The sequence below is a fragment of the Castellaniella sp. genome (assembly GCF_041675725.1).
GTDB lineage: Bacteria > Pseudomonadota > Gammaproteobacteria > Burkholderiales > Burkholderiaceae_B > Castellaniella.
The window spans coordinates 1-57,671 of sequence record NZ_JBAYTI010000005.1; the positions used below are offsets into that span (position 1 = coordinate 1).

Genomic DNA, 57,671 nt, shown 5'->3' on the forward strand with positions numbered 1-57,671 from the left:
CCAGGCGCCCAGATGTCGGTAATAGTTCTCGGGGGTCTGGTTGAATGCCGCTTTGGTGAGCGGCAGATAGCCTGTTTCCTGATACCAGCGGGCCGCCTGTTCGGGCTTGGCCAACCAGCCCAGGAACGTGACCGTGGCATCCGTCACGGCCTTGTCGGACTTCATGACCCACAAGGCCGACCCATTCACGAACGGATTGCCCGGCTTGCGCGTGACTTCGGGATAATAGGGCAAGCCCGAAACGGCGAACTGCAGCTTGCGCTGGGCATCGAACTCGCCGATGTGGCCGGAATCCGACATGAGCACGGCGCATTCGCCCTCGGCGAAGCGGCTGACGGCACGCAGGCCGGCATCCGGGCGCGTCATGATCTCGGAACGCACCCAGCTGATCATGAGCGACAAGTGCCGCACATAGGTGGAATTGAAGGAAAAGCTGGGCAAGCCCTTGGCCGTGAGACCGTTATCGGCGCCGGCATAGAACTGGTTGTTGACCGCGGCGAGGTTTTCCAGATTGATCGACACCGGCAGGTTGGAGGTCAGTGGGCAGGTGCGCGAACCTTTGTTGGCGAGCGCCACCAGCTGCCCCTGCAGGTCGATCCAGATGCGCGCCGGTTCGGTCGGTGTCAGCCCCGCTTTCTGGAATGCGGCCTGGTTGTAGTACATGACCGGGATCTCGAGCATGTACGGAAACGCCATCAGCCGCCCCTTGGCATCGTGCACAAAAGCGTTGTCTGTGGCCAGAAACCAATCGGCCCCCTTGAACGCCGCTTGGCCTTGCAGCAAGTGAAAGGGCTGCACGTAAGGGCGTTTTGCGATGTGATCGAGCGTATGCGTATTGCCAATCTGCGCCAGCGCGGGCAGTTTCTTGGCACCGGCGGCCTGGTTGAGCGCCTGGTCGAGCGCTTCGGGCGTGTCGAACTGCCGCAGTGACACGTCGACGTCGGACTGGCTGCGGTTCCAGGAACGTACCAGGTCTTGCAGGACGTCCGCGTTATGACCCTGCAGGGAGTGCCAAAGAGGAATCTTGACCGCGGCATGCGCGGAACCGGCCAGGACGGCGGCCAGCAGAACGCCGGCCAGGCCCTGGCCGATATGAGCCGGCTTGGCGCCGAGAATGGATGTCATGTGCTTCAACCCAAGAAAGGAAAGTCGATTTCGGGCGAGCGGCCGGACACCAGATCCGCCAGGACCTTGCCCGACCCAACGCCCATGGTCCAGCCCAGACTGCCGTGCCCGGTATTCAGGAAGAGATTGCGAATCCGGGTGGGGCCAATCAGTGGGACATTGGAGGGAGTGGTCGGCCGCAAGCCGGACCAAAACCGAACATTAGCAAAATCAGGCCCGCTTGGGAACAGCCGGCGCACCCGTTCGACCAGCCGATTGCAACGTGATGTATCCAACGTACGCGAAAAACCACCCAGTTCTGCCGTACCCGCCACACGCAAATGCGCACCCAAGCGCGAAAACACCAGCTTCGAGGCCTGATCGATCAGGCTGACCTGCGGCACGGCGTCTGGTTCGCGCAGCGCGAACGTCGCCGAGTACCCCTTGACCGGCCAGACGGGACACGCGATGCCCAGTGGCCGCACCAGGGCCGGTGAATGACTGCCCAGGGCCACGACCCAGGCATCGGCGTGCATGGATTCGAACCAGCCATCGGGCTGGATCAGTTCGGCCACCGCGATGCGGCCACCCACCGCCAGCAGCCGATTCACCTGGCGGTTGAACAGGAAGCGCACCCCCGCCGCCTCGGCGTGCGTGGCCAGCGCCCGGGTGAAGCGATGCACGTCTCCGGATTCGTCTTCGGCGGTGTAGTCGCCCCCGATGATGGGCTGGCGAGCCGCTTTGAGGGCCGGCTCGATCTGCAGCACCTGCGCGGCATCCAGCACTTGGCGATTCACCCCGAGCGCCCGCATCGCAGCAGCCGCCTTGCGAGCGTAGCTGAACTCGCGCTCGTCCTGGTAGAAAGCCAGTATGCCGCGCTCGAGGTGGTCATAATCGATGTGCAGCGCCTGGCGCAGGCCGCCCAGCTGCTGGCGGCTGTATTGCGCCAGGCCGACCATGGCCCGCAGGTTCGCTGCAAAACGATGCGGGCGCGATTCGCGCACGAACCGGGCGCACCACAGCCATTGCTGCAGGCTGGGCTGCAGCGCGATACGCATAGGGGCATCGCTGCGCCCCAGATAATGCCACAGCTGATACCAGGTATGCCGGCTGGCCCAGGGTTCGGCATAACAGACGGATATCTGCCCGCCGTTGGCCCGGCTGGTCTCCAGCGCCGCCCCCGGCTGGCGATCGATGACCGTGACCTGATGGCCCGCCTGCGCCAGCCACCAGGCGCTGCTGACGCCCACGATGCCCGCCCCGAGCACGACGATTTTCATGCCGTGACCCTGGCCCGATCCGCTTCGGTGACGAAGGCGTCGGCAAAAAAGCAATCGGCCGGCAGGCCGCAGTGCTGCACCAGGTCGCGCCGGGCGGCCTCGACCATGAGCGGCGAGCCGCAGGCATACACCTGATGTCCGGACAAGTCTGGCAGATCCGCCATGAGCGCGCTGTGTACCCAGCCAGTGCGCCCCGACCAGACATCATCGGGCGCCGCATCGGAAACCACCGGCACTACCCGAAAGCCCGGCCAGCGGGTCTCCCAGCCACGGGCGACGTCGAGCTGATAGAGGTCGGCTGGCCGTCGCCCGCCCCAGTACAGAACGGCGCTGCGCGCATCGCCGCCTTCGGCCAGTGCTTCGATCATGGCCCGGATGGGTGCAAAGCCCGTGCCGCTGGCCAGGAACACCAGCGGCCTGTCGATCTCCGGGCGCACGAAGAACGACCCCAGAGGCCCTTCGATGCGCAGGATGTCGCGCACCTTGATGGCAGGGTCCGCCTGCCCGAAAAGCCGGTCGGTCAGGAAGCCACCCGGGGAATGGCGCACGTGCAGCGTCAGCGTGTGTTCGTGCAGGCGCGGGCAGGCCATGGAATAGCTGCGGCGCGCCCCGTCCGGAAACAGAAAATCCAGATACTGGCCAGGCTGGAACCGAAAGGCCTGCGCCGAGGGCAGCTGCAAGGTGAGCTCGAGCACGTCGGGCGCCAAAGGTTCGAGCGCCAGGACCCGAACGGGCATCCGGGCCACCTGAATGTCGTCGGAAAGCTGCACCTCTTGGACGTCCACGACCAGGTCCGAGAGCGGCCTGGCCTGGCACAGCAGGGTGTGTCCGGCGGCGAGTTCAGCGGCATCCAGGATGCGCGCTGGCGCGGATCCGGCATCGTAATCGCCGGATACCACGCGCCCCTGGCACGTCGAGCACGTGCCGTTGCGACAGCTGTATGGCAGCAAGATGCCCTCGGCCAGGGCGGCGTCCAATACCGTTTGCCCAGGTTCAACCGAAAAGATTTTGCCCGACGGCTGTACAGTGACCTTGAAACCCATGTCCTGATCCCGTTGTTCGATGCTCAGGGCATTTTAGTCCTCGCGTGCAGGCCACAGGCTGGGTTGCTTGATTTTCACCTCCAGCCACTTGCCCTTGCGGGCCCGGCGCCCGACATACGCCGTCAGCTCGGCAGGCGTCAGGACGAGCTCGGTGTCGCGTGCACGGTAGACCCCGCGCAACACCAGGCCCCGTTCATTGACGGCCGCCCATTGGGCGATTGAATCCCCCGCATCCAGCCCCATGAGGATGGTGCCCCGCCCCCCGGTCGGACGCTGCTTGAGCTCATCCAGACCCACCACCAGAAACCGGCCCTTCTGGCTGAGCAGCGCCACGGCGTGGTCTGCCGCGCGCAGCATCAGCGGCCTGAGAAGCGTCTCGCCCTGGGCTACGGTGAGAAACTGCTTGCCCGCATGCTGACGGGTGAGCAGATCCCCCAGGCAGGCCTTGAAACCATAGCCCGAATCCACCCCCAGCAGCAGGGCTTGTTCTGGGTCGCCCGCCAGAACGTGCACGATACGGCTGCCCGCTTCGAGTTCGACCATCGCCGTGATGGGCTGGCCATCCCCCCGGCCGGAGGGCACCTGCGACAGAGCCACCCCGAAGCTGCGTCCCGTGTCGGAGAGCGCGGCAAGATCCTGGGTACTGCGACATTCCAGCAGGCCATACAGATCGTCGCCACTCTTGAAGGCGAACTGCGCGGGATCCAGGCCGTGCCCCTGCCGAGTCCGCAGCCAGCCCTTGCGCGATACCACCAGTGTGACGGGCTCGTCGACGACAGCGCTCTCGAGCACCGCCCGGTGGGCCTCTTCGATCAGGGTCCGGCGATCATCGCCATACTGCCGCGCATCGGCCTCGATCTCGCGCACCATGAGCCGGCGCATGGCGGTTGGGTGATCCAGCAATTCCTGCAACTGCTGCCGTTCGCTGTGCTTCTGATCCAGTTCCTGCTCGATGCGGATGCTTTCCAGGCGCGCCAGCTGACGCAGGCGCATGTCAAGGATGTCGTCGGCCTGCCGCTCGCTGAGATTGAAGCGCGCCATCAGTGCCGGGCGCGGTTCATCCGCCTCGCGAATCGTATGGATCACCTCGTCCACGTTCAGGTGAACGATGAGCCGGCCCTCCAGGATGTGGATGCGATCCAGCACCCTGGCCAGCCGGTGGCGCGTCCGGCGCGTGACCGTCTGCAGCCGAAAGCCCAGCCAGGATTCCAGGATCTCGCGCAGAGACCGCTGCCCCGGGCGCCCATCGGTATCGATGCAGACCAGGTTCACCGGCACGTTGCCTTCCAGGCCCGTGCGCACCAGCAACAGGCTGACGAACGCTTCACGATCGACACGCCCCGTCTTGGGCTCGAACACCAGGCGCACGGGCGCCTGCTTGCCCGATTCATCGCGCACGGCATCGAGCAGACTCAGCACCTGCGCACGGGTCTGCTGCTGTTCGGCCGACAGCGATTTCTTGCCGGCCCTGGGCTTGGGGTTGGTGAGGTCCTCGATCGCTTCGAGCACCTTCTGGCTGGACGTGCCGGGCGGCAGCTCGGTGACCACCAGCTGCCACTGGCCACGGGCCAGTTCCTCGAAATGCCAGCGCGCCCGGGCGCGCAAAATGCCCCGGCCGCTGCCATAGATCTGCGCGATGTCTTCGGCCGTTGAAATGATCTGTCCGCCGCCCGGGAAGTCGGGTCCTGGAATCAGGGCATACAGTTCGGCATCCGGAAGGTCCGGCTTGCGCAGCAACGCCACGCAGGCCCGCGCGATTTCGTGCAGGTTGTGCGACGGGATCTCGGTGGCCATGCCCACCGCAATCCCCGAAGCGCCGTTGAGCAGCATGATGGGCAGACGCGCCGGCAGGCAGACCGGTTCATGCTGGCTGCCATCGTAGTTGGGCACGAAATCGACCGTGCCTTCAGTGAGCTCATCGAGCAGAAGGCGCGAAAAGGCCGTCAGGCGGGCTTCTGTGTAGCGCATGGCCGCAGCGTTGTCGCCATCGCGCGAGCCGAAGTTGCCCTGGCCATCGATCAGGGGATAGCGCAGCACGAACCCCTGTGCCATGCGCACCATGGCGTCGTAGGCCGCCTGATCCCCATGCGGGTGGTACTTGCCCAGGACGTCGCCCACGACACGCGCCGACTTGACGGGCCGAGCCTGGGCGCCCAGGCCCATGGCGTCCATCGCGTACAGGATGCGCCGCTGCACCGGCTTCTGGCCATCGGCCACATCCGGCAGGGCCCGGCCCCGCACGACCGACACGGCGTAGTCGAGATAGGCCTGCTCGGCAAAATGCGCCAGCATCAAGCCTTCTTCATCCCCAGCCTCATTGATGTCCACGTCTCGATCCATTCTGCTGCCTCATACATCCACATCGGCCAGATTGCCTTTTTCTTCCAGCCAGGCGCGCCGCCGGGCGGACTCACCGCGCGCCATGAGCATGTCGAACATCTGCGCCGACGCCTCGCGGCCATCCGGACCATGCTGCACCTGCACCAGGCGGCGGGTATCGGGGTTGAGGGTCGTATCCCACAACTGCTCGGCATTCATTTCACCCAGCCCCTTGAAACGGCTGATGCGCCAGCTGCCCTCGCGCAGGCCTTCATTGCGCAGTTTTTCCTGCAGTGCATCGAGTTCGGCCTGGTCCAGGCAATACAGCTTGCGCGCCGGGCGCTTGCCGGCCGCTGGAACGTCGACCCGAAACAGGGGCGGGCGCGCCACGTACACATGCCCGGCCTTGATCAGCTGCGGAAAATGCCGCAGGAACAGCGTCAGCAGCAATACCTGGATGTGGGCACCATCCACGTCCGCATCCGACAGGATGCAGATGCGCCGATAGCGCAAGCCGGACAGATCGACCCGCTCGCCGGGACCATGGGGGTCGACCCCGATCGCGACCGAAATATCGTGGATCTCGTGATTCGCGAACAAACGGTCGCGTTCGACTTCCCAGGCGTTCAGGATCTTGCCGCGCAGGGGCAGGATGGCCTGGAATTCCTTGTCGCGCCCCATCTTCGCCGAGCCGCCTGCCGAATCGCCCTCCACGAGGAAGATTTCCGTGCGCGAGGCATCCGACGACTCGCAGTCGGTGAGTTTGCCCGGCAGGACCGCAACCCCCGATCCCTTGCGCTTTTCAACCTTGCGCGTGGCGCGCACCCGGGTGCGCGCCTGCCCAATGGCGAGTTCGGCGATCTTGCGGCCATGCTCGACGTGCGCATGAAGCCATAGCTCGAGCGCGTTGCGCACGATGCCACCCACCAGCCGCACCGCGTCACGGCTGTTCAGGCGTTCTTTGATCTGCCCCTGGAACTGGGGATCCAGCACTTTGGCCGAGAGCACGAAGCTGGCCCGGGCAAAAACGTCCTCGGGCAGCAGCCGCAAGCCCTTGGGAACCAGGTTGTGCATATCGGCGAATGATTTGACGGCATTGAACAGCCCCTCGCGCAGGCCGGATTCATGGGTGCCGCCGGCTGGCGTGGAAATCAGATTGACGTAGGATTCGCGCACCACGGGGCCCTCTTCGGACCAGGCCACGACCCAGTGCGCCCCTTCGCCGGGCGCATGGTGCTCGTCATCCGGGCCGATGGCTTGCTCGCCCTCGAACAGGGGCACCAGCAGCGCCGAGCCGGCCAGCGCTTCGGACAGGTAGCCCGACAGGCCGCCGGCATAGTGCCATTCGCGCAGCTGCCCGGTCTTTTCAAGGGCCAGGCTGACACGACAGCCACCCAGCAGCACCGCCTTGCTGCGCAGCACGTGCTCGAGCTCGGCCTGCGGCACCTGCCGCTGATCAAAAAAGCGCGCGTCCGGCCACACCCGTACCCGGGTGCCCGTGCGTTTCTTGGGTACGGTCGCCCCCTTCTGCAGGGGCTGGGCGACAGCGCCATCGGCAAATGCCATCTGCCACTCTGCGCCATCGCGCCAGACGGTCACTTCGAGCCGCGAGGCCAATGCATTGGTGACCGAAACGCCGACCCCGTGCAGCCCCCCGGAAAACGCGTAGGCCGCCGCCCCTTCTTTGCTGAACTTGCCGCCCGCGTGCAGGCGGGTGAACACCAGCTCGATGACCGGCAGCTGCTCTTGGGGATGCAGCCCCACGGGGATCCCACGCCCGTCATCCTGGACCGACAGGCTGCCGTCCGCATGGCAGATGACCGCGATCAGCTGCGCAAAGCCTGCCAGCGCTTCGTCGGCCGCATTGTCGATCACCTCTTGCAGCATGTGCAGGGGATTGTTGGTTCGCGTGTACATGCCGGGGCGCTGGCGCACCGGCTCGAGCCCCTTGAGAACCTGAATCGAGGATTCGTCGTATCGTGCTGTAGTCAATGTTTCGTCCGTGTTTCGTCCGCTGCCCGGGCCAGAAAAAAGCACCATTTTACGAAGATAATGTTATGCTTGACGGAAACAGGGCTTGGGCACTCCGTGCATGGCCTGCCCAACCCCCCGCCCCGCCTTCGTTTATCCCAGGTTCCGAAATACAATGAGCGACTCCATCCAGCACGTCAGTGATGCGTCCTTTCAGGCCGACGTGCTCCAATCCGAAAGCCCGGTGTTGGTCGACTTCTGGGCCGAATGGTGCGGCCCCTGCAAAATGATTGCGCCGCTGCTCGAAGAAGCCGCCAGCAAGCACCAGGGCCGCCTCACCATCGCCAAACTCAATGTCGACGACAATCCGGCCAGCGCTGCGCAATACGGCATCCGGGGCATCCCCACACTGATGCTCTTCAAAGATGGGCAGGTCGTTGCCACCAAGGTTGGCGCCCTCTCGCGCAACCAGCTGCAAGCCTTCCTCGACGAAGCCCTGTAAACACGCCATCCTGATCCGTACCTTTCACGCCTCCATGCACAAGCCCCATCCGGGGCTTGCGGCTGTCCAGACGGTCCCTCTGTCCCCTCCTCCGTTTCCAACTCATGCACCTGAATGAACTCAAAGCACTGCATGTCTCGCAGCTGCTCGAAATGGCCGCCGGTCTAGAGATCGAAAATGCCAACCGCCTGCGCAAACAGGAACTGATGTTCGCCATCATGAAGCGGCGCGCCAAACAGGGCGAACAAATCTTCGGCGATGGGGTCCTCGAAGTCCTGCCCGACGGCTTTGGCTTTCTGCGTTCCCCCGAGACTTCGTACCTGGCCAGCACCGACGACATCTACATCTCGCCCTCGCAGATACGGCGCTTCAACCTGCACACGGGCGACTCGATCGAAGGCGAAGTCCGGGTGCCCAAGGACGGCGAGCGCTACTTCGCGCTGGTCAAGGTCGACAAGGTCAACGGCATGCTCCCGGAAGCCATCAAGCACCGGATCATGTTCGAGAACCTCACGCCGCTGCACCCCGACGTCCCCATGGTGCTCGAGCGTGACATCAAGAGCAAGGAAAACATCACTGGGCGCATCATGGACATCTTTGCCCCCATCGGCAAAGGCCAGCGCGCCCTGATCGTCGCCAGCCCCAAATCCGGCAAGACCGTGATGATGCAGCATATCGCGCATGCGATCACGGCCAACTATCCCGATGCCGTGATGATCGTCCTGCTGGTCGACGAACGACCCGAAGAAGTCACCGAAATGCAGCGCACGGTGCGCGGCGAAGTGGTGGCGTCCACCTTCGATGAACCGGCCACACGACACGTGCAGGTCGCTGAAATGGTGATCGAAAAGGCCAAGCGCCTGGTCGAGCTCAAGAAAGACGTGGTCATATTGCTCGACTCCATCACTCGTCTGGCCCGCGCCTACAACACCGTTGTCCCGGCATCGGGCAAGGTGCTCACCGGCGGCGTCGATGCCAATGCCCTGCAACGCCCCAAACGCTTCTTCGGTGCGGCGCGCAACCTCGAAGAGGGTGGCTCGCTGACCATCATCGGCACCGCCCTCATCGAAACGGGCAGCCGCATGGATGAGGTCATCTACGAAGAATTCAAGGGCACGGGCAACTCTGAAGTGCATCTCGAGCGCCGCCTGGCCGAAAAGCGCATCTATCCGGCCATCAACCTGAACAAATCCGGCACACGTCGCGAAGAACTCCTGATCAGCCCGGAACTTCTGCCGAAAATCTGGGTATTGCGCAAATTCATACACGATATGGATGATGTCGAAGCCATGGAATTCATCCTGGACAAAATCCGGGCCACCAAAAACAACGCCGAATTCTTTGACATGATGAAAAAATAAGCGAGATCCCTTGATGAATTCCTCTTCTGTTGATGATTTTCTATCCCGGGTCGAGGCCCGGGACCCGAATCAACCCGAATACCTGCAGGCCGTCACCGAAGTCATGCACTGCCTGTGGCCCTACATACAGGCGCACCCGCACTACGCAGACCAGGCGCTGCTCGAGCGGCTGATCGAACCCGAACGCATCATCCAGTTCCGCATCTGCTGGCAGGACGACAACGGGCAGATCCGCGTCAATCGGGGCTACCGCATCCAGCACAGCTCGGCCATCGGGCCCTATAAGGGTGGCATGCGCTTCCACCCTTCCGTCAACCTGTCCATCCTCAAGTTCCTGGCCTTCGAACAGACCTTCAAGAACGCCCTCACCACGCTGCCCATGGGCAGCGGCAAAGGGGGATCAGACTTCGACCCCAAAGGCAAGTCCGACGCCGAAGTGATGCGTTTCTGCCAGGCCTTGATGCTCGAACTCTACCGCCACCTGGGGCCGGATACGGATGTGCCGGCCGGTGACATCGGCGTGGGCAGCCGCGAAGTCGGCTACATGGCGGGCATGATGAAAAAACTGTCGAACCAGTCTGGCAGCGTATTCACCGGCAAGGGCACCGCGTTCGGCGGCAGCCTGATCCGCCCCGAGGCCACGGGGTATGGCACCGTCTACTTTGCCGAGGAAATGCTGCGTTATGCCGGGCAGTCGCTGGAAGGCTACAAGGTATCGGTATCCGGCTCAGGCAATGTCGCCCAGTATGCCATCGAAAAATGCATGCAACTGGGGGCCCGGGTGGTGTCTGCCTCCGATTCCCAGGGCTGCGTCATCGACCCGGCCGGCTTCAACGCCGAAAAACTCGCCTGGCTGATCGACCTCAAAAACGAGCGTCGGGGGCGCATCGAAGAATACGCCGAGCACTTCGGGTTGCAATACGAAGCCAACCGATGCCCATGGCACGTACCGGTCGACGTGGCCCTGCCCTGTGCGACCCAAAACGAGCTCACGCTGGAAGACGCCCGCACCCTGATCGCCAACGGCGTGCGTTGTGTGGCCGAAGGCGCCAACATGCCCAGCAGCTATGATGCCGCCGAAGCCTTCATTCAGGCCGGCGTGCTTTATGCACCCGGCAAGGCCAGCAACGCCGGCGGCGTCGCGGTGTCGGGTCTCGAAATGAGCCAGAACGCCCAACGCCTGCACTGGACGCGCGATCAGGTTGACAGCCGGCTGCACGCCATCATGCGCAACATCCACGAAAACTGCGTGCACTACGGGGCCCAGGGGCGCAAGGTCAATTACCTGAACGGCGCCAATATCGCCGGCTTCGTGAAGGTGGCCGACGCCATGCTGGCGCAGGGGGTGTACTGATGATCCCCCCGAATACCGTTCTGCAACTCTGAAAAAGGCTCCCCAGGGAGCCTTTTTCATCATCCGTCCGTCAGGCTGACCTCTTCCAGCTGCGGGTCCTCCCAGGCACCGGTGATCCGGTATCGCTTGGTCATCGCGCGCGCCAGAGGATCTTTCAGCAGCCACTGCGTCACGAACGCTCCCAGGCCCACCAAGGGGTTGACGGCAATGCCCGCCGCCACGGAAGCCCCGCTGGCATCCAGATTGGGTACCACGACGGCCTGCAAATCCATCGTCTCGTCGATGAGATGGGCGGTGCCATCGAGCAGCAGGGTTCCGGCCGGGCCGATCATCTTGTAGTCCTGCATGCGTGCCAAGCCATGATTCAGCGTCAGCGTGCCGCGCAACTGGTCGAACGGCAAGCCCTCCCGTACCAGGCCCGCCAGCGCGCCCTCGAGCCGGAACAGACGCGAGACGGACTGCAGCGAGAAGAACTCCAGAAATTTGGCGGAACGTGAATCCACCTGGGGGAAACGGCCCTTGTCGAGCGCCAGTACCAGCTCGCCCTGGATATCCTGTATGCGGGTACTCCACGGCAAGTCGCGCCAATTGAAATGCCCATGAATCTCGCCCTGCCCGCCGGCCAGCACCCCGGGCCAACCCGCGTGGTCCATCCAGGCCCCCAGGTTGTCGGTGTCCAGGCGCGCCTTGATGGACAAGCCACGATCCGGCCCCTGCAAGTGCCAGACCCCAGTGCCCTGCAGCTGGGTTCCCGCCGGGCCGATCCGCAGCCGCCCCAGTGTCCAGACCTTGCCGGCGCGATCCTGCTCGCCCTCCAGTGCCAGGGGACCCAAGGCATGACCATACAGGCGGAAGTCTTCCACCTGCAGGACGATTGCCGGTATGAAAACCTCTTCCTCTGGATCCTGCGTGATTTCTGCCGAGGACTTCGGCAGCAGGGAACCCGTGTCTCTGGGGTCGTCGCCCAGGCTCAGACGATCGAAATGCGCGCTCACCCGGCCCTGCACCTTGCCCTGGCGCGCCTGCCACTTGAGGGTGCCGCGGGTCTGCTCGGAGCGCAGGTTGACGGACCACTGGCCCCCTTCGGCCTGCACAGCCCGCAAGGACGCCTGGTCGAGCCGGGTTCCGAGAAGGCGCAGTTGATCCGCCTGCACGCTGAAGGCCACCAGCGCCGGCCATAGGCCCGGCGCGGTCCGCGCCGTGGTGGGTGCCTCGAATTCATCGGCGATACGATCCCATGCATCCACGTCGACCAGCGGGTAGGCCACGTCCACTTGCAGGCCCGGAACCGGCTTGGCAGCGGCTCGGCCCAGGCCCATGGCCGCCTGCTCGAAGTAAGGCTGTTTCGGCGAACCCGGCCGGTGGATCAATATCAGGTTCAGGGCATCCCCAAGCCGGAAGTCCAGACGCTCCAGACCCTGCGCCTCACTGCTCCAGTCTGCGCGCAAGGGCATCGCCTCGCCCACGGGTTTGGCCAGTGGCGCTGGAAAATCGAGCTTCAGGTCTTCCACTGCCGATTCAAGCTCCAAATGATAGCCATGGCCCTTGCGGTGCAACAAGGCCTGCCAGGCCATCGACCCGGAAATCCGCTGCATGCCCGACACGTTCGCCAGCGCGCGCAGGGCAGCAGCCGTCATATGGCCATGCAGCGCCAGCCCCGGCGCACTGGAAGGACCCAATGCGCCGGAGATGTTCAAGTCGCCCCCCAGCAACCGGGCCTTGAGGGGGTCGGGTAGGCTCACCCCGTTTTCATCGAAGTGCAACCGGCCTGTAATGGCCTCGATCATGGGCGCCCCGGGCAGGAAACGCACGCTGGCCGGCCCGGAAAAATCCACCTGACCATGCACCTGCGTATCAATGCTGTGCAGCAGGGGCACCGTCAGCGACAGCGGCACCTTCCATTGACCCGTGGCCTGTGCTTCGGCAAACAGGCCCTGGAGCATGTCGCCCACGGGAGAATGCCGCATGAACGCCATCCAGGTCTGGCCGCTGGCCTGGCTCTGGCCCGACGCCTCGAGTGTCGTGTCGTTTTCGAGATCCGGAATCCGCGCCTGGATGTCGCTCAGGTGGATCCAATCGGCGTCCGGCGCCGGCTGCATCATCGCCCGTTCGCCCTGCAGGCGCAGATCGGTGCGACGCAGATCTGCACGCCCTTCGATCTGCTCGAGCAGCGGCCAGCGGTCGGCATCGACGGCATCCGGCACGAAATCGACTGTGGCGTTCGTGAGCCGGCCTGCCAAATGGAAGTCGCCGGCCTCGGGCCGATCCCCGAACGGGAACTCGGCGACATCGCCCCGCAACTGCCAGTCGGCATCGCGCAGTTCGCCCTGCTTGAGACCCGTGGCCAGCCAGGCGCGCGCGTCTTCGTCTACCTCAAGGGGTAGGTAGCGATGGATGGCAGCCAGTTCTGCGCGCTCGATCCGGCCGTTGAAATCGGCTTGGCCAGCCCCCTGGCCCGAGGCCCAGTGGCCCTGCCCCTGTACGCTGACGTCAGGGTTGAGCCAACGAAAATGATCGACCTGCAAGGCCAGATTGCGGGCCGCCGGGGCATCGACCGGATCGGCCGACCGCCCCACGAACTGCCCACCCGCCTCGAGTACCCCCAGCGCTAGTTCGTGGTCGAACCAGTCAGGCGCCTTCAATGCTGCGCCCTGGGCCCGCGCCTGGAACGCGACCGTCCCGCGCAATTGCCCCTCGCGCCCCAGGGTCCGCAGAACGTCGAGACCGGCGCGCCCCCAGACCTGTGCATCGGCCACCTGCACCAGGTCTTCGGCCCCCGCTTGCCATGCGAGGCCACGGGATTGCAGCCAGATCGTGACTTGCGGCGCGGCCTTTGACGAATCCCCCCAGAACTGCACGTCGAGACTGCCTTTTTGCAGGGCGGACGGCACATCCAGCCATGGGCGCCAGGCGGCCGCATCGGTACCCTTCAGCTGCAGCCAGGCCTGCCACGACGTCGGCCATTGGCCCGACACCAGGGCAGCCGCATCCCCCAGCAAGGCCTTGAACGCCAGATGGGTCTGTGGCCCCGCCGACGTACGCGCCGTCAACGACACCCCCACCCCCTGCCCAGGCAAACGACGTAGAACGAGGTTGACCCCGTCGAGCCTGAGCGCCGTACCATCGCGGGTCTGATCCGTCCAGCGCAACGAGGCATCGCGCAGCTCGAGCATGGGCTGGGACAGCAGCCACAACAGCGTGGCATCCGACACGGCCTGGTCGGCTGCAGAGCTATTGTCTTCGATCAGAGGGATATCCAGCCGCCCATCGGGCAGGCGCACCAGATGCAACGCTACCCCGCGGGTCTGCAGCTGCAGCAGGCCCGGTTGCGCAGGACGCCAGGCGGGCCAATCGACCAGCGCCCGCACCGACGGGATGGTAAGTAGATCTCGGCCATCTGGCGAGCGCAGACGGACATCGTGCACCTCAATGCGGGGCCTGAAACCCTGCCACTGGATCTCGAGCGCATCCCATTGGATCCCGGCCCCGAGGGCACGCGACAGGTGCGCCTGAATCTGCGGCTGGGCATACTGCAAAAGGGGCGACAGGCCATAACGCACCCCCAGCACGCACAATGCCAGAACGATGTACAGGCCGATCAGGAGCCGAAGCAGGTACCGGCCACAGGTTGCGGCAAGGCGTGAATTCAATTGGCGCATGCCATGATTTGCAGTATGTTGGAGCCCATGTCCGATCCCATTATATTGGAGCCAGCGCTGGCCTGGTCCGGCTATCTGCGCCGCCATCTCGACGCGCATCCACAGGCACGCAACGCCTTGCTGGCCGATGCGCAACAGGCCCTGACGCGCAAGGTGCTGGCGGGCTGGTTCAGCGAGCACGCACTGGCCGACCCGGAACTGCCGCGCACGGAACTGCAGACCCGTCTGCGCCAGTTGCGCCGGCGTGTATTCCAGACGCTGATGGTCCGGGACCTGAACGGCCAGGCCACGCTGCATGAAGTCGTGTCGGCCATGTCCCAATTGGCGGATCTTGCCGTGGGCAGTGCCTATGCCTGTGCGCAGCGCGAAATTTCACAGCGCCATGGCCTGCCGCGCAATGCGCACGACGGCCGACCCCAGGACATGCTGATCCTGGGCATGGGCAAGCTGGGCGGCAAAGAGCTGAACGTATCGTCCGACATCGACCTGATCATGCTGTATGACCGCGACGGCGAAACCGACGGCGCACGCCCGCTCAGCCACCAGGAATTCCACGGCAGGACGATCCGCCTGATGAGCGCCATCCTGTCCGAACCAGACATCCATGGCATCGTGTTTCGCACCGATCTGCGCCTGCGCCCGGACGGCAGCAGCGGCCCACTGGCCTGGAGCCTGCGCGCACTGGAACACTACCTGATCCACCAGGGGCGCGAATGGGAGCGCTACGCCTGGCTCAAGGCGCGCCTGATCCCCTGTCCCCTGCACGACGAATCATCACACCGGGACCAGGGCCACCGCCTCGAGGCGCTGCGCCGGTCGTTCGTCTACCGCAAGTACCTGGACTTCGATGCGCTGGCCGCGCTGCGCGAATTGCGCGAACGCATCCGCCACGACTGGCAACAGCGCGCCCACGCCCGGCGCGGGGTGGACGCCTGGCACAACATCAAGCTGGGCGAAGGCGGTATCCGGGAAATCGAATTCGTGGTGCAGCTCAACCAGCTGATCCGCGCCGGCCAGCAGCCTTCGCTGCAACAGCGCAACCTGCTGGCGGCGCTGCACAAACAGCGCCGTGCCGGGCTCCTGGCCGAAGATGACATGCGCGCGATCGAATCGGCCTACGTGTTCCTGCGGCAGGTGGAGCACCGCCTGCAGTACCGCGAAGACGAGCAGACCCATCTGCTGCCGCGCGACACCGAGACCCTGCAGGCCCTGTCCCAAAGCATGGGTTTCGCGCAGGCGGGCGCATTCACTGCCTGCCTGCAGGCCCACCGGGACCAGGTCAGCCGTTATTTTCATGATGCGTTCCGCCTGGCCGGGGTGGCCGACGGGTCGGCGGGCAACCGCCGCCCCGCCCCGCCGCCGCCCGAGGCCTCCGACACCGTCCACACCCCCCTGGACGTCACGCTGCAAGACAGCCTGCGGGCACGCATCCAGGCGCTGTTGGCCGGTAGCCGCGTGCGCAGCCTGCCCGCCGCAAGCCGGCGACGCCTGGATGCCCTGCTGCCCCACTTACAGCAGGCGGCACTGCGCACCGACGACCCGGTCCTGACCCTGCAGCGCATGCTCAACCTGCTCGAGCACATCATGCAACGCAGCGCCTACCTGGCGCTGCTGTCCGAATACCCCGAAACACTGGCGCGCGTGGCACGCATCGTACACGCGAGCCCCTGGGCATCCGACTACCTGAGCCGTTATCCCCTGCTGCTCGACAGCCTGATCGAATGGCGCAGCCTGCTGACGGTGCCCGACTTCGAAGTCCTGGCCGATCAACTGCGCAACGACCTGGACGCCTGCGTATTGCCCGACGGCGAGGCGGACATCGAAACGCAGATGAACCTGATGCGTGATGTCCAGCACCAGATCACCTTCCAGCTGCTCGCACAGGATCTCGAAAACCTGCTCAGCGTCGAAACCCTGGCCGATCATCTGTCGGCCCTGGCCGACCTGATGCTGGCCGAGGCCATCCGACGTGTATGGCCGCAGGTGCTGCCCAAGACCCTGCGCGCGCATCCACCCGCAGCGCATTTTTCAATCATCGCGTACGGCAAACTGGGCGGCAAGGAAATCGGCTATGCCTCGGACCTGGATCTGGTATTCCTGTACGACGACCCTGATCACGAAGCCAGCGAACGCTATACCAAGCTGGGCCGACGCGTGGCCTCATGGCTCTCGACCCTGACCTCATCGGGCCGGCTCTACGACATCGACCTGCGTCTGCGTCCAGATGGCGATGCGGGCCTGCTCGCCGTGCCGATCGACGCATTTCACCGCTACCAGCTCGAACAGGCCTGGCCATGGGAGCACCAGGCGCTCACCCGGGCACGCTTCGTCGCCGGCGATGCGGCGATCGGCGCCCGATTCGAGGCCATTCGCCGGCAGATCCTGCTGCTGCCCCGTGATCCCGACGCGCTGCGCGGGCAGGTACGATCCATGCGCGAAAAAATTGCGCAGGGGCATCCCAACCCGAGCGGGCTGTTCGATCTCAAGCACGATCGCGGCGGTATGGTCGACATCGAGTTCATTACCCAATATCTGGTGCTCTGCCACGCCGGCGCCCACCCCGAACTGCTCGACAACCTGGGCAACATCGCGCTGCTGGGTCTGGCCGCGCGGGCCGGGTTGATCCCCCAGGTGCTGGCCGACGAAGCCGCCAGCGCCTATCGGGCCTTCCGGCGGCGCCAGCACGCCCTGCGCTTGCAGGGCGCAGACAAGGCGCGGGTGCCCGGCCTGGCGTTCGTGCGCGAGCGTGAAGCCGTGATCCTGCTCTGGGAGCAGGTACTGGGGCCGGCCGAGGACGGCCCAGCCCCCTGAGGCGATTGACCGATCCTCAGGGGGCGCCGGGCCACCAGACACGGCCACCCGGGCCGTCGCCGGTTTACTGCAGCGTGCGCTCGAACACGAAGCGCTCGCCGTCCCAGTCGACCGGCACCACGTCGCGCGGGCCGAACTGGCCTTCCAGAATCAGCCGGGCCACTGGATTTTCCACATACTGCTGGATGGCCCGCTTCAGCGGCCGCGCGCCGAATACCGGATCGTAGCCGGCCCGGGCCAATTCGCTGATGGCCGCATCGGTGACCTCCAGGCGCATCTCCTGCTGGGCCAGGCGCTCGGCCAGACGTTGGATCTGAATACGGGCAATGGGCTCGATGTGGGTCGCATCGAGGCCATGGAACACCACGATTTCATCGATGCGGTTCAGGAACTCGGGCCTGAAGGCGGTTTTCAGTTCGTCGCGTATGACTTCCTTGACGACCTCGTATGGCTGATCGGCCATGTTCTGGATATACTGCGAACCGATGTTCGAGGTCATGATGACCACCGTATTGCGGAAATCGACCGTACGCCCCTGGCCATCCGTCAGGCGGCCATCGTCCAGCACCTGCAGCAGCACGTTGAAGACATCGGGATGAGCCTTTTCGATCTCGTCGAGCAGGATCACGCTGTAGGGCTTGCGGCGCACGGCTTCCGTCAGGTAGCCGCCCTCTTCGTAGCCCACGTACCCCGGAGGGGCGCCGATCAGGCGCGCCACCGAGTGCTTTTCCATGAACTCGCTCATGTCGATGCGCACCAGATGGTGATCCGAATCGAACAAGAAGCTGGCAAGCGCCTTGGTGAGTTCGGTCTTGCCCACGCCCGTTGGGCCCAGAAACAGGAACGAACCGTACGGCCGGCTGGGGTCGGACAGGCCCGCCCGCGAACGGCGGATGGCCTCGGACACGAGACGAACGGCTTCATCCTGGCCCACCACCCGCTCGTGCAGGACGGCCTCCATGCCCAACAGCTTGGCGCGCTCGCCCTGCATCATGCGGGACACGGGGATCCCGGTGGCCCGGGACACGACCTCGGCGATCTCTTCGGCACCGACCTGGGTGCGCAGCAGGCGCGGCTGGTCCGCATCGACTTCCTGGGCGCTGGCCTCGGCGGCGTGCAAACGGGCTTCGAGTTCGGGCAGCCGACCATATTGCAGTTCGGCAAGCTTGTCGAACTGGCCCTTGCGCTGGAGTTCGGCCATCTGCGCGCGCACCTGGTCGATTTCTTCTTTGACGGCCTGGGACCCCTGAACCGCGGCCTTTTCCGCCTTCCAGATTTCCTCGTAGTCGTTGTATTCGCGCTGCAGGTCGGCGAGTTCGTCCTCGATCGCCTTCAAGCGCCGTTCGGAGGCTTCGTCCTTGTCTTTCTTGACCGCTTCGCGCTCGATTTTCAACTGGATGATGCGCCGGTCGAGCCGATCCATGACTTCGGGCTTGGAATCGATTTCCATGCGGATGCGCGCGGCGGCTTCATCGATCAGGTCGATGGCCTTGTCCGGCAGAAAGCGGTCCGTGATGTAGCGGTGGGAGAGTTCGGCAGCCGCCACGATCGCCGGATCGGTGATCTGCACCCCATGGTGCAGTTCGTAACGCTCTTGCAGGCCGCGCAGAATGGCGATGGTGGATTCCACATCGGGTTCGTCGACCAGCACTTTCTGGAACCGCCGCTCGAGCGCGGCATCCTTTTCGATGTACTTGCGGTACTCGTCGAGCGTCGTGGCCCCGACGCAGTGAAGCTCGCCGCGCGACAGGGCCGGCTTGAGCATGTTGCCGGCATCCATGGCGCCTTCGGCTTTGCCGGCACCGACCATGGTGTGCAGTTCATCGATGAAGACGATGCTGCGCCCGTCGTCCTGGGCCAGTTCCTTGAGCACGGCCTTGAGGCGCTCCTCGAATTCACCCCGGTACTTGGCCCCGGCCAGCAGGCCGGCCAGATCGAGCGTGAGGACGCGCTTGCCCTTGAGGGTCTCGGGGACTTCGCCATTCACGATGCGCTGCGCGAGGCCTTCGACGATGGCCGTCTTGCCCACGCCGGGCTCGCCGATCAGCACCGGGTTGTTCTTCGTGCGCCGCTGCAGGATCTGAATGGTGCGACGGATCTCGTCGTCGCGCCCGATCACTGGATCGAGCTTGCCTTCTCGCGCGCGCGCAGTCAGGTCGAGCGTGTACTTCTTGAGTGCCTCGCGCTGATCTTCGGCATCCGGATCGGATACCGAAGCGCCACCGCGCACGGCCTCGATGGCGGCCTCCAGCGCCTGGCGCTGCAATCCCGCCTCGCGCAGGGCCCGCCCGACCTCGCCCTTGTCGTCGGCCAGGGCCAGCAGATAGAGCTCGCTGGCGATGTACTCATCACCCCGCTGGCCCGCTTCTTTGTCGGTGCGCGCCAGCGCAGCCTGCAGGTCGCGGCTGATCTGTACATTGCCCTGCGTACCCTGCACGGTCGGCAGCGCCTTGAGCTGGCGCTCGAGTTCGGCCTGCAGGCGCGGCACGGCCACCCCGGCGCGCGCCAGGAGGCTGGCGCTGCCGTGGTCGGCATGGGTGAGCAGGGCCAGCAGCAGGTGCACGTTCTCGATATAGGCGTGGTCATTGCGCACCGCCAGGCTTTGTGCATCGGCCAGCGCCTGCTGGAACTTCGTCGTCAGTTTTTCTAGTCGCATTGGAATATCCCTTCAATGGGAGAGGGCATCACGCCCCGATACACACCAGATCGGGACAGTTTCACGCAATTTCAAGCGGTCGGATTTGACTCAACTCAAGAAATAACGGAAATCCGGCCCTGGTATTGGGTGTTCCCAAATTCAAGGGTTAACCCCATGGTACAGTGGGCGAAACGGATCTTTCCCCCCCGCTATGCCATCAGAAACACCCCACCACGGCCAGGACTGGGATCCCCGGGCCCCCGACGTACTGGCCGACCCAATCACCGCGTACGACCGCATGCGCCACCAATGTCCCGTGGCCTACAGCGATTATCTGCACCATTCGGTCTTCAGGCATGCCGATGTGCTGCGTGTCGTGACCGACCATCAGCGCTTCAGCAGCCAGGCCTCCAGCCACGTCTCGGTGCCGAACAGCATGGACCCGCCCGAGCACGATGCCTGGCGAGCCGTCATCGATCCGTACTTCAGTGCAGCGCGAATGGCTGAATTCGAACCCGAGTGCCGGCGCATCTGCCACGGGATCGTCAGGGCCCTGCCGCGCAACGGTATGATCGAAGCCATGTTCGACCTGGCCCATCCCTTTGCGCTGCGCACCCAGTGCGCCTTCATGGGGTGGTCCGAAGCTCTGCACGAACCCCTGCTGGAATGGATTTACCACAAGAATGCCGCCACGCTGTCCGGCGACCGCGGCCAGATTGCAGCGGTGGCCATCGAATTCGACGACACCATACGCGGCATCCTGCAGAGGCGGCGCGCGCTGGGCGACAGCGCGCCCGATGACGTCACCGGGCGCCTGATGCGCGAAACCATCCATGGGCGCCCCATCACCGAAGAAGAAATCGTCAGCATCCTGCGCAACTGGACGGTCGGCGAACTGGGCACCATGGCCTCCAGCGTGGGCATCATAGCCCACTATCTGGCCGCGCATCCCGAGCTGCAGGACCACCTGCGCCAGAACCCGGCGCTGATACGGGCGGCCAATGACGAAATCCTGCGCATCCATGCGCCGCTCATCGCCAACCGCCGCACGCCCACCTGCCCTGTGCAGCTCGGCGGCAAGACCATCCAGCCCGGCGAGCGCGTCACCGTGATCTGGGCATCGGCCAACCGCGACGAAGCCGTGTTCGGCGACCCCGACGAGTTCCGCCTGGACCGCGATCCCACCCTCAACCTGCTCTATGGCGCCGGCGTCCACGCCTGCCCCGGCGCCCCGCTGGCCCGGCTCGAAATCGAAATCATGGTCCAGGCGCTGCTGGCCGGCACCCAGGCGCTCGAGCAGGTTCCGGGGCACCCGGCGCTACCGGCCATCTACCCGGCCAGCGGCTACCGCCAGGCCCCCCTGCGTCTGCGTCATTGACACTCACGGGGCCGCCCGGCCCGACGGCTCTGATCTACAATATGGGCATGAACGACACCGACCCCGCACACGACCCGCGCCCGGTTCCCCCCGAGGAACCCGATCTGAACGACTGCTGCGGCAACGGCTGCACGCCTTGCGTGTTCGACACCTGGGTGGATGAAAAGCGGGCCTGGGAAAAAGCCGCACAAGACTGGGATGCGCGGCATGCGCCATCCGTACAACCCTGTCGAGCATAGGGTTCTGAGGGTCTTCAAGGGGGGCGCCTTCCTATAATCCGGGCTTCTTTCCCCACTACAGGATGCGCATACCGTGGCCTCAGACTCCATCCCCATGTTTGCCGAAAACACCTATCCGCTCGATGCCCGCGGCATTGCCAAGCGATTCAGGCACGCCGCCATCTTTGGCGCCCTGTCTGCGCTGCAGCCCGGCGAAACCATGCGGTTTTGCAACGATCACGATCCCCTGCCCCTGCTGCAACAGCTCAAGAATCATTTTGGGGCCAATATCGAGTTCGAATACCTGGCACGCAACCCGGGCGAAATCGTCATCGATTTCCACATCGTGTCATAGCAGCAGGCGCGTTTCGCGCCGGTGCTCATGTCGGCGGCCGGGTGTCGGGACGGACGGCCAGCAGTTCGCACAGCAAGTCGATATGGGCCTGGCGAAAGTCTGGATCCGGTGCGCTGTCCGGGCCAAACAGCACCCGCCACAGCAACACGTGAATGGCCGGTGACAAGGCCAGCCAGGGGTGGCGCGCCAGGACGCTGCCGCGCAGCGGGCCACTGGCAAGATTCTTGGCGATCAGCCCCGCCACTTGCGTGGCCCGCAGGTGGCCCACGCTGTTTTTCCATTCGTTCACGCGCAACGGCACGCGGGCGCGTTCCGGAATGAGCAATTGCACGATGGCCACCGTATCGGGCGCCAGCACGGTGGCGTCGAGCTGATTCACGACCCATTCGGCAACCGCGCGGCTGGAAGCGCCCGCCGCCAGCTGCGGCATGTCTTCCCAGCGCATGCGATTCAGGCTGCGATCGAGCAGTGCCTTGAAAATCGCATCTTTGCTGTCGAAATGCGCGTATAGCCCCCCCTTGGACAACCCGGCCTGGCGGGCGATGTCATCCATGCGGGTGGCGGCAAAACCCTGCCGGGAGAACGCGGCCAGCGCGGCATCCAGTATCTGCGGTACCCGCTCTTCGGGAGTCAGGCGTAAGCGCGGTGCACGCGACCGGGCCGAGACAGGCCGGTCGCCGTGAGGGTGATCTTCGGATTGCATATCACATCTTTTAATTTTATTCCATCAGGATTTCTGCTATATTACATACCGACCAGTCGGTAGTCAATTCAATACGAGGACCGCACCATGGCTTTCCGCGTTCGCGCCAGGCGGCTGTTACCCGGGCTCATCGGCCTGTCGGTGCTGGCTGGCTGTACTTCGCTGGCGCCCGAATACAAGCGCCCGCCGGCCCCCATCCCTGCGCAGTTTCCCGTCGATTCAACCCACCCCGAAGAGTACGCCGAAGGGCCGGCGGCAGCCGAACTGGCCTGGGCAGACTACTTCACCGAGCCCGGGCTGCAAGACCTGATCGCCCGTGCACTGGCCAACAACCGCGATTTGCGCACGGCCTTGCTGCGCATCGAAGAGGCACGCGCCGCGTACGGCATTTCTCGCGCCGAACGGGCCCCCACGATCGGCCTGGGCGCAGACGCGGCGCGTAGCCGCAGCGCCGCCGATTTCAGCCCGGCGGGCCAGGCCACGGTCTCCAGCCAATACCAGCTCGGCGTGGGCGTCAATCACTGGGAACTGGACTTCTGGGGGCGTATACGCAGCCTGAACGACGCCGCGCTGGAAACCTACCTGGCGACCACCGAAGCCTGGCGTGCGGCCAGCCTGTTATTGATCCTGCAGGTGGCCGATGGCTACCTGAATCTGCGCGCCCTGGACGAACGTATCGACCTGGCCGAACAGGCGTTGGCCACGCGCACGGAATCACGCCGGGTGTTCGCGCGCCGCTACGAAGTGGGCTCGGCTTCACGCCTGGACCTCACCCAGGCTGACCTCCTGCAACAGCAAGCCCAGGCCCTGGTGCAGCAGCTGCAGCTCGAACGCAGTGCACAAATGCACGCGCTGGGGGTGTGGGTGGGCGAACCCGGCCTGCAGCTGCCGCCTGTCGGCCAGCCCCTGTCGGCCATGGCACCCTGGCGCGAACTGGCGCCGGGCCTGCCCTCCGAGCTGCTGCAAAACCGCCCCGACATGATTGCCGCCGAGCACATGCTCAAGGCCGCCAATGCCCGCATCGGCGCAGCGCGCGCCCTGTTTTTTCCACGCATCGCCCTGACCGGGCTGTCTGGCACAGCCAGTGCCGAGCTCGACGGCCTGTTCGGCGGCGGCACGCGCGTCTGGTCCTTCGCGCCCAGCATTTCCCTGCCGCTGTTCGATGGCGGCGAGCGGCGCGCGCAGCTCGAACTGACCGAAGTACGCCGCGACCTGGCTGTGACGCACTACGAGAACACCATCCAGAACGCCTTTCGGGACGTCGCCGATGCGCTGGCGGCGCGCCAGTGGCAACAGGCACGGCTGGCCACGCTGCAGGCCACTGAAATCACGCAGGCCGAGCGGGCACGCCTGGCGAACCGACGCTATGAAGCCGGCGCCGCGCGGTACTTCGAAGTCCTGGACGCCGAGCGCGACCTGCTGGCGACGCAGCAACAACTGGTGCTTGCGCACCAAGCCCTGCTGATCGCGCGTCTGCGCCTGTACAACGCGCTGGGGGGCGGTTCCACAGGCCTGGACCCCGCCGCGCCTGCGGCGCCATCCGCGCAACGCCAGACCCATTCAACGCCAAGGACGCTCTAAATGAAGACACACCTCAGAAAATGGCTACCCCTGGCCATGCTCGTCATCCTGGGGGCGGGGGCCTGGCTCGCCTGGAGCCACTGGAATGATTCGACCGCAACCGACGGTTTCGTGATGGGCAACGGCCGCATGGAGGCCACCGAGATCGACGTCGCCACCAAGCTGCCCGGGCGGCTGGCCGAAGTGCACGTACGAGAAGGCGATTTCGTGCGCGCCGGCGACGTCCTGGCGCGCATGGACGTCAGTGCCTTGAACGCCGCCCGCAGCGAAGCCGAGGCCCGGCACGCGCAGGCCCGCCACGGCGTCGCCACGGCACACGCGCAGGTGGCCCTGCGCGAGAGCGACCTGCGTGCCGCCCGGGCACTGGTCACGCTGCGCGAAAGCGAACTCGATGCCGCCCGCCGGCGCCTGAACCGTTCAGAAGCGCTGGCGCGTGACGGCGCCTCGTCACAGCAGGAACTCGATGACGATCGCGCCCGCGTGCAAGGCGCGCAAGCCGCCCTCGCCGCCGCCCAAGCCCAGGCTGACGCGGCCGTCGCGGCCATTCAAGCCGCCCAGACCCAAGTGACCGGCGCCGAAGCGCAAGTGGCCGCGGCTGTCGCCAGCGTGGCGCGCATCGATGCCGACCTGCAGGACGCCGACCTGCGCGCCCCGCGTGATGGCCGCGTCCAGATCATCACGGCCCGCGCGGGCGAGGTACTGGGTGCCGGCGGTCGCGTGTTGAACCTGCTCGATCTGGCCGATGTCTACATGACGTTTTTCGTACCCGAGACCGACGCCGGGCGCATTGCCCTGGGCAGCGAAGTCCGCATCGTGCTGGATGCCGCGCCCGAATACGTCATTCCGGCACAGGTGTCCTTTGTAGCAAGCCAGGCCCAGTTCACGCCCAAAACCGTCGAGACCGCCAGCGAACGCCAGAAGCTGATGTTCCGGGTACGCGCCCAACTGCCCCCCGCGCTGCTGCGCCGGCACCTCGAACAGGTCAAGACGGGTGTGCCGGGGGTCGCCTGGCTGAAACTCGATGCACAGGCCCACTGGCCCGAATCCCTTGCGGTCACCCAGTCGCTGCAGACGATCCTGGAGGACTGAGGTCGCACGATGAACGCCCCTGAGGCCCCTCTGTCCCCTGTCATTCGGCTGCGCGACGTGCGCCTGCGCTACGGTCAGGTCCAGGCCCTGGATGGCATCGACCTCGAGCTCCCGGGTCGCTGCATAGTCGGGCTGATCGGCCCCGATGGCGTTGGCAAATCCAGCCTGCTGTCTCTGCTTGCCGGCGCACGCCGGATCCAGCACGGCACAGTCGAAGTCCTGGGCGGCGATATGCGCCAAACCGCCCATCGCAGCCAGGTGGGGCCACGCATTGCCTACATGCCGCAAGGGCTGGGGCGCAACCTCTATCCCACGCTGTCGGTCGAGGAGAACCTGCAGTTTTTCGGGCGCCTGTTCGGCCACGGCCACAGCGAACGCCGGCAGCGCATCGATCGGCTGACGCAGGCCACTGGCCTGTATCCGTTCCTGCACCGGCCAGCCGGCAAGCTCTCGGGCGGCATGAAGCAAAAGCTCGGCCTGTGCTGTGCACTGATCCACGATCCCGACCTCCTGATCCTGGACGAGCCCACGACGGGCGTGGATCCGCTGGCACGGGCCCAATTCTGGGATCTGATCGCGCAAATCCGTGCCGAACGGCCTGGCATGAGCGTGGTGGTGGCCACCGCCTACATGGATGAAGCCCAGCGCTTCGATTGGCTCGTGGGCATGGATGACGGGCGGATCCTCGCCACCGGCACACCCGCCGAACTGCTGCGGCGCACTGGCAGCACCTCGCTCGAGGCCGCCTTCATCGGCCTGCTGCCCGAACACAAGCGGCAGGATCACGCCGAAGTGGTCATTCCGCCGCTGCAGGTGGACGACGGCGACATCGCCATCGAAGCCCGTGACCTGACCATGCGTTTTGGCGATTTCATCGCAGTCGACCACGTCAGCTTCCGCATTCGCCGCGGCGAGATATTCGGATTCCTCGGCTCCAACGGCTGTGGCAAGACCACCACCATGAAAATGCTGACCGGTCTGCTCGAACCCAGCGAAGGCCAGGCCTGGTTGTTCGGTCAGCCGGTCGATGCCGCCAACCCCGCCACCCGCAAGCGAGTCGGCTACATGACACAAGCCTTCTCGCTGTACAGCGAGCTGACGGTACGCCAGAACCTGGTGCTGCACGCGCAGCTGTTCAGCGTGCCCGATGCCGAAATCCCCGGCCGCGTGCACGATATGGTGCGGCGTTTCGGCCTGGACGAAGCCATCGACAAGCTGCCGCCCCAATTGCCGCTGGGGATGCGCCAGCGCTTGTCGCTGGCCGTTGCCATGGTGCATCAACCCGAGCTCCTGATCCTGGACGAACCCACGTCCGGGGTGGACCCGGTTGCCCGCGATGCGTTTTGGCGGCTGCTGGTGACGCTCTCGCGACGCGACCGGGTCACCATCTTCATCTCCACCCACTTCATGAACGAGGCCGCGCGCTGCGACCGCATGTCCATGATGCACGCCGGCCGGGTGCTGGACAGCGACACGCCCGCCCGGCTGGTCGAAAAGCGGGGGGCCGGCTCGCTCGAAGAAGCGTTCATCGGCTACTTGCTGGAGGCGAGCGGCGAGAGCGGCGAGAGCGGCGAAACCGCCAGGCCCGCTTCAGCGACCGGCGCTGCGTCGACCCCGCCAGCGACTTCCGCCCCTTGCGCGTTGCCAACGGCGTCGACCCCGCCAACGCCGCGCGATGCGCCCTCCGGCCAATCGGGCCCAGGCGGGCCGTCCCACCCGCCATTCCAGCGCAGGCCGTTCAGCCCGCAGCGCCTGTTGGCCTATCTATGGCGCGAGACCCTCGAACTGCAGCGCGATCCGATCCGGGCCACATTGGCGCTGGCAGGCTCGATCCTGCTGATGTTCGTGATCGGCTTCGGCATCAGCATGGACGTGGAAGACTTGCGCTATGCCGTACTGGATCACGACCAGACTACGCTGAGCCGGGACTACGCGCTGCAACTGTCCGGATCGCGTTACTTCATCGAGCAGCCAGCCATCGTCGACCATGCCGACCTCGACCGGCGCATGCGCAGCGGCGAGCTGATGCTCGCCCTGGAGATCCCCGAAGGCTTCACGCGCGACCTGCTGCGCAATCGCCCCGTACAGATCGGCGCCTGGGTGGACGGCGCCATGCCGCAACGCGCCGAGACGGTGCAAGGGTATGTACAAGGCATGCACCAGCATTGGCTGGCCAGCAGGCTGGCCGAACGCGTCGGGCACCAGCCCGCGACCGCCCACATCGAGACGCGCTTTCGCTATAACCCAGACGTCCAGAGCCTGCCGGCCATGGTACCGGCCGTCATTCCGCTGCTGCTCCTGCTGCTGCCGGCCATGCTCGCAGCCCTGGCAGTAGTGCGCGAAAAAGAAACCGGCGCCATCATCAACCTGTACGTCACGCCCGCCACCCGCACCGAATTCCTGCTCGGCAAACAGCTGCCCTACGTGGCACTGGCCCTGCTCAATTTTCTGATCATGAGCCTGCTGGCCGTCACCGTGTTTGGCGTACCGGTGCTGGGCAGCTTCCCAGCGCTGCTGCTGGCGGCGTTGATCTTCAGCGTCGCCTCGACCGGAATGGGCCTGCTGGCGTCGTCGGTCACCCGCAGCCAGATTGCCGCCCTGTTCATCACCATGGTGGCCACGCTCGTGCCCGTGACCCAGTTCGCCGGCCTGATCGACCCCGTACCTTCGCTCGAAGGCGCTGGCCGCCTGATCGGTGAACTGCATCCCGCCAGCCACATGATCACCATCAGCCGCGGGGTGTTCAACAAGGCGCTGGGGTTCACCGACCTGCCCGATGCATTCCTCACAATGGCGCTGTCCATCCCGGTGATCGTGGGTCTGGCCATCGCCCTGCTCAGGAAACAGGAGCGCTAGATGCGGACGCAGACACTCGCCAACATCCGCCGCCTGGGCATCAAGGAACTATGGAGCCTGTGGCGCGACCCCATGATGCTGGTGCTCATTCTTTACGTGTTCACCGTGGCGGTGTACACGGCGGCCACCGCGATGCCCGAAACGCTGCACAATAGCCCGATCGCGATTGTCGATGCCGACGACACGCCGCTGTCGCGGCACATCATCTCGGCCTTCCAGCCCCCGCAGTTCGTGTGGCCGGCGATGATATCCATGCGCGACGTGGATCCAGCCATGGACCGGGGGCTGTACACCTTTGCCTTGCAGATCCCGCAAGGCTTCCAGCGCGACGTGCTGGCGGGCCGCAACCCTGCCGTGCAGCTGAACGTGGATGCCACCCGCATGAGCCAGGCGTTCACCGGCAGCAACGCGGTGCAACAGATCGTGATGGGCGAAATCAATGAATTCGTCCAGCGGCAGCGCGGCCAGACCGTACAGCCCATCGAATTGGCTTTGCGCTATCGGTTCAACCAGACCCTGGACAACCGCTGGTTCGGCAGCCTGATGCAGGTCATCAACTACATCACCATGCTGTCCATCATCCTCACCGGGGCGGCCCTGATCCGCGAACGCGAGCACGGCACGGTCGAGCATCTGCTGGTGATGCCCGTGACCCCCACCGAGATCATGCTCTCGAAAATCTGGTCGATGGGGCTCGTGGTGCTGCTGGCCTCAACCCTGTCGATCCACCTGGTGGTGCGCGGCCTGCTGGGGGTGCCCATCGAGGGTTCGCTGTGGCTGTTTTTCACCGGGGCGGCTTTATGCCTGTTCGCAACCACGTCGATGGGGATCTTCCTGGCCACGATAGCGCGCAACATGCCGCAGTTCGGCATGCTCCTGGTGCTCATCCTGCTGCCCCTGCAGATGCTCTCGGGCGGGTTTACCCCGCGCGAGAACATGCCCGACCTGGTGCAGTACATCATGCTGCTGGCACCCACCACGCACTTCGTCGAACTGGGCCAGGCCATCCTCTACCGGGGCGCCGGCCTCGACGTCGTCTGGCGGCCGTTCCTGTGGCTGATCGCCATCGGCACGACGCTGTTCGTGCTCTCGATGGCGCGCTTCAGAAAGACCATCAGCCGGATGGCCTGATCCACGCCAAAGGACTCTCCATGCTCAACCCCATGACAGCCCTGCAGGACACCACCGACTACCTCCTGGACGCCTGGCAACGCAGCCTGCTGTATGCCGACATCATGCGTGAGCGCGGCAACCAATATCAGGCTCACAAGCGCGAAACCATCCCCAACGTCCTGGATTTTCCGGCGGAGATCGTGCTGCGCGGCGACGCGCTCGAGCGGCCTGTCAACTATGGCCTGGTCCGTATCCGACCGCCCGCCGACATGCCCTGCGACGAACGCAAGCGCCCATTCATCATCATCGACCCGCGCGCAGGCCACGGACCCGGGATCGGCGGCTTCAAGGCAGACAGTGAGATCGGCGTCGTGCTGGCCGCCGGACACCCCTGTTATTTCATCGGTTTCACACCACAGCCCATGCCCGGGCAGTCGGTCGAGGACGTGATGCGCGCCGAAGCCGCGTTCGTGCGGGCGGTCGCCGAACGGCACCCGCAGGCGCAGGGCCGGCCAGCCGTCATCGGCAATTGCCAGGCGGGTTGGCAGATCCTCATGGCGGCCGCTGTCTGGCCCGAGCTGTTCGGCCCCATCATCGTGGCCGGCACCCCGCTGTCGTACTGGGCGGGCTGGCGCGGCCGCGATCCCATGCGCTACATGGGGGGCCTGACCGGCGGCAGCTGGCTGACCGCGCTGGCCAGCGATCTGGGCGGCGGCCACTTCGACGGCGCCTGGCTGGTGCAGAATTTTGAAAAACTCAATCCGGCCAATACCTGGTGGGGGAAAAACCATCATCTGTATGCAGAGGTGGATACCGAAGGGCCGCGTTATCTGAAGTTCGAAAAATACTGGGGCGGCTACGTCTGCCTGAATGACATCGAGATGCAAACCATCGTCGATGACCTGTTCATCGGCAACAAGCTCGCCTCGGCCGAGCTGGTGACCAGCGACGGCGTACGCATCGACCTGCGCAACATCCGCTCACCCATCGTCGTGTTCTGTTCTCACGGCGACAACATCACCCCGCCACCCCAGGCGCTGGGCTGGATCACCGACCTGTATCGCGACACGGACGATGTCCGGGCGCACGATCAGACCATCGCATACGCCACTCACGACAGCATCGGACACCTGGGGATCTTCGTCTCATCGGCGGTGGGACGCAAGGAACACGCCAAATTCGCCAACAACATCGAACTCATCGATTCGCTGCCGGCGGGGCTGTTCGAGCTGAGCGTGGCGGACAAGAAACCAGGCGAATCCCACGATGATCTGGTCCAGGGTCAATACCGAATGACGGTACACCAGCGTACGGTCGCCGACGTGCGCGCCATCGTCGCTCCCGACCCGGTCGGGGCTGCGGCCAGCGACCGGCGCTTCGCAGCGGCGGCCCACGTATCGCAAATCAACCTGGCGCTGTACCGGCGCCTCATGCAACCCTGGATTCGCAGCCTGATCACCCCCCAGGCCGCCTCGCTGCTACGCAGCAGCCACCCCTTGCGCATCCGCTACGAACTCTGGTCGGACGCGCACCCCCTGGCTGGCCCCATCCAGCAACTGGCCGGCAACGCCCGGGCGCAACGCGCACCCGTGCACCAAGACAATCCCTGGTGGCGATGGCAGGAAGCGACGTCGGATGCCATCATGGCTGCGCTGGACGGCTGGCGCGACCAGCGCGACCGCTGGTACGAATGGTTCTTCGAGACAGGGTACGACCAGCCCCTGGTCCAGGCGCTCGCCGGACAGGCTGACCGGCACGCGCCAGCACGCCGGCATCCAGGCAACAGCCCGGAACACCAGGCCCTGATGCGCAAGAAGCAGGCCGATGCAAAAGCAGCGCTTATCCAGGGTGGCCTGGATGCCGCCACCATACGCGCGCTGTACCACGTACTGCACTGCAGGCGCGAGATCGACGAACGCCAATATCAGCTGGCCCTGCGGCTGTTTCACAGCCGGCAAAGCGTTCCGCCGTCCTCGGCGCATTATCGCGCCCTGGCGCGCACACAAGCGCTGTTGATGCAAGTGGCGCCCGATCAGGCCATGGCGTCGCTGCCGCGCCTGCTGGCCGGTGAACCCGCGGCAGATATCCTGCAGGCCATGCGCCACCTCGAAGCGATCCTGAATGCCGGAGGGCCTTTGCAGGGTCCGGCGCTCGAGCGCTGGCAACATATACGCAAGCTCTTCGAGGACGCCGCACAAAAGCCCGCCCCGAATCCCCCACTATTGGCCGACAATACGGATTCCGCCCGCCACGGGCGCCACCGTTCCGGCCCCAAAACCCATGACTGACACCCCTTCTTCCGCGACCGCCCCGCACGCCCAGGCGTTGAGCGGCATCAACAGGCTGATCGCCCACGTGCAGGGCCAGCCCGTCATACGCACAGCCATCGTGCATCCCTGCGACGTACTCAGCCTGGGTGGCGCGCTGGACGCGTGCCAGGCCGGCATCATCGAGCCCATTCTGGTCGCGCCACAGGCCCGGCTGCAGGCCGTGGCCACAGAGGCGGGCCTGGACCTGACCGGCCTGCGCATCATCGACGTGCCGCACAGCCATGCCGCAGCCGCCACCGCCGTTCAGATGGCGGCCCATGGCGAGGTCGAAGCGCTGATGAAAGGCAGCCTGCACTCCGATGAGCTGCTGGCCGCTCTGATCGCGCCACAGGCGGGCCTGCGCACCGAACGGCGCATCACGCATTGCTTCGTGATGGAGACGGCCGCCTATCCGCGCCCGTTCATCATCAGCGACGCAGCCATCAATATCGCACCCACGCTCGAGGTCAAAGCAGACATCGTGCGCAATGCGATCGACCTGGCCCACGTGATCGGGGTGCCAGAGCCCAAGGTGGCCATACTGGCCGCCGTCGAAACCGTCAATCCGCGCATGCGATCGACCCTCGATGCGGCGGCACTATGCAAGATGGCCGACCGGGGCCAGATCCTCGGCGGAATCCTCGATGGCCCCCTGGCCTTCGACAACGCCGTCTCGCCCGAAGCCGCGCGCGTGAAAGGGATACGATCCGCGGTCGCCGGACAGGCCGATATCCTGATCGTCCCAGACCTGGAAAGCGGCAACATGCTGGCCAAGCAACTCGAATATATGGGCCATGCCGACAGCGCCGGGATCGTGATGGGAGCCCGGGTGCCCGTCGTACTGACCAGCCGTTCAGATTCCCGTCGCACCCGCCTGGCCTCCTGCGCGATTGCGCAGCTGCTGGCCTTGCGCTACCGGATGACGCCCCCATGATCCCTCTGATTCTCGTCCTGAATTGCGGCTCTTCGAGCATCAAGTTCGCCCTGTTCGACATGAGCACGCCGACCATCGCACGCCAGCCGTCGTGGCATGGAAAAGTCGACGGCATCGGCAGCCCGCAGGCCAGCTATGGCGACTCGCAACAGGCCCAGGAAGCCGTGCCACTGGATAGCGCCCGCCCCTACCATTCTGCACTGTCCGTCATCCGTGCCCGTGTTCGCGCCTATCTATCCGACACGCAGCGGATCGCCTGCGTGGCCCACCGCGTGGTGCATGGGGGCAGCAAATATTTTGCGCCGGTGCGCATGGACGCCCAGGTACTGGCCGACCTGAAAAGCTACATACCGCTGGCGCCATTGCATCAGCCCTTCGCGCTCGAAGCCATCGAAGAACTGTTCGCAACCGAACCGGATCTGCCGCAGATCGCCTGCTTCGACACGGCGTTCCATCGCACCCAGGCGCCGATCGAGCAGATGCTGGCCCTGCCATGGTCAGTCTGGGAGCGCGGCGTGCGACGCTACGGTTTCCATGGGCTCTCATACGAATACATGAGCCACGCCCTGCCCGAGCGCCACGGCGAGTTGGCCAACGGCCGGGTCATCGTCGCTCACCTGGGCAACGGGGCGAGCCTGTGCGCGCTGCAGAGCCTGCAAAGCGTGGCGACCACCATGGGCTTCTCGGCGCTCGACGGCCTCATGATGGGCTCGCGCTGCGGTTCGATCGACCCGGGCGCCGTGATCTACCTGATGCAGATCGAAAAGCTGTCGCTGGAGGCGGTCGCGCACATGCTGTATCACGACTCCGGCCTGCGCGGGGTTTCAGGCATTTCGGGCGATCCGCGCGACCTCCTGCCGATCGAGGGCCACAACCCCCGGGCAAGTGCCGCCCTGGCGCTGTACGTGCGCCGTATCGTGCGCGAAATCGGCGCGTTGACGGCCGTATTGGGCGGGTTGGACCTGCTGGTGTTCACGGCCGGCATCGGCGAGCACAGCAACGTGCTGCGCGCGCGGATATGCCAGGATCTCTCGTGGCTGGGCCTGCACCTGGACGCAGAGGCCAATGCCCGGCATGCCGCAGTGATTTCCACGCCTGACAGTCCCGTAACGGTGGGGGTGGAAAAGACGAACGAAGAATGGATTGCCGCCTGGCACAGCGCACGGCTGCTGGCAACCGCCGCCTAACTGGCGGCCCTGCCTTTCAGGAAACCGGGCCCGGGCAGCCGCCCACGCAGGCCCCCGAGCACGTCGGCCGCGACACGGCGAGGCTGAAACACCGACATGTCGATCGAATCGAGCGTGTTCTTGACCATCAGGCCCAGCTCGGTATCCCCTTCGATGACCAGACGGCGGCTGAAAAACAAGGTGTCCGGGTCTTCGACCCGCTGCAGCAGGCAATAGAAATCCCAGGCGGTGGCGCGAAAGACCAGATCGGGCTCGGCCACCGACCCCCGAAGCGCGCGGAAGGCGCCATCACGCCAGGTGTAGTCGAAGGCCAGCCCGGCATCGGCGACTTCGATGCGCAGCTGGCGCTGTTCGAGGCGTTGCAGCGTGTCGGGGTGCAGATGCCGGGCAAGGACCAGGTTGAGCCCCGTGACGAACAGCACCGAGCCGGGGTAGCGGGGTAGATGGCCCAGCGCGCGGCCAGCGGCTGGGGCACGCGGTACGCCGGTGAGGAAGTGGATTGCATGACGGTCTCCGAAAAAGTGGCCCGACGAGGCCGGGGCATCAGGCCGCCGACGCCTGCGGCGGCAGGACCATGTCCAGCCCGGGGCGCCCATGCCAATAGCCATTGCAGGGGCCTTCGGGCATGGCGGGCACGAGGCGCTCGTGGGCCTGGGCAGCGCTTTCCTGGCCGTCGAGTACAGCGCGAAACGCCTGCACGACCGCATCCATGCGCCGTGATTGCGGGCTGAGACGGATCACGTCGACACCCAGGCGGGACAGCGCTTCGAGTTCGTGGATCAGGGTGTAAGTAAGGGCCGATTGCGTCTGGATGCCGTTAATGGTGAGAAACGCCTGGGATTCCTTGGTTTCGAGCAGCAGACCATCTGGATATTCCATGCACACATACTGGCAGTTGTCTTTTGGGAAATTGCGGTTGCGGGCGGTGAAGCAGCGTGCCGAACACGCCAGCGGCATGCGGCCGTAGGCGAACACCTCGGTTTGCATGCCAGCCGGCCTGTCGCGCTGCAGCTGCTCGAGCCCGGCGCGCCCCATTTCGAGAGGCATGACCCAGCGCACGGCGCCCTGTTCGGCCATGACGTCCAGCGTGGGCTTGCTATAGATGTTCAGGAAGGGCCCCGCGACGAAGGGCGCGCCCTGCATGCGGTGTACGGCGCCCATGTCGTTGGCCTCGACTGCGAACCGGTCATTTTCGGTGATCCGGTAGAGGGTCTTGAGCTCCTGGCCGGATTCGAGCAGGACCTGGGTGGAAAGAATCGGGGTCTTGCCGGCGGCAGCCAGCATGTCGGCGATCTCGAGCCAGTCGGGCAGGCGCAATTCATGCCTGCGCGAACAGACGGTTTCCCCCAGATAGACGATATCCACGGGCCAATCGGCCACGGCGGCGTAGAACTCGAGTGTCGTCACCCGAGGCCAGTAGTACTGCAATGGCCCCAAAGCGATTTTCATGATGATGCCTTTCAGGTTATTTCCAGGGCCGATGGTAGGCCCCCAGGGTATGCTGCTGGCCTTCGGCCACCTTGTTGAGTTCGGCCATCCAGGCGGGATGCACCGAATAGCGGGTCTGGCTGGCGCGGGCGTGGTCGATGGCCTGGCGCCAGACCTGGGTGACCTGCGCCACGTAGGCGGGGCTGCGCTGGCGCCCTTCGATCTTGATGGCGCGCACCCCCATGGCCATGAGCCGGGGCAGCAATTCGAGGGTGTTGAGGCTGGTGGGTTCTTCGAGGGCGTAGTAGTTTTCCCCGGCGACGTCGAAGCGCCCTTTGCACAGGGTGGGATACCCGGCGTTTTCGCCTTCTTCGTAGCGGTCGATCAGTACGCCATTGAGCCGCGAATCGAGCCCTTGGGGCGTTTGCTGCCAGCGCACATGCCGGGCCGGCGAGCACACGCCATGCGTGTTGGGGGATTCGCCAGTGGCATAGGATGACAGGGCGCAGCGCCCTTCGACCATGACGCACAGGCTGCCGAAGCCGAACACTTCGATTTCGACGGGCGTATTCTCGCAGACCTGCTGCACCTGGGCCACGGACAGCACGCGGGGCAGGACCGCCCGCGCCACGCCAAAGTGCTCGTGGTAGAACTGGATGGCTTCGTAGTTGGTGGCCGACCCCTGCACGGACAGGTGCAAACGCAAGCCCGGATATTGCCGGCTTGCATAGGCCATGAGGCCGGGGTCGGCGACGATCAGGGCATCCACGCCGGCATCGGCGGCCCGATCGACCGCCTGGCGCCAGAGTGGCCAGGCATCGGGCTGCGGGTACGTGTTGAGCGCCAGCAACACCTTGCGCTGGCGGTCGTGTGCATAACGGATGCCTTCGGCAATGGCGGCTTCGTCGAAGTTCAGGCCGGCGAAATTGCGCGCGTTCGTGGCATCGCGAAAGCCCAGGTAGACACAGTCGGCGCCGTGGTCGACCGCGGCCTTGAGGGCCGGCAGGCTGCCGGCCGGACAAACGAGTTCGAAGCGGGCATCATCGTGGTGGTGGATTACGCCGGGGCGTGCATGGGCAGCTGCAGACATGGGGCACTTCCAAAAAATGCGGCGGTCGGGAGGCGGCCGCCGGGCAACCGACCCAACTCACGGGCGCTTGCCCGCAGTTCGGCCAACCCCAAGGGTAACCCAGGCACATGGCCATTTCGCCAGATCATCAGCTACTATGCCTGTTGCAGGAAAATTAAACCTTAATCCGGATCAAGAATCACGCAATTCACCCCCATGACAGCCCCTGATCTCACCCTGGACGTGCGCGGATTGCCCGCGCCGCAACCGCTCGAGCAGTGCCTTGAGGCACTGACCGGGCTGCACCGCGGGCAGCAACTGCACATGCTGATCGACCGCGAACCGTGGCCCCTGTTCACCATGCTGGAAAGAGACGGCTACGAATACTGCTGTACCTTCGAGGACACGCACTTCCAGGTTTCCATCTGGCACGCCTGAACCATGCAGCGCGCCCTGGATTTCGACAAGACCCCTGCACTGGGCGTGCCCCTGCCCTTTTTGCTGAACGTGCCGCTGTTCGCCCTATTGGCCGGGCTGCTCGCCACCTGGGCCGGGCCCGATTTCCTGGCTTCGCGCTGGTCGGGGCAGACCCTGGCCCTGACGCATCTATGGACGCTCGGGATACTCGGCAGCGCGATGCTGGGGGCCCTGCTGCAGATCCTGGCGGTGGCCTGCAACGTCCCCACCCCAGGAATCGGGCGGCTGGTGCGGTGGGTCCATCCGCTGCTGACCACCGGTACGCTGCTGCTCGCCGCGGGCTTTCTATGGTGGTGGCCCACAGCCTGGCTGTCGGCCGTCATCTTTCTGGCGGCTGCCTTCCTGTCGTATCTGGCTACCGTGGCGTGGGGCCTGTGGCTGCACCGCCGGCAAGTCTATCGGGGCGCTCGCGAAATCCTGGTGCCCGTGCGCGCCGCCCTGGCCTCTCTGGCCCTGACCGTGCTCTTCGGCGCTTCGCTTGCCGGCGCCCTGGGTCTGAGCCTGACCCTGCCGGACTGGCTCGGCAGTCATGTACTCTGGGGCCTGGCCGGCTGGGGGGGCCTGCTGCTCATGGGCATGACTTTCCAATTGCTGCCCATCTTCCAGGTCACCGAAATCTATCCCAAGGCCATGACGCGCTGGCTGCCGCTGCTGGTGCCCATCCTCCTGCTCGCATGGACGGCGCTGGACGCCTCCGAAGGCCTGCCGCGCCCGATGCGCGAGACGATCGAACTGATCCTGATCGCGTGCTATGCGCTCTGGGGGGCCACGACCCTGCAGCGTCTTTGGACGCGCAAACGCCCGACCCCGGAAGCCACCACCTTGTTCTGGTACGTGAGCATGCTGTCACTGCTGGCCTGTGCCCCTCTGTGGATCTGGATGACGCACGGCCACGGCCCGCAGGCGTCGCTGGTGCTGGGGGTGGCGATCATCGTGGGCGTGCTGGGCTCGGCCGTCAACGGCATGCTGTACAAGATCGTGCCCTTCCTGCTCTGGAAACATGCCCAGGACTCGATCAGCGGGCCAGGCCGCGACCCGGCCATGGCGCGGGTCTATCTCAAGGTGCTGCCCAAGATGGCCACGTACATCAGCGAAACGGCCGCGCAGGCACAATGGGCGGCGCATTTGGCGATGACACTGGGCTGGCTGCTGGCCGCAGCCGGCTGGCAGCCGGCACGCCACGCCGCCGGCCCCCTGCTGATCCTCTCGGCCCTGTTGCTCGCCTTCAACCTGGGGCGCGCCCTGCTACGGTATCGGCGCGCGGTACGGGCCGTGGCAGCCGTGGCGGCCGCCCATGCCCGCTAGGCGGCCCAAGTAACTGCGCGGGCGGCGTCCGGCCGGGGCCTCGCCGGCGCCTGGTCAGCCGCGATAGTCGCGCAGCCCCTGGGGATCGATGATGGTGTATTCGCGGCCGCGCACGCGCAGCAGGCCCTTGTCGCTCATGTCGCGCAACAGACGCGAGAAATGCTCTGGCGACAGGTTCAGCCTGGAGGCCATCACGGCCTTGCCGATTTCGATGCGAAACGATTCGCCCACCAGGCCGCGCGATTCCTTCAGCAGCCATGAGACCAGCCGCTGCGGCGCCGTCTTCAGGGTATAGGCCTCTACGTCACCCATCAGGTTGTAGAGGCGCCCGCTGAGCCCGGCCAGCATCTTGCGGGCGATGCGCGGATTTCGGTCCAGCTGCTCGAACAAGGCGTCGCGCCCTACATGCAGCAACAGGGAATCACGCAACGCGACTGAAGTCACGATGTAATCCTGGCCCATGAACATCAAGGCCTCGCCAAAGCCGTCGCCCGGGCCGATCAGACGCACCACCCGTTCGGCGCCGCTGCTGGACACGAACAGCAGCTTGACCAGGCCGTACATGACCACGTGAAAGCCGACACAAGGATCGCCGCGCTGGAAAATGACTTCGTCTCGCGCCACCTTGATTTCCGTGGTCCCGGCCACGATAGGCTGCAGCTCTTCGGGCGGCAGTTCGTTGAATAACGGCACCTGGGCAAGAAAAGCGGCAATCCGTTTCTCGCGCTTGCGCTCTTCCGCGGTCCTTTGGGCGATAGACGCCGCGGACTTGCTAGAATCGTCCGAATCATGATCCGCTTTCTGTACACCACCCTCGGGTCGGTGGCCCTGGGCCTGGGTTTCCTGGGGATTTTCCTGCCCTTGCTGCCCACGACCCCCTTTCTTCTGCTGGCCGCCTTCTGTTATTTGCGCGGCTCTGCTCGCATGCATGCCTGGCTGATGTCCCATCCTGTCCTCGGTCCGTATATCCGCGACTTCCAGGAGGGGCGCGGAATCCCCCTGCAAAGTAAATGCATCGCCCTGGCGCTGATGTGGCCATCATTGGCCGTGTCCGCCTGGATCATGCCAGTGGCATGGGCCCGCTGGCTACTGCTGATACCGGGCATCGGCGTCAGCATCTATTTATGGCGCCTGCCCACCCGGGCGGCCACACCCCGCCAGCCCACCCCCCATCACGATCAGATCAACCGTGAATAGGTCGCTACGCGCGGCCGACGCACGTACTGATCGAACACCATGGCCAGGGCCCGCACGAACACGCGCCCCTTGGGCAGGATCCGCAGGCCCTGGTCATCGACCACCAGCAGGCCCGACTGCACCTGGGGCTGGAGCTGCTGCAGTTCGGCCGCGAAGTGCTTGGTAAAGGATACGCCATGCGTGCGCTCGAAGTGCGCAAAATCGATCGGCATACTGCACATGATGGCCATGATGACCGCGCGGCGCAAGGCATCTTCCGGACTCAGGTCGAAGCCCTTGGCGGTGGGCAGCAGACCCTGAGTGACCCGGTCTGTGTAGGCATTCAGAGAGTGATGATTCTGCACGTAAGCGTTGCCGACCTTGCCGATGGCCGAAATCCCGAAACCGACCAAATCACATTCGGCGCGAGTCGTATAGCCCTGGAAATTTCGGTGCAGCCCCAGGTTGAGCCGGGCGCGGTTCAGTTCGTCGTCCGGCTTGGCGAAATGATCCAGCCCAATGTAGACATACCCCGCATCGAGCAACCGCCTGACCGACATCAGAAAGATCTGCAGGCGGGTGTCGGCCGACGGCAGATCTTCGGCGCGAATGAGCCGCTGTGATTTGAAGCGATCGGGCAGATGCGCATAGTTGTACAGTGCGATGCGATCGGGCGAGAGCTCGATCAGCTGGTCGAGCGTGCGCCCGAAGGTGACCAGGGTCTGCTTGGGCAAGCCATAGATCAGATCGGCGTTGATGGACTGGAAACCGTTGTCCCGGCTGGCCTGAAGGGCCACGCGCACCATGTCGTATGGCTGGATCCGGTTGACCGCCGCCTGCACGTCGGGGTCGAAATCCTGCACGCCGAAGCTGGTGCGGTTGAAACCCAGCCCGGCCAGCATGGCCAGGGAATCCGGCGTGACCGTGCGTGGATCGATTTCGACCCCCAGCTCCGCATCTGGGGAAAAATCGAAATGGCGGCGCAGGTGATCCATGAGGCTGCCGAGCTCGGCTGCGCTCAGGAAGGTGGGCGTGCCTCCGCCCAGGTGCAGCTGCACGGCCTGCCGATGCGAACCCAGGTGGGGATCGAGCAGATCCATTTCCTGGAACAAGACCTGCAGATATTCGGCCGAGCGGCTGTGATCCCGGGTGATGATCTTGTTGCAGGCGCAAAAATAGCAGAGGGATTCGCAGAATGGCAGGTGCACGTACACGGACAGGGGCACGGCCCGCGGCGCCGCCGCCCGCTGGGCCAGGTGTTCAATGTAGCGCTCGGCCTCGTAGCTCTGCTGAAAACGATCCGCCGTCGGGTAGGACGTGTACCGGGGCCCGGACTGATCGAAGCGACGAATCAGGGTTTCGGAGATTTCCAGGTCTGCGAACGCTTCGAGCGAAGCGCCAGAAAAGTCGGTGGCAAGTAGAGACGACATGGCTGAAGTTCCCGGGCGAATACCAAACGCGCCCACGCCAAGGCCGACGTGTGCGCCAAACGCCTCATTGTCGTGCATCCGCGCCCGACTGCGTGAAGGAATGGGCGCAAGTCTTGACTCAGATCAAACGGCATCTTCGCGTATCATATTCGCCTGGTGCTTTCTCTTTCATGCGCATACGACCCGAACCATGCTTCTGACGTTGATCCTGGCGATCCCTTTTGCCGGCGGCCTGTGTGCAGCCCTGTTGCCGGCAACCGCCAGGCGCGCCGGGGCCTGGCTCGCCGGGGGCAGCGCGCTGCTGTGCCTGCTGCTGGCGCTGATCCTGACCCCCGACGTCGCGGCCGACGGCATGGTCAAGCTCAGTCTGCCATGGATCCCGATCCAGGGGGTCGACCTGACCTTGCGCATGGATGGCTATGCATGGCTGTTCGTGGTGATCATTTCGGCCCTGGGCGGGCTGATCGCCCTGTACGCCCATTATTACCTGTCGGCGCGCGATCCGGTACCACGCTTCTTCGCGTTCCTGTTGAGCTTCATGGGCGCCATGCTGGGCATCGTGCTGTCGGGCAATCTCATCCAACTGCTGGTGTTCTGGGAGTTCACCAGCCTGTCGTCCTTCATGCTGATCGGCTATTGGTCACATCGCATGGATGCCCGGCGTGGCGCCCGCATGGCGCTGCTCATCACCGGCAGCGGTGGTTTCTGCCTGCTGGCCAGCATGCTCATCATCGGCCATATCGTCGGCAGCTACGATCTGGATGCCGTCCTGGCGGCCGCCCCACTGATCCGCAACCACCGCTGGTATCCGATACTGCTCGTGCTGCTGGCGCTGGGCGCCCTCACCAAAAGCGCCCAGTTTCCTTTCCATTTTTGGCTGCCGAACGCCATGGCCGCCCCCACGCCCGTATCCGCCTATCTGCACTCGGCCACCATGGTCAAGGCCGGGGTCTTCCTGCTGGCGCGCTTCTGGCCGATTTTTTCCGGTACGGACTGGTGGACCTGGATCATCGGCGGCGCAGGGCTGTGCTCGCTGCTGCTGGGGGCCTACGCGGCCACCTTCCAGCGCGATATGAAAGGGGTCCTGGCCTACTCGACCATCAGCCATCTGGGGTTGATCACACTGCTGCTGGGGATGAACAGCCGCCTGGCCCTGGTGGCCGCCATCTTCCACATCGTCAATCACGCCACATTCAAGGCCTCGCTATTCATGGCGGCCGGCATCGTGGATCACGAAACCGGCACCCGCGACCTGACCCGCCTGTCGGGCCTGCGCCAGGCCATGCCCCTGACCGCCACCCTGGCGATGGTCTCGGCGGCCGCCATGGCCGGGGTGCCGTTGCTGAACGGTTTTCTATCCAAAGAAATGTTTTTTGCGGAAACCGTGTTCATCACCGGGCACTGGATCACCCGCTGGGGCCTGGCCACGGCGGCGGTGATCGCCGGCGCCTTCAGCGTGGCGTATTCGCTGCGCTTCATCCTGCAGGTGTTCTTTGGCCCACCGGCCACCGATCTCCCCCACACCCCCCATGATCCAGATCGCATGATGCTCATCCCCTGCGCGATCCTGGTGTTTTTCTGCCTGGCCATCGGCATGGCACCCGGGGTGTTCGTCAAGCCCGTGCTCGAGCTCGTGATGCAGGCCTTGCTGGGCGAGCGGGTCCCCGCATTCAACCTGCAGCTGTGGCATGGGGTCAATCTGCCGCTGCTCATGAGCCTGATTGCCACGGGCGGCGGCATCCTCATTTATGCCGCCCTGCGCGGCTACGACCGGCGCAGGCCGGGCCAAGTGCCTTTCATCTACCGCTTCGATGGCCGGCAAAGCTTCGAGCTCTGGCTCGAGGCTCTGGATGCCGGCGCCGCCCGCCTGATGCTGTGGCTGCAGACCCAGCGCCTGCAACCCCAGGTCCTGCTGCTGATTCTATGCACGCTGACGGTGGCCCTGCTGCCCCTGATGCAGTCCTCCTGGTGGCCGCAGCATGCCCGGTCCACGCCGACCCAATGGTCGTTTGCGCTGATGTGGCTGGCCGGCAGCGCGTGCGCCATCATGGCGGCGTACCAGGCCAAATATCACCGGATCGCGTCCTTGATGCTGGCGAGTGCGGCGGGGCTGGTCACCTGCATCACCTTCGCCTGGCTGTCAGCCCCCGACCTGGCGCTTACGCAGCTGACGGTGGAAGTGGTCACGACGATTCTGATCCTGCTCGGGCTGCGCTGGCTGCCGCCGCGCATCGAAGAGTTCCCCGGCCCCACGCGCCAGCGTACCCTGTGGCGCCGGCGCCGCGATTTCACGGTGGCCACCCTGGCTGGCACAGCCATGGCCCTGATGGCCTGGGTCATGATGACCCGCCCCGCGGCCCGGCACAGCATCGCCCACTATTTCGTTGAGCAGGCCTGGCCCCTGGGGGGCGGCGCCAACGTGGTCAACGTGATCCTGGTCGATTTCCGCGCCTTCGATACATTTGGCGAAATTACGGTCGTAGGCATCGTCGCCCTCAGTGTATACGCCCTGCTGCGCCGGTTCAGGCCGCCCGCCGAGACCATTGCGGCGCCGTTGCGCCACCGCAACTGGAATGCCGAGACAGTGCGCTTCGAAGAGCCCGACATCCTCGCGCCGTTACCGTACGGCCTGATGCGTATTCCAGCGGTGCTGGTGCGTCTGCTGCTGCCCGTCACCACGATGATCTCGCTGTATTTCCTGTTCCGCGGCCACAACCTCCCCGGGGGGGGATTCGTCGGCGGCCTGATCATGGCCACGGGGATCATCCTGCAATATATGGTCGGCGGCATTCTCTGGGTCGAAGCGCGGCCCCTGATCCGGCCACAGGCATGGATCGCACTGGGCCTGCTGCTGGCCGGCCTGACCGCCATGGCCGCCTGGTGGGCGGGCCAGCCGCTGCTGGCCGCCTTCGGCCTCGACCTGCACCTGCCCTGGATCGGCACCGCCCATCTGTCCAGCGTACTGCTCTTCGATCTGGGGGTCTACATGCTGGTCGTCGGCGCCACTGTCCTGATGATCATTGCCCTGGCCCACCAATCACTGCGCTTTTACCGTCAATTGGCTGAAACGGAAGCGGGGAGCTGAACATGGAATGGATACTGGCATTGGCCATCGGCGTACTGGCCGGCTCGGGGGTCTGGCTGCTGCTGCGTCCGCGCACATTCCAGTTCATCATGGGGCTGGTGCTCATGGCTTATGCCGTCAACCTGTTCATTTTCGCCATGGGGCGACTGCGGCTTGATGCGCCGCCAGTGATCGACCCTGAATGGGCGGATCCCGCCTTGTACGCGGATCCGCTGCCCCAGGCATTGGTACTGACCGCCATCGTCATCGGCTTTGCAACGACGGCGCTCTTTCTGGTGGTGCTGCTCGCCTCGCGCGGCATGAGCCATACGGACCACGTCGATGGCGAGGAACACCAGCCATGAACCTATGGTTCGAGCATCTGCCGGCCCTGCCGGTGCTGATCCCCCTGCTGACGGCCGCGCTCATGCTGCTGACGCGCGACAATCAGCGCCCTGTGCGGGTCGCATTGGGCGCCGTCTCACTGGGCCTGCAGGTGCTGGTGGCCCTGGCCCTGGTCCGGGCCACGCAAGGCATCGGCCGCCCGGCCTGGCCCGACGGGGTGGGCGTCTATCTGCTGGGCAATTGGCCGGCACCCTTTGGCATCGTGCTGGTCGCAGACCGGCTCTCAGCCCTGATGCTGGGGCTGGCGGCGGTGCTGGGCACCTGCGCGTGGGTATACGCAACGGCACGCTGGGACCGCGCCGGCCGACACTTCCATCCCTTGTTCCTGCTGCAGATAATGGGGCTCAATGGCGCCTTCCTGGCGGGCGACCTATTCAACCTATTCGTGTTTTTCGAAATCCTGCTGACCGCGTCCTACGGCCTGATGTTGCACGGCTCGGGCAAGCAGCGCATCGGAGCCGCACTGCATTACATCGCCGTCAACCTGATCGCCTCCTTTCTGCTGCTGATCGCCATTGCAATGATCTACGGCCTGACGGGCACCCTGAATCTGGCCGACCTGGCTGTGCAGGTACAGCGACTGAACCAGGCGGACCGGCAATTGTTCGACAGTGCAGCGGCCATCTTGGGGGTGGCATTCCTGATCAAGGCAGCCGCCTGGCCACTGAACTTCTGGCTTCCCAATGCCTATGTCGAAGCCTGCGCGCCCGTGGCAGCCCTGTTCGCCATCATGACCAAAGTGGGCATCTACGCCCTGCTGCGCATCGGATCACTGCTGCTGCCGGCGGACGCGCCCGCGGCATTCGGCGGCGCATGGATGTTCCCAGCCGGCATCGCCACCCTGCTCTTCGGCACCTTGGGCATGCTGGCCAGCACGCAGGCCAGGCGTATTGCAGCCTACGCCGTGATCACCTCGTCGGGAACTTTGTTCGCGGCTCTGGGCATGCCCGGTGCCACTCTGACAGGCCCAGCCCTGTATTACCTGCTCAGTTCCGTGCTGGGGCTGGGCGCACTGTTCCTGCTGCTCGAGCTCACCGAACGCAGCCAGTCGTTCGGGGCCGACATGCTGGCCATCACCCAGGAGGCCTTTGAAACCGACGAACCCGAAGAGGCCAGCCTGTCCGAACAAGTCGTCGGGGTGCCGTTCCCCGCCACCATGGCCTTCCTGGGTCTGAGCTTCTTCGCCTGCGCCCTGATCGTGGTCGGCCTGCCGCCGCTGTCTGGATTCGTGGCCAAATTCTCGCTGCTGTCGGCCGCGTTGCGCACGGCTGAATTCGGCGCGCCCGACGTCAATGTATGGCTGCTGGTGGCCGTCGTGCTGGGTTCGGGCATGGCCTGCCTGTTCGCCTTCGCACGCAGCGGTATCCGGCTGTTCTGGATTCCGGAAGAGTTGCACATACCCGCGTTGCGCCTGAACGAGGCCGTGCCCATCCTGGTGCTCATAACGGCCACCATGGTGTTGACCGTACGCGCCGGCTCGGTCCTCGAATACCTCGAGGACACGGCCTGGTATCTCAACGAACCCATCCGCTACACGCACGCGGTGCTGGACACCGGCCTGCGGGACACCAAGCCGGCCAGCCTGCCATCATCCAGCCGTCTGGGGGGGTCGCCATGAAACGCTGGCCGGGCACCTTTTTTCTGGCGGGTCTGCTGCTCACTCTATGGCTGGTACTCAACGACAGCCTGTCGCGTGGGCAGATTGCGCTGGGCCTGGCGATTGCCCTCACGCTCAGCCTGCTCGCGCCCATTCTGCGACCCGTACGCGCCCACCCCGCGCGGCCGTTCCTGGCCATGCGCCTGATCGTCCAGGTCGCCATCGATATTGCGCGATCGAACTGGGAAGTCGGCCTGCGCATCCTGCATGGCCAACGCTCGCTGGCCTGCCCGGGATTTCTCGACATTCCATTGCGCCTGCACGACCCCCATGGCCTGGCCGCGCTGGCGTGCATTGTGACGTTCACGCCCGGCACCGTGTGGTCGGGCCACGATCCCGAATCAAACGTTCTGACCCTGCACGTTCTGGACCTGCACGATCCGGCCGGTCTGACCCGGATCATCCAGGACCGTTACGAGGGGCCGCTGATGGAGATATTCGAATGAGCGCGTTTTTGCTGTATTGGGGGGCTGCCTTCGCCCTGCTGTGTTTCACGCTGGGCCTGGCCTGCGCTGCGATCCGCCTGATGCGCGGACCCAGTGCCGAAGACCGTATTCTGGCACTGGACACCATGTATATCAATAGCATGCTGATCCTGCTCGTGCTCGGCCTGCGCTTCGAGGCCGGGCTCTATTTCGACGTCGCCCTGCTGATCGCGCTGTTCGGCTTCGTCGGATCCGCCGCCCTGGCGAAATTCCTTTTGCGCGGCGAGGTGATCGAGCCATGAACGCACTTCCCATCTGGGCTGCCCTGCTCGTGTCGGCGCTGCTGATCGTAGCGGGCTTGGTCACCCTCGTCGGGTCCCTGGGCCTGCTGCGCCTGCGCACCTTCCGGGAACGTATGCACGCACCCACCATGGGCATGACCCTGGGAGCATTCTGTGTAGCGCTCTCGGCCACCATCATGGCCAGTCTCCTGCAGCACCGGCCGATATTCCACGAATGGCTGATCAGCCTGTTCCTGATCCTGACCTCGCCAGTCACCGCCATCCTGCTGATGCAAAGCGCCCGACAGCGGCGCAGCCGATCAGGAAAAGATTCGTGACAAACAAGTTGCCCCGCGGCCCGTTATACTGATCCTTGCACCAGGGCAAGCCTTTTGCCGCCTGCCCAGCTTTCAAGAGAACATGCCATGCTCCATACGATCCGTCAGACACCTTCGCTGCTGCTGCTTTGCATCGTGTCGTCCTGCCTGGCCCTGCTGATGCCAGCCGCGCAGGCGCAAGAAGCCCAGAACAGCTACCAACAAGAAGTCGCCCGATGCCATGCGACACCCGGCATCGATCTCGAGGCCTGCCTGAAAGAAGCGGCGGCAGCCGCAAAGGCCAGCCGCGACAACACCTTGTCCGACCCCGCCGCCAACACGCGCGAGCGCAATCTGACCAGCCGTTGCGATGCATATACGGGCAGCGCCCGCGACGAATGCCTGCGCCTCATGCGCAATGGCGATATCGAAACCCTTGGGTCAGTCGAGTCGGGGGGCATCCTGCGTCGCATGACCATCCCGGTGCCGGCCACCGGCTCGTAGGCTGGCGCCCCGGCGCGGCCCAGGAAACACCACCACGACGCGCGTGCCCGGAAATTCTGGCCGGCTGCTGGCTTTCACCCAGGCCCCGTGGGCGTGCGCGATCTCGCGCACGATGGCCAGCCCCAGCCCCGAGCCGCCCGGATGGGCGCCAGACGGCCGGTAAAACGGCTCGAAGATTCGGCCCAGATCGCCCGCCGGGATGCCCACCCCGTCATCCTCGACCGAAAACGCGGGCGGGTTGGCCAGCACCCTGAGCACGATGGTACGCATGGGCATGGCGTCGCACAGGGCATTGTCGATCAGGTTGCCCAGCAATTCCGTCAGCAGCAATGGATCGGCATCCACCAGCACGGCACCCGGTGGCGCCTCCAGCTGCAGGCGAATCCCCTGCGCGCGGGTGACATCGAGCCAGCGCGAGCCCGCCTGGCGCATCCATTCGCACAGGTCCAGACGCACGAATGCGTCTTGCGGCCGCATGCTGTGATCGGCACGCGCCAGCACCAGCAATTGCTGCCCCATGCGTATCATGCGATCGGTGACGGCCTTGATCCGTACCACGCGAGCCCGCACGTCGTCATCCAGATCCTGGCTGAGCATGAGTTCGGACTCCAGCTTCAGGCCTGCCAGAGGTGTGCGCAGCTGATGGGCCGCCTGGCCGACGAAGCGCCGCTGCGCTTGTACGGAGTCATCCAGCTTGAGCAACAGGCCATTGAAATGCTGAACCAGCGGGGCCAGTTCCGCCGGCAGGTCCGAGCCATCGAAGGGTTGCAGGTCGTCCACGGAGCGCTGCCGGATCTCATGACCCAGCCTGCGTACCGACGCGAGCTCCGCCCGCACCCCGGACACCAGCACCCAGACGAACAGAAAGATCAGTACCGCCTGAAGCAGCAACATCGCCCAGAACAAATCCCGCAACTGCCACGGCTCGGGCTGCAGGATGCCTGTCATGTACCAGGTCGCCAACAGATCGATGATCAGCAGGATGAACAAAGCGGGCAACAGGCGGCGCACCAGGCGCCCCACCAGCGAGTCGGTACGCAGCCACCGGCGGGGATTCAGGCGGGACAACCCCTCTGGCCCGGCATCAGGCCGCATGGCCGGCATCCAGCAGGTAGCCGAACCCCCGGATTGTCTGGATACTGGCGCCCGTACCATCCAGGTGCTTGCGCAGACGATAGACGTAGACCTCGACCGCGTTGTCGCTGAAGTCGGCATCGCGGGCCGAGAGCGATTGCACCATCTGCTGCTTGGTCACCACCTGGCCTGGCCGCGCCATGAGCATTTCGAGCAGGGAGAGCTCGCGCACGGACAGGGTCAGGCGCCGGCCGCCTACGCTGACCTGACGCCCAACCGTATCCAGTTGCAGCGCACCGCACTCGAGCAGCGTATCGGCGCGCCCCAGGCTGCGCCGCGCGAGTACACGCACGCGGGCCGCCAGTTCGGCCAGTTCGAACGGCTTGGTGACGTAGTCGTCGGCCCCGGCATCGAGCCCCGCCACCCGGTCTTCCAGACCATCGTTCGCCGTCAGTATCAGGATCTGGCCCTGATACCCCTGCCGACGCAAACTTTGGAGGATTTGCTGCCCCCCCACGTCAGGCAGGTTCAGGTCGAGCAGCAGCAGGTCATGACCCTGCTCGAGCACCCGCGCCACCACGCCCCGCCCCGTCTGCACCCAATCGGCCACGTGTCCCTGGGCAAGAAGGAACTCTTGCAGCGCATGGCCCAACGTGATGTCGTCTTCGATGACCAGAACTCTCATGTCGAGATTCTAGTCTGGTGTCGTCACGAACCCCAAGCGTTTCATGCCCGCCTGCCGAGCCGCACCCATGATCCGGGCCAGCAGGCCATAGCGCGTCTCCGTATCGGCGCGGATGCGCACCTCGGGCTGGGGCTCGATGCGGGCCTCGACGGCGAAGCGTGCCACCAGATCTTCTTCGGCGATGGGCTGCTCATTCCAGAACAACGCGCCGGTTGCATCGACGGCCAGGTCCACCACCACCGGCTTCTGCTCCAGGGGCTGGGCCGAGACCTGCGGGATATTGATGCGGATGGAGTGACTGAGCAACGGGGCCGTGATGATGAAAATCACCAGCAGCACCAGCATGACGTCGATCAAGGGCACCATGTTGATCTCGGACATAGTCGAACTCGAGCGACCCGAATCGAAACTGCCAAACGCCATGGTCACCCTCCCCGCGTGCTGGCCAGATTGATGTGGCGCGCGTGGGCCCGCCGATCGTGATCCCCATCACCCACCGGCTGGCCGGTAGTCAGGAACGTGAACAAGTCGTGCGCAAAAGCATCCAGCCGGGCCAGATAGACCCGATTGATGCGAACGAACGCGTTGTACGCCAGCACTGCCGGAATCGCCACGGCCAGGCCCAGGCCCGTCATGATGAGCGCCTCGCCCACCGGCCCGGCGATCCGGTTGATGGTCACGCCATCCGACATGCCAATGCTGAGCAGCGCATGATAGACACCCCACACGGTGCCGAACAGCCCCACGAATGGCGCCGTGGATCCCACCGATGCCAGAACGGTCAGGCCATTTTCGAGGCGCGCCGTCTCCTCGTCGATCACCTTGCGGATGATGCGTGTGACAAAAGCGGCCGTTGAACCACTTTCCTCCAGCTTGAGTGCGCCATACTTGACGTGGTGCTTCTGCGCGTGGATGGCATGGCTGGCCAAATGGGCGAAGGGCTCTTCCGCCCCGTGCGTGGCGATCTCGTTCTCCACCTGCTCCAGCGAACTGGCCGACCAGAATTCCTGCAGAAACTTCTCCGAGCGACGCCGAATGCGCAGATGAGTGAAGCCCTTGGCCAGGATCAGATACCAGCTGGCCAGCGACATGAGCAACAGGAAGACGAACAGTGATTTCCCCACGGCATCACTTTGGCCGATGAAGTGCATCACCCCCTGCCCCGTCACGGCCACGCCTGGCTGCACAAGCGACATGTCCGCAGACGCCTCCGCCAGCGGCGCCAGCTGCGGTGCCGTTGTCGCGAGATTTTCAGCCACGGGCGCTGCGACCTGCGGATCGGCCACCTGGGCCACCATCAAGACTGCTGCCTGCATCATGTCCAGCATCATGTTCATGTCCTACAAGACAAAATCAAAAGGAATGTCGACAATTGCCTTATAGGCAATGCCATTTTCGGTATAAGGCTTGAAACGGGCCTGATGGATCACCTTCATCGCGGCCTCATCCAGGCGGCTGTGTCCGGACGACCGGCTCACCTTCACGTCCGCCACACGCCCCTGCGGAGAAATCAACACCCTCAGCACGACGCGCCCCTGCTCGCCCCGGCGCTGGGATATTCGCGGATAAGCGGGCGTCGGCCGCTTGCCCAGATAATCCACCTGGCCCACGACCCGCGCGCGATCCGGGTCGATCGGCTGCGAGGCGCCTTGCACGGGACGCGCCTCGCGGGCCCCCCCGCGGTCCGCCGTATCCTTCGCCGCAGCCGGCGCAGGCGCTGCGGGCTTCGGCCGTGCAGGCGCCGGTGGCTTGGGTTTAGGGGTAGGTTTGGGCTTGGCCACTGGTTTGGGTTTGGGCTTGGGCGCAGGCTTGGGTTCGACGACCGGTTTGGGCTTGGGCGGCGGCTCGACTTCGGGTACGGGTTTTGGTTCAGGGGGAGGCTCCACGACTGGCGCCTCGGGCTCAGGCTCGGGGATCGGCTCGGGAATCGGCTCCGGTTCCACCACGGGCTCAGGTTCGGGGATCGGCTCCGGTTCCACCACGGGCTCCGGTTCGGGGATCGGTTCGGGCTCCACCACCGGTTCGGGTTCCGGAATGGGTTCGGGTTCCACCACGGGCTCCGGTTCCGGGACGGGTTCGGGTTCTACTACGGGCTCAGGTTCGGGCAACGGCGCGGGTTCGAATACAGGTTCCGTCGACTCCAAAGGCAGATCGGGCTCGGGAATGACTTCCGCCGGCCGGGCGTCGCCCGCCTCGGCCTCCACATCCTGTGCGGGGCCCAGTTCGACGAACTGGACATCCAACCCCTCGGGCTTGCCTTGCGCGACTTCGCTCACGGGCGCCTGCAACACCATGGCCATGACCAGGGCATGCAGCCCCAGCGCCAGTATGGCCGCCAGGGTCTTGAGGCCATAGCGGGAAGAGAACACAGCCCTGTACATGAAATGGCAGAGACAGCAAGGAAAATGTGGATATTAGCAGGAATGATAACCGTTCTCAATTCAGCTTTGGCAAGAGGACGACCATCGTGCTAACGTCCCAACACCTTATGTCCCTGCCTGAAAACCATACCCTGCCCGAGAGGACCCCATGGAACAGGAACTGAGCCAGTTTCTTGAAAAAGAGCTATGGATCTTCCCCGTGGTCACCGTGTTGATCACCCTGGCCGTGAACCGGGGCATCCATTGGCTCCTGGCGTGGCGCTTACGCCGCCTGCAGCCCGGCCGCCATGTCTGGCGGCATGCGCTGGTGGATTCAATCGACGCCCCCTTGCGCACGGCGGTCTGGCTCACCAGCCTGGCCCTGATACGCCAGAAAATGATGCCCAGGGGGACGCAGCCGCTGGCCGACCACTTCGTCAGCCCTGCCCTGGGCATACTGGCCATCATCATCCTGGTCTGGTTTTTACTGCGCCTTGCCGAAAAAGCCAAGCAGAACTACTTGTTCTACATCCGTCACCGCAACCAGGAAACCGATGAAACCGCCATCGACGCACTGAACAAGATGGCCTGGGCTTTCATACTCATTTTTGCGTCGATCTCGATCCTGCAGCAGCTGAATGTGCCCCTGGCCAGTCTGCTGGCATTCGGCGGTGCCGCGGGCATCGCCGCGGGCTTTGCGGCCCAGACGCTGGTCGCCAACCTGCTGGGCGGCCTGACCATTTATGCCAGCCGCATCTTCAAGATCGGCGAAGACATCATCTTTCCGGGCACCAACCTGGCGGGCACCGTGCAGAACATCGGCTGGCGCGCCACCCGGGTGCTGGGCTGGGACGGCAAGCCCCTCTATGTGCCCAATTCGCTGTTCAATTCTTCCAACATGGTGAACCACTCGCGGCTGAGCCACCGCATGATCAATGAGCACATCCTCTTGCGCTACGAGGACTATGACAAGGTGCGCGATATCATCCAGGAAGGCAACCGTTATCTGAGCGAATGCAGCAACCTGAAATATTTCGTCTTCCGATTCGATCATTTCGGAGACGGCGCGCTGAAGCTGTTGCTCTATGCCTGGGTGCAGACCGAGCCCGCAGGCGCGTTCGTGCCTTTTGCCGAGTTCATGAAGGCGAAAGAAACGTTGATGCTGGCGCTGGCCGACATCGCCCTGGCGCATGGCTGTACCCTGTTGCTGCCCGTCAGCAGCGTATACCTGCACGCCGGCGCACAGAGCCAACCCCCCGAAGGCCTTGAAGGCGCTTTTATGCCGGGCCCGGCACAACCTATGATCGCAGCCTCGGTGCCGCCAGATCCGCGTACGGCTCGCTGAACTGAATTTTGGGCTTTGGGGAGACGATGCTGAAGAGACTTGATTTTATTGATTTCCGTCGCCATATGAACGGAAACCATGAATACGTGGTGCCCAGGAGAGGACTCGAACCTCCACACCTTGCGGCACATGGACCTGAACCATGCGCGTCTACCAATTCCGCCACCTGGGCACTGCATAACGTGTATGCTATTGCTTTTGCCGAAGCCGGGTGACCCTGACCTCGAGCGAATGCGAAACTATACATCACTATTTTTTTGGATGCAAACACCCTTTGAAAAAGCGTAACAACAACGACAATAACCCTTCCGCTTGCCCAGAACCCACCGCCGATCTGGCGGCAGACTACGATCCAACCGTTCCCACCCGAGAGCAGATCCTGCAGTTTCTGCGACAGGCCGGCAAAGCCATGACACTCGACGCCCTGGCTGAAGCCGCCCAGGCCAGTCTGCCACCCTCTATCGGCTTCATCCGGCGTATCAAGGCCATGGAACGCGACGGTCAACTGCGCTTCAACACCCAGGGTCGCCTGCAGATCTGCAAGAATACGCAGTTCATCACCGGTGTGGTGCAAGGCCATCGCGATGGCTTCGGCTTTCTGATACCGGATGATGGCAGCCCGGATCTGTTCCTGTCGCCTCACGAAATGAGCAAGGTGCTGCATGGCGACCGCGTGCGGGCCAAGGACCACGGTGAATACCGCGGTCGGCCGGAAGGCGCCATCGTCGAAGTGCTCGAACGGCGCACACTCAAGCTGGTGGGCCGTTTCCTCAAAGAACGCGGCGCCTACGTGGTCGCCCCCGAAGACCAGCGGATCAAGCACGACATACTCATCAGCCCTCAGGACACAGCCGGCGCCGAGCCGGGGCAAGTGGTCACGGTGCAGATTCTGCGCCAGCCCGCCAGCCACGTGCAGGCTCAGGGGCGGGTCATCGAGGTCCTGGGTGAAATCGACGATCCCGGCATGGAAATCGAAATTGCCGTGCGCAAGTTCGGTGTTCCCCACGAATTCTCGCCCGAGACCCTGGCCGAGGTCGCCCGGGTGCCCGATTCAGTCCAGGAGCGCGAGCTGGCGGGGCGCATCGACCTGCGCGACCAGCCATTCCTGACGATCGACGGCGAAGACGCGCGCGATTTCGACGATGCGATTTTTTGCACCGACGCCGACCTGGGGACGGGCAAGCGGGCCCGTCCGGGCTGGCGGCTGCTGGTCGCCATCGCCGACGTCAGCCACTATGTGCGCGATCGCAGTGCGCTCGATGACGATGCCCTAGAGCGCGGCACCAGCGTGTACTTTCCGCGGCGGGTGATTCCCATGCTGCCCGAAGCGCTCTCCAACGGCATCTGCTCGCTCAACCCGGCAGTCGACCGGCTGGTGATGGTCTGTGACATGACCGTTCCAGCAGAAGGCGCGCGCGCTGGCACCGTGATTGCCTATCAATTCTATGAAGCCGTGATCCGCTCCAGGGCCCGCACGACCTACGAAGACATCTGGGCCGCGCTCCAGCAGCCAGACGGGCCCTCCGCGCAGAGCCTGGGTGACCTGCTGCCACACGTGCAAACCGCATATGCGCTCTTTCAGGCGTTTCAGCAAGCGCGCCGCAAGCGTGGGGCCATCGATTTCGAAACGGTCGAAACCCGGATCATCAGCACCCCGCTAGGCCGGATCGAACGCATCGAGCCCGCCGTACGCAATGATGCCCATCGGCTGATCGAAGAATGCATGCTGGCCGCCAACACGTGCGCTGCCGACTTCATCGTGCGCAACAAAGCGCGGGCGCTGTTTCGCATCCACGAAGGCCCCACGCCAGAAAAACTGCAGGCGCTGCGTGAGCACCTGCGGCTGTTGGGGCTCACGCTCGAGGGCGGCGACGAGCCGCGCACGGCCGACTACGCCCGGCTCATCCAGCAAAGCCGCGCACGACCCGACTTCGACGTCATCCAAACCCTCTGTCTGCGATCCATGCAGCAGGCCCTCTACAGCCCGGAGCAAACCGGGCACTTTGGCCTGGCCTATGATCGCTACACCCATTTCACCTCGCCGATACGACGCTACCCCGATCTCCTCGTGCACCGCACCCTGCGCGGCATCCTGAACAGGAAGCCATACCATCCGCCCATTCTGCCTGGATTTTCTCCCGATCCCACGCAGCCCGCCCGGCTGCGCGAACAAGAAGCCTGGGAAGCGCTGGGCGATGTGCTGTCGGCTCGCGAGCGCCGTGCCGACGAGGCCTCTCAAGACGTCGAGGCCTGGCTCAAATGCTGGTTCGCCCGCGAGCACGTCGGCGAAGTTTTCAGCGGACGCATCAGCGGGGTCACCAGCTTCGGCGTCTTCGTCACGCTGGACACGCTGTACGTGGACGGGCTGGTGCACATTTCCGAACTGGGGGGCGACTACTACCAGTACAACGAAGCCCTGAATGAATTGCGCGGTGAACGCAGCGGCTTCCGGTATCGCCTGGGCGACGCCATGCAGGTACAGATCTCGCGGGTCGACCTCGAGGCCAGGCGCATCGATTTCCGTCTGGTCCGCAGCGAACACCTCAAGGCGCTGCCATCCGATGGCCCGACCGAGGCCGTACCCCCTGCACGACCACGAAAAAAGGCGGCAGGTGCCAAGCCCGCGGCGCTGCGTGGGACCACGGCCCGGCAACGCCGCGCCCAGGTCAAGCAGGACGAGCGTGCGGCGACCCGAAAACAGCGCAGTTGAACCGCCCATGGCGGCAGCAGGCCCGAACATGTCATCTCAACACATCCTCGTCGGTTTCCACGCTCTGCAGGCGCGCCTGCGCCATGCACCTGATACCCTGCGCGAAGTATTCATGGACGCGTCGCGCCACGACGCACGCATGCAGCGCTGCCAGCAGCAGTTGGATGCGGCGGGCGTCACCTGGCGTGCCGTGGACGTACAGCGCCTCGATGGCCTGGCGGGTGGCGCGAGGCATCAGGGCGTCGTGGCATTGGCGCAGCCGCGGCCACTGGCCGTCACCATCGATGATGTGCTGGATCCACTGGAAGATCGGGACGAAGCGGCATTCCTGCTGGTCCTGGATGGCGTATCGGATCCGCATAATCTGGGGGCATGCCTGCGCACCGCCGACGCTGCGGGCGTCCATGCCGTCATCGCCCCCAAAGACCGTGCCGTGGGCCTGACCACCACCGTGCACCGTGTCGCCTGTGGCGCAGCCGATACGGTCCCCTATCTGACCGTCACCAACCTGGCACGCACCCTGCGGGCACTGCGCGATCGGGATATCTGGCTGATCGGCACCGATGACAGCGCGCCGGGCAGCCTGCACCAGGTCGACGCAAAGCGCCCGCTCGCCTGGGTGATGGGCTCCGAAGGGCACGGCATGCGCCGCCTGACGCGCGAGACCTGCGACGAGCTGGTGCATATTCCCATGCTGGGTGCCGTCGAGAGCCTGAATGTCAGCGTGGCCAGTGCCATATGCTTATATGAAACCGTGCGCCAAAGAAGCCCGACAAAAGGCGGATAATCATACCGATTGCACATTCCACACATTAATCCGGCGGCAGCCGACGGGCCTGCGCCGCTATCCTGTCACCGATCCATCCATCCCCCCATGAGCAAGCCTGGCTTCACCACCCAACTGGTCCACCACGATCACCGCGCGCACCTGCAGCACGGCGAAATCCATCAGCCCATCCATCCTTCCACCGAATACGCCTACGCCGATGCTCACGAGCTGGCCGCGGTTTTCCAGGGCAAGTCCGGCTATACCTACGCCCGCCAGGGCACGCCCACCACGGCCTCCCTGGAAGCCAAAATCACAGAGATGGAAGACGGCCTGAACACGGTCACCTTCGCGACCGGCATGGCTGCGCTGGCGGCCACATTTCTGACCCTGCTGCGCAGCGGCGATCACCTGATTTCCAGCCAGTACATTTTCGGCAATACCAACAGCCTGCTGATGACTCTGGAAAACTTCGGGGTCGACGTCACCCTGGTGGATGCCACCGATGCGTCGCAGGTCAAGGCCGCACTGCGGCCGAACACGCGCATGGTGTTCGTCGAAACCATCGCCAATCCAGGTACCCAGGTGGCCGACCTGGAGGAGATCGGCCGGTTCTGCACTGCCCACAAACTGGTGTACGTGGTCGACAGCACCCTGTCTTCACCGTGGCTGGCCACAGGCCGACGCTTCCAGGCGTCGCTGGTGATCAACTCACTGTCAAAGCACATTGGCGGACATGGCAACGCGCTGGGCGGGGCGATCACCCAAACAGGCCTGTACGATTGGAAGGACTATCCCCATATCCACGATGCGTATCGCAAGGGCGACTCGCATGGCTGGGGTCTGCTACAAATCAAGAAAAAAGGCCTGCGCGACATGGGTGCCACCCTGTCCTCGGACATGGCTCACCGCATTGCGGCCGGCGCGGAAACCCTGGCTTTGCGCATGGACCGTATCTGCAGCAACGCACTGGCCCTGGCGCGCTTTCTGGAGCAGCACCCCAAGGTCCAGCGGGTCCATTACCCCGGCCTGCCCAGCCATCCACAACACGAGCGGGCGCGGCAGTGGTTCGATCACCGTTTCGGCGGCTTGCTGGGGGTCGAACTACACGACTCCGTCGACGTGTTCGACTGCCTGAACCGGTTGCACGTGGTGGCCCTGGCCACCCATCTGGGCGACAACCGCAGCCTGGTGCTGCCCGCCGCGCATACGATCTACTACGAGATGGGGCCCGAGCGACGCGCCCTCATGGGTATTCCGGATGGCTTTCTGCGCATCTCGGTCGGGATCGAAGACGAAAAGGATCTGATCGATGACTTTCGCAATGCGCTGGCCGAAACCCCCTGGCAGGGTTAACCCGACAATCCCTCGGTTTTTTCGTGAAGTTCAGAAAACATGCGGGTTTCAAGGATTTTTTTCTTGACACCC

Annotated in this window: 45 protein-coding genes, 1 tRNA gene and 1 pseudogene; 28 read left to right on the plus strand and 19 right to left on the minus strand. The window is 64.7% G+C overall.

Going from position 1 to position 57,671, the window contains the following annotated elements:
- The 5 genes from WCZ84_RS01660 to WCZ84_RS01680 all read right to left on the minus strand — a co-directional run.
- Nucleotides 1-1,125, minus strand: a 1,125-nt coding sequence (locus WCZ84_RS01660) for an extracellular solute-binding protein (protein WP_372684518.1), incomplete at its 3' end; no start/stop codon positions are given.
- A gap of 5 nt (nt 1,126-1,130) precedes the next feature.
- The gene (locus WCZ84_RS01665; protein WP_372684519.1) at nt 1,131-2,384 is read right to left on the minus strand and encodes a D-amino acid dehydrogenase; all 1,254 of its coding nucleotides are present in this window, start codon (nt 2,382-2,384) and stop codon (nt 1,131-1,133) included.
- Nucleotides 2,381-3,427 carry a CDP-6-deoxy-delta-3,4-glucoseen reductase gene (locus WCZ84_RS01670; protein ID WP_372684520.1) on the minus strand — a complete coding sequence of 349 codons (1,047 nt, stop codon included), beginning with the start codon at nt 3,425-3,427 and terminating at the stop codon, nt 2,381-2,383. Before WCZ84_RS01670 ends, WCZ84_RS01665 begins: the two co-directional genes overlap by 4 nt.
- Before the next feature lie 33 nt (nt 3,428-3,460).
- Nucleotides 3,461-5,767, minus strand: coding sequence for a DNA topoisomerase IV subunit A (gene parC, locus WCZ84_RS01675; RefSeq protein WP_372684521.1), 2,307 nt, complete (start codon nt 5,765-5,767; stop codon nt 3,461-3,463).
- A gap of 9 nt (nt 5,768-5,776) precedes the next feature.
- Complete coding sequence (locus tag WCZ84_RS01680; RefSeq protein WP_372684522.1) at nt 5,777-7,738, minus strand: DNA topoisomerase IV subunit B; 1,962 nt, start codon at nt 7,736-7,738, stop codon at nt 5,777-5,779.
- A 154-nt stretch (nt 7,739-7,892) separates the two neighbouring features.
- Between WCZ84_RS01680 and trxA the strand changes: the two genes are divergently transcribed.
- The 3 genes from trxA to gdhA all read left to right on the plus strand — a co-directional run bounded on the left by trxA (nt 7,893) and on the right by gdhA (nt 10,934).
- Nucleotides 7,893-8,219, plus strand: a complete 327-nt coding sequence (trxA, locus tag WCZ84_RS01685) for a thioredoxin TrxA (protein WP_372684523.1) — start codon at nt 7,893-7,895, stop codon at nt 8,217-8,219.
- 104 nt (nt 8,220-8,323) lie between these two features.
- Entirely contained in the window at nt 8,324-9,580 is a 1,257-nt protein-coding gene (gene rho, locus WCZ84_RS01690; protein WP_372684524.1) for a transcription termination factor Rho, read from the plus strand.
- A gap of 13 nt (nt 9,581-9,593) precedes the next feature.
- Nucleotides 9,594-10,934: an NADP-specific glutamate dehydrogenase gene (gene gdhA, locus WCZ84_RS01695; RefSeq protein ID WP_372684525.1), complete on the plus strand. Its 1,341-nt coding sequence runs from the start codon at nt 9,594-9,596 to the stop codon at nt 10,932-10,934.
- A 59-nt stretch (nt 10,935-10,993) separates the two neighbouring features.
- Here the strand turns inward: gdhA and WCZ84_RS01700 are convergent, their stop codons facing one another.
- Entirely contained in the window at nt 10,994-14,593 is a 3,600-nt protein-coding gene (locus WCZ84_RS01700) for a YhdP family protein (RefSeq protein ID WP_372684526.1), read from the minus strand.
- A gap of 27 nt (nt 14,594-14,620) precedes the next feature.
- On the opposite strand from WCZ84_RS01700, the gene glnE reads away from it, so the two are divergent.
- Nucleotides 14,621-17,404, plus strand: a complete 2,784-nt coding sequence (glnE, locus tag WCZ84_RS01705; RefSeq protein WP_372684527.1) for a bifunctional [glutamate--ammonia ligase]-adenylyl-L-tyrosine phosphorylase/[glutamate--ammonia-ligase] adenylyltransferase — start codon at nt 14,621-14,623, stop codon at nt 17,402-17,404.
- A gap of 64 nt (nt 17,405-17,468) precedes the next feature.
- Here the strand turns inward: glnE and clpB are convergent, their stop codons facing one another.
- Nucleotides 17,469-20,060, minus strand: a complete 2,592-nt coding sequence (clpB, locus tag WCZ84_RS01710; protein ID WP_372684528.1) for an ATP-dependent chaperone ClpB — start codon at nt 20,058-20,060, stop codon at nt 17,469-17,471.
- Nucleotides 20,061-20,253: 193 nt separating this feature from the next.
- Between clpB and WCZ84_RS01715 the strand changes: the two genes are divergently transcribed.
- From WCZ84_RS01715 to WCZ84_RS01725, 3 genes are all read left to right on the plus strand, one after another.
- Nucleotides 20,254-21,420: a cytochrome P450 gene (locus tag WCZ84_RS01715; protein ID WP_372684529.1), complete on the plus strand. Its 1,167-nt coding sequence runs from the start codon at nt 20,254-20,256 to the stop codon at nt 21,418-21,420.
- Nucleotides 21,421-21,467: 47 nt separating this feature from the next.
- On the plus strand, nt 21,468-21,659 hold the full coding sequence (locus WCZ84_RS01720; RefSeq protein WP_372684530.1) for an oxidoreductase-like domain-containing protein: 192 nt from the start codon (nt 21,468-21,470) through the stop codon (nt 21,657-21,659).
- 94 nt (nt 21,660-21,753) lie between these two features.
- Complete coding sequence (locus tag WCZ84_RS01725) at nt 21,754-21,993, plus strand: DUF2249 domain-containing protein (protein ID WP_372684577.1); 240 nt, start codon at nt 21,754-21,756, stop codon at nt 21,991-21,993.
- A gap of 25 nt (nt 21,994-22,018) precedes the next feature.
- Here WCZ84_RS01725 and WCZ84_RS01730 read toward each other — a convergent pair whose 3' ends face one another.
- On the minus strand, nt 22,019-22,696 hold the full coding sequence (locus WCZ84_RS01730) for a TetR/AcrR family transcriptional regulator (RefSeq protein WP_372684531.1): 678 nt from the start codon (nt 22,694-22,696) through the stop codon (nt 22,019-22,021).
- Between the two features lie 87 nt (nt 22,697-22,783).
- On the opposite strand from WCZ84_RS01730, the gene WCZ84_RS01735 reads away from it, so the two are divergent.
- The 7 genes and pseudogenes from WCZ84_RS01735 (at nt 22,784) to WCZ84_RS01765 (ending at nt 33,765) form a co-directional block, all read left to right on the plus strand.
- Nucleotides 22,784-24,277, plus strand: coding sequence for an efflux transporter outer membrane subunit (locus WCZ84_RS01735; RefSeq protein WP_372684532.1), 1,494 nt, complete (start codon nt 22,784-22,786; stop codon nt 24,275-24,277).
- Entirely contained in the window at nt 24,278-25,366 is a 1,089-nt protein-coding gene (locus WCZ84_RS01740; RefSeq protein ID WP_372684533.1) for an HlyD family secretion protein, read from the plus strand.
- A gap of 9 nt (nt 25,367-25,375) precedes the next feature.
- The gene (gene rbbA, locus WCZ84_RS01745; protein WP_372684534.1) at nt 25,376-28,222 is read left to right on the plus strand and encodes a ribosome-associated ATPase/putative transporter RbbA; all 2,847 of its coding nucleotides are present in this window, start codon (nt 25,376-25,378) and stop codon (nt 28,220-28,222) included.
- Nucleotides 28,223-29,353: an ABC transporter permease gene (locus tag WCZ84_RS01750; protein ID WP_372684535.1), complete on the plus strand. Its 1,131-nt coding sequence runs from the start codon at nt 28,223-28,225 to the stop codon at nt 29,351-29,353.
- 20 nt (nt 29,354-29,373) lie between these two features.
- Complete coding sequence (locus WCZ84_RS01755; RefSeq protein WP_372684536.1) at nt 29,374-31,623, plus strand: DUF3141 domain-containing protein; 2,250 nt, start codon at nt 29,374-29,376, stop codon at nt 31,621-31,623.
- A 22-nt stretch (nt 31,624-31,645) separates the two neighbouring features.
- Nucleotides 31,646-32,578, plus strand: a pseudogene (locus tag WCZ84_RS01760) (bifunctional enoyl-CoA hydratase/phosphate acetyltransferase); the annotation flags it as partial.
- A complete protein-coding gene (locus tag WCZ84_RS01765) occupies nt 32,575-33,765 on the plus strand; it encodes an acetate/propionate family kinase (protein ID WP_372684537.1) in 1,191 nt (396 codons plus the stop codon). The pseudogene WCZ84_RS01760 and the gene WCZ84_RS01765, both read left to right, overlap by 4 nt.
- Here WCZ84_RS01765 and WCZ84_RS01770 read toward each other — a convergent pair.
- Genes WCZ84_RS01770 through WCZ84_RS01780 form a run of 3 tightly spaced genes read right to left on the minus strand, consistent with a single transcriptional unit; the run spans nt 33,762 to nt 36,283 of the window.
- On the minus strand, nt 33,762-34,265 hold the full coding sequence (locus WCZ84_RS01770) for an SCP2 domain-containing protein (RefSeq protein ID WP_372684578.1): 504 nt from the start codon (nt 34,263-34,265) through the stop codon (nt 33,762-33,764). The two genes, WCZ84_RS01765 and WCZ84_RS01770, sit on opposite strands and share 4 nt — an antisense overlap.
- A 43-nt stretch (nt 34,266-34,308) precedes the next feature.
- A complete protein-coding gene (locus tag WCZ84_RS01775; RefSeq protein ID WP_372684538.1) occupies nt 34,309-35,214 on the minus strand; it encodes a U32 family peptidase in 906 nt (301 codons plus the stop codon).
- Nucleotides 35,215-35,230: 16 nt separating this feature from the next.
- Nucleotides 35,231-36,283 (minus strand): peptidase U32 family protein, encoded by a 1,053-nt coding sequence (locus WCZ84_RS01780; RefSeq protein ID WP_372684539.1) that lies wholly within the window; start codon nt 36,281-36,283, stop codon nt 35,231-35,233.
- Nucleotides 36,284-36,478: 195 nt separating this feature from the next.
- Here WCZ84_RS01780 and WCZ84_RS01785 point away from each other — a divergent pair, with 195 nt between their 5' ends.
- Complete coding sequence (locus WCZ84_RS01785; protein WP_372684540.1) at nt 36,479-36,700, plus strand: DUF2249 domain-containing protein; 222 nt, start codon at nt 36,479-36,481, stop codon at nt 36,698-36,700.
- A 3-nt stretch (nt 36,701-36,703) separates the two neighbouring features.
- Nucleotides 36,704-38,044: a hypothetical protein gene (locus tag WCZ84_RS01790; RefSeq protein ID WP_372684541.1), complete on the plus strand. Its 1,341-nt coding sequence runs from the start codon at nt 36,704-36,706 to the stop codon at nt 38,042-38,044.
- A 54-nt stretch (nt 38,045-38,098) separates the two neighbouring features.
- Here WCZ84_RS01790 and WCZ84_RS01795 read toward each other — a convergent pair whose 3' ends face one another.
- Nucleotides 38,099-38,737, minus strand: coding sequence for a Crp/Fnr family transcriptional regulator (locus tag WCZ84_RS01795; protein WP_372684542.1), 639 nt, complete (start codon nt 38,735-38,737; stop codon nt 38,099-38,101).
- Nucleotides 38,738-38,833: 96 nt separating this feature from the next.
- Here WCZ84_RS01795 and WCZ84_RS01800 point away from each other — a divergent pair, with 96 nt between their 5' ends.
- Nucleotides 38,834-39,241 carry a YbaN family protein gene (locus tag WCZ84_RS01800; protein ID WP_372684543.1) on the plus strand — a complete coding sequence of 136 codons (408 nt, stop codon included), beginning with the start codon at nt 38,834-38,836 and terminating at the stop codon, nt 39,239-39,241.
- Here WCZ84_RS01800 and hemN read toward each other — a convergent pair.
- Complete coding sequence (gene hemN / locus WCZ84_RS01805) at nt 39,223-40,650, minus strand: oxygen-independent coproporphyrinogen III oxidase (RefSeq protein ID WP_372684544.1); 1,428 nt, start codon at nt 40,648-40,650, stop codon at nt 39,223-39,225. The genes WCZ84_RS01800 and hemN overlap by 19 nt on opposite strands.
- 190 nt (nt 40,651-40,840) lie before the next feature.
- On the opposite strand from hemN, the gene WCZ84_RS01810 reads away from it, so the two are divergent.
- The 7 genes from WCZ84_RS01810 to WCZ84_RS01840 all read left to right on the plus strand — a co-directional run bounded on the left by WCZ84_RS01810 (nt 40,841) and on the right by WCZ84_RS01840 (nt 47,303).
- Nucleotides 40,841-43,735, plus strand: coding sequence for a monovalent cation/H+ antiporter subunit A (locus WCZ84_RS01810; RefSeq protein WP_372684545.1), 2,895 nt, complete (start codon nt 40,841-40,843; stop codon nt 43,733-43,735).
- A gap of 2 nt (nt 43,736-43,737) precedes the next feature.
- Nucleotides 43,738-44,079, plus strand: coding sequence for a Na+/H+ antiporter subunit C (locus WCZ84_RS01815; protein WP_372684546.1), 342 nt, complete (start codon nt 43,738-43,740; stop codon nt 44,077-44,079).
- Nucleotides 44,076-45,737, plus strand: coding sequence for a monovalent cation/H+ antiporter subunit D (locus WCZ84_RS01820; protein WP_372684547.1), 1,662 nt, complete (start codon nt 44,076-44,078; stop codon nt 45,735-45,737). The genes WCZ84_RS01815 and WCZ84_RS01820 overlap by 4 nt, the downstream gene beginning before the upstream one ends.
- Nucleotides 45,734-46,222 (plus strand): Na+/H+ antiporter subunit E, encoded by a 489-nt coding sequence (locus WCZ84_RS01825; RefSeq protein ID WP_372684548.1) that lies wholly within the window; start codon nt 45,734-45,736, stop codon nt 46,220-46,222. The genes WCZ84_RS01820 and WCZ84_RS01825 overlap by 4 nt, the downstream gene beginning before the upstream one ends.
- Entirely contained in the window at nt 46,219-46,503 is a 285-nt protein-coding gene (locus tag WCZ84_RS01830; protein WP_372684549.1) for a K+/H+ antiporter subunit F, read from the plus strand. The genes WCZ84_RS01825 and WCZ84_RS01830 overlap by 4 nt, the downstream gene beginning before the upstream one ends.
- Entirely contained in the window at nt 46,500-46,820 is a 321-nt protein-coding gene (gene mnhG, locus WCZ84_RS01835; protein ID WP_372684550.1) for a monovalent cation/H(+) antiporter subunit G, read from the plus strand. The genes WCZ84_RS01830 and mnhG overlap by 4 nt, the downstream gene beginning before the upstream one ends.
- A gap of 87 nt (nt 46,821-46,907) precedes the next feature.
- Nucleotides 46,908-47,303 carry a hypothetical protein gene (locus WCZ84_RS01840; protein WP_372684551.1) on the plus strand — a complete coding sequence of 132 codons (396 nt, stop codon included), beginning with the start codon at nt 46,908-46,910 and terminating at the stop codon, nt 47,301-47,303.
- Here WCZ84_RS01840 and WCZ84_RS01845 read toward each other — a convergent pair.
- From WCZ84_RS01845 to WCZ84_RS01865, 5 genes are read right to left on the minus strand one after another with little or no spacing between them, the layout of a single operon-like run.
- Nucleotides 47,241-48,398 carry a sensor histidine kinase gene (locus WCZ84_RS01845; protein ID WP_372684552.1) on the minus strand — a complete coding sequence of 386 codons (1,158 nt, stop codon included), beginning with the start codon at nt 48,396-48,398 and terminating at the stop codon, nt 47,241-47,243. The genes WCZ84_RS01840 and WCZ84_RS01845 overlap by 63 nt on opposite strands.
- Nucleotides 48,388-49,062 carry a response regulator gene (locus WCZ84_RS01850; protein WP_372684553.1) on the minus strand — a complete coding sequence of 225 codons (675 nt, stop codon included), beginning with the start codon at nt 49,060-49,062 and terminating at the stop codon, nt 48,388-48,390. Before WCZ84_RS01850 ends, WCZ84_RS01845 begins: the two co-directional genes overlap by 11 nt.
- 9 nt (nt 49,063-49,071) lie before the next feature.
- Nucleotides 49,072-49,485, minus strand: coding sequence for an ExbD/TolR family protein (locus WCZ84_RS01855; protein WP_372684554.1), 414 nt, complete (start codon nt 49,483-49,485; stop codon nt 49,072-49,074).
- A gap of 2 nt (nt 49,486-49,487) precedes the next feature.
- Nucleotides 49,488-50,390 (minus strand): MotA/TolQ/ExbB proton channel family protein, encoded by a 903-nt coding sequence (locus tag WCZ84_RS01860; RefSeq protein WP_372684579.1) that lies wholly within the window; start codon nt 50,388-50,390, stop codon nt 49,488-49,490.
- A 12-nt stretch (nt 50,391-50,402) separates the two neighbouring features.
- On the minus strand, nt 50,403-51,443 hold the full coding sequence (locus WCZ84_RS01865; RefSeq protein ID WP_372684555.1) for an energy transducer TonB: 1,041 nt from the start codon (nt 51,441-51,443) through the stop codon (nt 50,403-50,405).
- A 148-nt stretch (nt 51,444-51,591) separates the two neighbouring features.
- On the opposite strand from WCZ84_RS01865, the gene WCZ84_RS01870 reads away from it, so the two are divergent.
- A complete protein-coding gene (locus WCZ84_RS01870; protein WP_372684556.1) occupies nt 51,592-52,767 on the plus strand; it encodes a mechanosensitive ion channel family protein in 1,176 nt (391 codons plus the stop codon).
- Nucleotides 52,768-52,854: 87 nt separating this feature from the next.
- Here WCZ84_RS01870 and WCZ84_RS01875 read toward each other — a convergent pair.
- Nucleotides 52,855-52,939 (minus strand) — tRNA-Leu (locus WCZ84_RS01875).
- Between the two features lie 102 nt (nt 52,940-53,041).
- On the opposite strand from WCZ84_RS01875, the gene rnr reads away from it, so the two are divergent.
- The 3 genes from rnr (at nt 53,042) to WCZ84_RS01890 (ending at nt 57,599) form a co-directional block, all read left to right on the plus strand.
- Nucleotides 53,042-55,477, plus strand: a complete 2,436-nt coding sequence (gene rnr / locus WCZ84_RS01880) for a ribonuclease R (protein WP_372684557.1) — start codon at nt 53,042-53,044, stop codon at nt 55,475-55,477.
- A gap of 28 nt (nt 55,478-55,505) precedes the next feature.
- A complete protein-coding gene (gene rlmB / locus WCZ84_RS01885; RefSeq protein ID WP_372684558.1) occupies nt 55,506-56,264 on the plus strand; it encodes a 23S rRNA (guanosine(2251)-2'-O)-methyltransferase RlmB in 759 nt (252 codons plus the stop codon).
- Between the two features lie 87 nt (nt 56,265-56,351).
- The gene (locus WCZ84_RS01890) at nt 56,352-57,599 is read left to right on the plus strand and encodes a cystathionine gamma-synthase family protein (RefSeq protein ID WP_372684559.1); all 1,248 of its coding nucleotides are present in this window, start codon (nt 56,352-56,354) and stop codon (nt 57,597-57,599) included.
- The last annotated feature ends 72 nt before the right edge of the window (nt 57,600-57,671 follow it).

Coding starts and splice junctions, on each gene's coding strand:
- WCZ84_RS01665 (WP_372684519.1), bottom strand. CDS start 2,384: ATGAAAATCGTCGTGCTCGGGGCGGGCATCGTGGGCGTCAGCAGCGCC.
- WCZ84_RS01670 (WP_372684520.1), bottom strand. CDS start 3,427: ATGGGTTTCAAGGTCACTGTACAGCCGTCGGGCAAAATCTTTTCGGTT.
- parC (WP_372684521.1), bottom strand. CDS start 5,767: ATGGATCGAGACGTGGACATCAATGAGGCTGGGGATGAAGAAGGCTTG.
- trxA (WP_372684523.1), top strand. CDS start 7,893: ATGAGCGACTCCATCCAGCACGTCAGTGATGCGTCCTTTCAGGCCGAC.
- rho (WP_372684524.1), top strand. CDS start 8,324: ATGCACCTGAATGAACTCAAAGCACTGCATGTCTCGCAGCTGCTCGAA.
- gdhA (WP_372684525.1), top strand. CDS start 9,594: ATGAATTCCTCTTCTGTTGATGATTTTCTATCCCGGGTCGAGGCCCGG.
- WCZ84_RS01700 (WP_372684526.1), bottom strand. CDS start 14,593: ATGCGCCAATTGAATTCACGCCTTGCCGCAACCTGTGGCCGGTACCTG.
- glnE (WP_372684527.1), top strand. CDS start 14,621: ATGTCCGATCCCATTATATTGGAGCCAGCGCTGGCCTGGTCCGGCTAT.
- clpB (WP_372684528.1), bottom strand. CDS start 20,060: ATGCGACTAGAAAAACTGACGACGAAGTTCCAGCAGGCGCTGGCCGAT.
- WCZ84_RS01715 (WP_372684529.1), top strand. CDS start 20,254: ATGCCATCAGAAACACCCCACCACGGCCAGGACTGGGATCCCCGGGCC.
- WCZ84_RS01720 (WP_372684530.1), top strand. CDS start 21,468: ATGAACGACACCGACCCCGCACACGACCCGCGCCCGGTTCCCCCCGAG.
- WCZ84_RS01725 (WP_372684577.1), top strand. CDS start 21,754: ATGTTTGCCGAAAACACCTATCCGCTCGATGCCCGCGGCATTGCCAAG.
- WCZ84_RS01730 (WP_372684531.1), bottom strand. CDS start 22,696: ATGCAATCCGAAGATCACCCTCACGGCGACCGGCCTGTCTCGGCCCGG.
- WCZ84_RS01735 (WP_372684532.1), top strand. CDS start 22,784: ATGGCTTTCCGCGTTCGCGCCAGGCGGCTGTTACCCGGGCTCATCGGC.
- WCZ84_RS01740 (WP_372684533.1), top strand. CDS start 24,278: ATGAAGACACACCTCAGAAAATGGCTACCCCTGGCCATGCTCGTCATC.
- rbbA (WP_372684534.1), top strand. CDS start 25,376: ATGAACGCCCCTGAGGCCCCTCTGTCCCCTGTCATTCGGCTGCGCGAC.
- WCZ84_RS01750 (WP_372684535.1), top strand. CDS start 28,223: ATGCGGACGCAGACACTCGCCAACATCCGCCGCCTGGGCATCAAGGAA.
- WCZ84_RS01755 (WP_372684536.1), top strand. CDS start 29,374: ATGCTCAACCCCATGACAGCCCTGCAGGACACCACCGACTACCTCCTG.
- WCZ84_RS01765 (WP_372684537.1), top strand. CDS start 32,575: ATGATCCCTCTGATTCTCGTCCTGAATTGCGGCTCTTCGAGCATCAAG.
- WCZ84_RS01775 (WP_372684538.1), bottom strand. CDS start 35,214: ATGAAAATCGCTTTGGGGCCATTGCAGTACTACTGGCCTCGGGTGACG.
- WCZ84_RS01780 (WP_372684539.1), bottom strand. CDS start 36,283: ATGTCTGCAGCTGCCCATGCACGCCCCGGCGTAATCCACCACCACGAT.
- WCZ84_RS01785 (WP_372684540.1), top strand. CDS start 36,479: ATGACAGCCCCTGATCTCACCCTGGACGTGCGCGGATTGCCCGCGCCG.
- WCZ84_RS01790 (WP_372684541.1), top strand. CDS start 36,704: ATGCAGCGCGCCCTGGATTTCGACAAGACCCCTGCACTGGGCGTGCCC.
- WCZ84_RS01800 (WP_372684543.1), top strand. CDS start 38,834: ATGATCCGCTTTCTGTACACCACCCTCGGGTCGGTGGCCCTGGGCCTG.
- hemN (WP_372684544.1), bottom strand. CDS start 40,650: ATGTCGTCTCTACTTGCCACCGACTTTTCTGGCGCTTCGCTCGAAGCG.
- WCZ84_RS01810 (WP_372684545.1), top strand. CDS start 40,841: ATGCTTCTGACGTTGATCCTGGCGATCCCTTTTGCCGGCGGCCTGTGT.
- WCZ84_RS01815 (WP_372684546.1), top strand. CDS start 43,738: ATGGAATGGATACTGGCATTGGCCATCGGCGTACTGGCCGGCTCGGGG.
- WCZ84_RS01820 (WP_372684547.1), top strand. CDS start 44,076: ATGAACCTATGGTTCGAGCATCTGCCGGCCCTGCCGGTGCTGATCCCC.
- WCZ84_RS01825 (WP_372684548.1), top strand. CDS start 45,734: ATGAAACGCTGGCCGGGCACCTTTTTTCTGGCGGGTCTGCTGCTCACT.
- WCZ84_RS01830 (WP_372684549.1), top strand. CDS start 46,219: ATGAGCGCGTTTTTGCTGTATTGGGGGGCTGCCTTCGCCCTGCTGTGT.
- mnhG (WP_372684550.1), top strand. CDS start 46,500: ATGAACGCACTTCCCATCTGGGCTGCCCTGCTCGTGTCGGCGCTGCTG.
- WCZ84_RS01840 (WP_372684551.1), top strand. CDS start 46,908: ATGCTCCATACGATCCGTCAGACACCTTCGCTGCTGCTGCTTTGCATC.
- WCZ84_RS01845 (WP_372684552.1), bottom strand. CDS start 48,398: ATGCGGCCTGATGCCGGGCCAGAGGGGTTGTCCCGCCTGAATCCCCGC.
- WCZ84_RS01850 (WP_372684553.1), bottom strand. CDS start 49,062: ATGAGAGTTCTGGTCATCGAAGACGACATCACGTTGGGCCATGCGCTG.
- WCZ84_RS01855 (WP_372684554.1), bottom strand. CDS start 49,485: ATGGCGTTTGGCAGTTTCGATTCGGGTCGCTCGAGTTCGACTATGTCC.
- WCZ84_RS01860 (WP_372684579.1), bottom strand. CDS start 50,390: ATGCTGGACATGATGCAGGCAGCAGTCTTGATGGTGGCCCAGGTGGCC.
- WCZ84_RS01865 (WP_372684555.1), bottom strand. CDS start 51,443: ATGTACAGGGCTGTGTTCTCTTCCCGCTATGGCCTCAAGACCCTGGCG.
- WCZ84_RS01870 (WP_372684556.1), top strand. CDS start 51,592: ATGGAACAGGAACTGAGCCAGTTTCTTGAAAAAGAGCTATGGATCTTC.
- rlmB (WP_372684558.1), top strand. CDS start 55,506: ATGTCATCTCAACACATCCTCGTCGGTTTCCACGCTCTGCAGGCGCGC.
- WCZ84_RS01890 (WP_372684559.1), top strand. CDS start 56,352: ATGAGCAAGCCTGGCTTCACCACCCAACTGGTCCACCACGATCACCGC.